The organism is Streptomyces sp. CBMA123 (assembly GCF_014596465.1).
Classification (GTDB): domain Bacteria; phylum Actinomycetota; class Actinomycetes; order Streptomycetales; family Streptomycetaceae; genus Kitasatospora.
The window spans coordinates 57,672-114,459 of the sequence record NZ_MECK01000001.1 but is presented as its reverse complement, the minus strand read 5'-3'; the positions used below and the strand labels follow the sequence as shown (position 1 = coordinate 114,459).

General features: G+C 71.4%; 55 protein-coding genes (2 of these 55 only partly in view). 25 read left to right on the top strand and 30 right to left on the bottom strand.

The window, feature by feature from the left end:
* The 5 genes from BG452_RS45145 to BG452_RS00480 form a co-directional block, all read right to left on the bottom strand.
* A protein-coding gene (locus BG452_RS45145; RefSeq protein ID WP_223241580.1) for an SCO6880 family protein crosses the window boundary here: on the bottom strand, positions 1-488 show its 5' portion. 967 nt of this gene lie to the left of the window's left edge; 488 of the gene's 1,455 nt are visible here — the first part of the coding sequence; its start codon is at positions 486-488; its stop codon lies off the left edge, out of view.
* A 70-nt stretch (positions 489-558) separates the two neighbouring features.
* The gene (locus BG452_RS45140; RefSeq protein WP_223241550.1) at positions 559-1,947 is read right to left on the bottom strand and encodes a conjugal transfer protein TrbL family protein; all 1,389 of its coding nucleotides are present in this window, start codon (positions 1,945-1,947) and stop codon (positions 559-561) included.
* A 152-nt stretch (positions 1,948-2,099) separates the two neighbouring features.
* The gene (locus BG452_RS00490) at positions 2,100-2,801 is read right to left on the bottom strand and encodes a hypothetical protein (protein WP_188302077.1); all 702 of its coding nucleotides are present in this window, start codon (positions 2,799-2,801) and stop codon (positions 2,100-2,102) included.
* On the bottom strand, positions 2,801-3,121 hold the full coding sequence (locus tag BG452_RS00485) for a DUF6112 family protein (RefSeq protein WP_188302076.1): 321 nt from the start codon (positions 3,119-3,121) through the stop codon (positions 2,801-2,803). The genes BG452_RS00490 and BG452_RS00485 overlap by 1 nt, the downstream gene beginning before the upstream one ends.
* A gap of 99 nt (positions 3,122-3,220) precedes the next feature.
* Positions 3,221-4,387, bottom strand: coding sequence for a C40 family peptidase (locus BG452_RS00480; RefSeq protein ID WP_188302075.1), 1,167 nt, complete (start codon positions 4,385-4,387; stop codon positions 3,221-3,223).
* A 714-nt stretch (positions 4,388-5,101) separates the two neighbouring features.
* On the opposite strand from BG452_RS00480, the gene BG452_RS00475 reads away from it, so the two are divergent.
* From BG452_RS00475 to BG452_RS00445, 7 genes are all read left to right on the top strand, one after another.
* The gene (locus BG452_RS00475; RefSeq protein WP_188302074.1) at positions 5,102-5,875 is read left to right on the top strand and encodes a DNA-methyltransferase; all 774 of its coding nucleotides are present in this window, start codon (positions 5,102-5,104) and stop codon (positions 5,873-5,875) included.
* A 276-nt stretch (positions 5,876-6,151) separates the two neighbouring features.
* A complete protein-coding gene (locus BG452_RS00470) occupies positions 6,152-7,042 on the top strand; it encodes a hypothetical protein (protein ID WP_188302073.1) in 891 nt (296 codons plus the stop codon).
* 69 nt (positions 7,043-7,111) lie between these two features.
* The gene (locus BG452_RS00465) at positions 7,112-8,014 is read left to right on the top strand and encodes a DUF317 domain-containing protein (protein WP_188302072.1); all 903 of its coding nucleotides are present in this window, start codon (positions 7,112-7,114) and stop codon (positions 8,012-8,014) included.
* Between the two features lie 168 nt (positions 8,015-8,182).
* The gene (locus BG452_RS00460; RefSeq protein ID WP_188302071.1) at positions 8,183-8,515 is read left to right on the top strand and encodes a hypothetical protein; all 333 of its coding nucleotides are present in this window, start codon (positions 8,183-8,185) and stop codon (positions 8,513-8,515) included.
* A 115-nt stretch (positions 8,516-8,630) separates the two neighbouring features.
* Positions 8,631-9,509: a DUF317 domain-containing protein gene (locus tag BG452_RS00455; RefSeq protein ID WP_188302070.1), complete on the top strand. Its 879-nt coding sequence runs from the start codon at positions 8,631-8,633 to the stop codon at positions 9,507-9,509.
* 121 nt (positions 9,510-9,630) lie between these two features.
* Positions 9,631-11,076, top strand: coding sequence for a DUF317 domain-containing protein (locus tag BG452_RS47535; RefSeq protein ID WP_188302069.1), 1,446 nt, complete (start codon positions 9,631-9,633; stop codon positions 11,074-11,076).
* Positions 11,077-11,290: 214 nt separating this feature from the next.
* Positions 11,291-12,103 (top strand): hypothetical protein, encoded by an 813-nt coding sequence (locus BG452_RS00445; RefSeq protein ID WP_188302068.1) that lies wholly within the window; start codon positions 11,291-11,293, stop codon positions 12,101-12,103.
* 405 nt (positions 12,104-12,508) lie between these two features.
* Here BG452_RS00445 and BG452_RS00440 read toward each other — a convergent pair whose 3' ends face one another.
* On the bottom strand, positions 12,509-13,432 hold the full coding sequence (locus tag BG452_RS00440; RefSeq protein WP_188302067.1) for a DUF5655 domain-containing protein: 924 nt from the start codon (positions 13,430-13,432) through the stop codon (positions 12,509-12,511).
* A 1,074-nt stretch (positions 13,433-14,506) separates the two neighbouring features.
* On the opposite strand from BG452_RS00440, the gene BG452_RS00435 reads away from it, so the two are divergent.
* Entirely contained in the window at positions 14,507-15,574 is a 1,068-nt protein-coding gene (locus BG452_RS00435; protein WP_188302066.1) for a hypothetical protein, read from the top strand.
* Positions 15,575-15,692: 118 nt separating this feature from the next.
* On the opposite strand, the gene xerC is transcribed toward BG452_RS00435, so the two are convergent.
* The 3 genes from xerC to BG452_RS00420 all read right to left on the bottom strand — a co-directional run bounded on the left by xerC (position 15,693) and on the right by BG452_RS00420 (position 19,160).
* Positions 15,693-16,808, bottom strand: coding sequence for a tyrosine recombinase XerC (xerC, locus tag BG452_RS00430; RefSeq protein WP_188302065.1), 1,116 nt, complete (start codon positions 16,806-16,808; stop codon positions 15,693-15,695).
* A 604-nt stretch (positions 16,809-17,412) separates the two neighbouring features.
* Positions 17,413-18,234 (bottom strand): ABC transporter permease subunit, encoded by an 822-nt coding sequence (locus BG452_RS00425; RefSeq protein WP_188302064.1) that lies wholly within the window; start codon positions 18,232-18,234, stop codon positions 17,413-17,415.
* A complete protein-coding gene (locus tag BG452_RS00420; protein ID WP_188302063.1) occupies positions 18,231-19,160 on the bottom strand; it encodes an ABC transporter ATP-binding protein in 930 nt (309 codons plus the stop codon). Before BG452_RS00420 ends, BG452_RS00425 begins: the two co-directional genes overlap by 4 nt.
* 248 nt (positions 19,161-19,408) lie before the next feature.
* On the opposite strand from BG452_RS00420, the gene BG452_RS00415 reads away from it, so the two are divergent.
* From BG452_RS00415 to BG452_RS00400, 4 genes are all read left to right on the top strand, one after another.
* Entirely contained in the window at positions 19,409-19,672 is a 264-nt protein-coding gene (locus BG452_RS00415; protein WP_188302062.1) for a hypothetical protein, read from the top strand.
* Between the two features lie 143 nt (positions 19,673-19,815).
* Positions 19,816-20,832: an alcohol dehydrogenase AdhP gene (gene adhP / locus BG452_RS00410; protein WP_188302061.1), complete on the top strand. Its 1,017-nt coding sequence runs from the start codon at positions 19,816-19,818 to the stop codon at positions 20,830-20,832.
* A gap of 60 nt (positions 20,833-20,892) precedes the next feature.
* Positions 20,893-21,372 (top strand): universal stress protein, encoded by a 480-nt coding sequence (locus BG452_RS00405; protein WP_317620837.1) that lies wholly within the window; start codon positions 20,893-20,895, stop codon positions 21,370-21,372.
* Positions 21,373-21,404: 32 nt separating this feature from the next.
* Positions 21,405-21,695, top strand: a complete 291-nt coding sequence (locus BG452_RS00400; RefSeq protein ID WP_188302059.1) for a hypothetical protein — start codon at positions 21,405-21,407, stop codon at positions 21,693-21,695.
* A gap of 112 nt (positions 21,696-21,807) precedes the next feature.
* On the opposite strand, the gene BG452_RS00395 is transcribed toward BG452_RS00400, so the two are convergent.
* From BG452_RS00395 to BG452_RS45125, 7 genes are all read right to left on the bottom strand, one after another.
* Entirely contained in the window at positions 21,808-22,167 is a 360-nt protein-coding gene (locus BG452_RS00395) for a zinc ribbon domain-containing protein YjdM (RefSeq protein WP_188302058.1), read from the bottom strand.
* A gap of 59 nt (positions 22,168-22,226) precedes the next feature.
* The gene (locus BG452_RS45130; protein ID WP_223241548.1) at positions 22,227-22,358 is read right to left on the bottom strand and encodes a DUF6126 family protein; all 132 of its coding nucleotides are present in this window, start codon (positions 22,356-22,358) and stop codon (positions 22,227-22,229) included.
* Positions 22,355-22,531 (bottom strand): hypothetical protein, encoded by a 177-nt coding sequence (locus tag BG452_RS00390; RefSeq protein WP_188302057.1) that lies wholly within the window; start codon positions 22,529-22,531, stop codon positions 22,355-22,357. Before BG452_RS00390 ends, BG452_RS45130 begins: the two co-directional genes overlap by 4 nt.
* Before the next feature lie 8 nt (positions 22,532-22,539).
* Positions 22,540-22,941: an ATP-binding protein gene (locus BG452_RS00385; protein ID WP_188302056.1), complete on the bottom strand. Its 402-nt coding sequence runs from the start codon at positions 22,939-22,941 to the stop codon at positions 22,540-22,542.
* Between the two features lie 106 nt (positions 22,942-23,047).
* Entirely contained in the window at positions 23,048-24,760 is a 1,713-nt protein-coding gene (locus BG452_RS00380) for a SulP family inorganic anion transporter (protein ID WP_188302055.1), read from the bottom strand.
* Positions 24,757-25,110, bottom strand: a complete 354-nt coding sequence (locus tag BG452_RS00375; RefSeq protein ID WP_188302054.1) for an ArsR/SmtB family transcription factor — start codon at positions 25,108-25,110, stop codon at positions 24,757-24,759. The genes BG452_RS00380 and BG452_RS00375 overlap by 4 nt, the downstream gene beginning before the upstream one ends.
* Before the next feature lie 3 nt (positions 25,111-25,113).
* Positions 25,114-25,419, bottom strand: a complete 306-nt coding sequence (locus tag BG452_RS45125) for a hypothetical protein (RefSeq protein ID WP_223241547.1) — start codon at positions 25,417-25,419, stop codon at positions 25,114-25,116.
* Between the two features lie 139 nt (positions 25,420-25,558).
* On the opposite strand from BG452_RS45125, the gene BG452_RS00365 reads away from it, so the two are divergent.
* Positions 25,559-25,933, top strand: coding sequence for a hypothetical protein (locus BG452_RS00365; RefSeq protein ID WP_188302053.1), 375 nt, complete (start codon positions 25,559-25,561; stop codon positions 25,931-25,933).
* 28 nt (positions 25,934-25,961) lie between these two features.
* Here the strand turns inward: BG452_RS00365 and BG452_RS00360 are convergent, their stop codons facing one another.
* The 5 genes from BG452_RS00360 to BG452_RS47530 all read right to left on the bottom strand — a co-directional run bounded on the left by BG452_RS00360 (position 25,962) and on the right by BG452_RS47530 (position 29,709).
* Complete coding sequence (locus BG452_RS00360; protein ID WP_188302241.1) at positions 25,962-26,309, bottom strand: ArsR/SmtB family transcription factor; 348 nt, start codon at positions 26,307-26,309, stop codon at positions 25,962-25,964.
* A gap of 116 nt (positions 26,310-26,425) precedes the next feature.
* Positions 26,426-26,767, bottom strand: a complete 342-nt coding sequence (locus BG452_RS00355) for an STAS domain-containing protein (protein ID WP_188302240.1) — start codon at positions 26,765-26,767, stop codon at positions 26,426-26,428.
* 718 nt (positions 26,768-27,485) lie between these two features.
* Entirely contained in the window at positions 27,486-27,797 is a 312-nt protein-coding gene (locus BG452_RS00350) for a YciI family protein (RefSeq protein ID WP_317620836.1), read from the bottom strand.
* Between the two features lie 824 nt (positions 27,798-28,621).
* Positions 28,622-28,981, bottom strand: coding sequence for an STAS domain-containing protein (locus BG452_RS00345; protein ID WP_188302052.1), 360 nt, complete (start codon positions 28,979-28,981; stop codon positions 28,622-28,624).
* Positions 28,982-29,301: 320 nt separating this feature from the next.
* The gene (locus BG452_RS47530) at positions 29,302-29,709 is read right to left on the bottom strand and encodes a CBS domain-containing protein (RefSeq protein WP_188302051.1); all 408 of its coding nucleotides are present in this window, start codon (positions 29,707-29,709) and stop codon (positions 29,302-29,304) included.
* 288 nt (positions 29,710-29,997) lie between these two features.
* Here BG452_RS47530 and BG452_RS00335 point away from each other — a divergent pair, with 288 nt between their 5' ends.
* Entirely contained in the window at positions 29,998-31,680 is a 1,683-nt protein-coding gene (locus BG452_RS00335; RefSeq protein WP_188302050.1) for a GAF domain-containing protein, read from the top strand.
* Positions 31,681-31,709: 29 nt separating this feature from the next.
* On the opposite strand, the gene BG452_RS00330 is transcribed toward BG452_RS00335, so the two are convergent.
* The 5 genes from BG452_RS00330 to BG452_RS00310 all read right to left on the bottom strand — a co-directional run bounded on the left by BG452_RS00330 (position 31,710) and on the right by BG452_RS00310 (position 35,697).
* Positions 31,710-32,126 carry a pyridoxamine 5'-phosphate oxidase family protein gene (locus tag BG452_RS00330; RefSeq protein ID WP_188302049.1) on the bottom strand — a complete coding sequence of 139 codons (417 nt, stop codon included), beginning with the start codon at positions 32,124-32,126 and terminating at the stop codon, positions 31,710-31,712.
* 112 nt (positions 32,127-32,238) lie between these two features.
* Entirely contained in the window at positions 32,239-32,937 is a 699-nt protein-coding gene (locus tag BG452_RS00325) for a response regulator (RefSeq protein ID WP_188302048.1), read from the bottom strand.
* Positions 32,938-33,078: 141 nt separating this feature from the next.
* A complete protein-coding gene (locus tag BG452_RS00320; RefSeq protein WP_188302047.1) occupies positions 33,079-34,095 on the bottom strand; it encodes an Acg family FMN-binding oxidoreductase in 1,017 nt (338 codons plus the stop codon).
* A gap of 32 nt (positions 34,096-34,127) precedes the next feature.
* Entirely contained in the window at positions 34,128-34,763 is a 636-nt protein-coding gene (locus BG452_RS00315; protein WP_188302046.1) for a hypothetical protein, read from the bottom strand.
* Positions 34,764-34,821: 58 nt separating this feature from the next.
* On the bottom strand, positions 34,822-35,697 hold the full coding sequence (locus BG452_RS00310; protein ID WP_188302045.1) for a universal stress protein: 876 nt from the start codon (positions 35,695-35,697) through the stop codon (positions 34,822-34,824).
* Between the two features lie 437 nt (positions 35,698-36,134).
* On the opposite strand from BG452_RS00310, the gene BG452_RS00305 reads away from it, so the two are divergent.
* From BG452_RS00305 to BG452_RS00285, 5 genes are read left to right on the top strand one after another with little or no spacing between them, the layout of a single operon-like run.
* Positions 36,135-37,550: an amino acid permease gene (locus BG452_RS00305; RefSeq protein WP_411292867.1), complete on the top strand. Its 1,416-nt coding sequence runs from the start codon at positions 36,135-36,137 to the stop codon at positions 37,548-37,550.
* Between the two features lie 19 nt (positions 37,551-37,569).
* Complete coding sequence (locus tag BG452_RS00300) at positions 37,570-38,793, top strand: arginine deiminase (protein WP_188302043.1); 1,224 nt, start codon at positions 37,570-37,572, stop codon at positions 38,791-38,793.
* A gap of 36 nt (positions 38,794-38,829) precedes the next feature.
* On the top strand, positions 38,830-39,834 hold the full coding sequence (argF, locus tag BG452_RS00295) for an ornithine carbamoyltransferase (protein ID WP_188302042.1): 1,005 nt from the start codon (positions 38,830-38,832) through the stop codon (positions 39,832-39,834).
* Between the two features lie 2 nt (positions 39,835-39,836).
* The gene (locus tag BG452_RS00290) at positions 39,837-40,832 is read left to right on the top strand and encodes a carbamate kinase (protein ID WP_188302041.1); all 996 of its coding nucleotides are present in this window, start codon (positions 39,837-39,839) and stop codon (positions 40,830-40,832) included.
* Positions 40,833-40,856: 24 nt separating this feature from the next.
* Entirely contained in the window at positions 40,857-41,630 is a 774-nt protein-coding gene (locus BG452_RS00285; protein WP_188302040.1) for an HPF/RaiA family ribosome-associated protein, read from the top strand.
* A gap of 399 nt (positions 41,631-42,029) precedes the next feature.
* Here the strand turns inward: BG452_RS00285 and BG452_RS00280 are convergent, their stop codons facing one another.
* Both BG452_RS00280 and BG452_RS00275 read right to left on the bottom strand, forming a co-directional pair.
* Positions 42,030-42,902 carry a universal stress protein gene (locus BG452_RS00280; RefSeq protein ID WP_188302039.1) on the bottom strand — a complete coding sequence of 291 codons (873 nt, stop codon included), beginning with the start codon at positions 42,900-42,902 and terminating at the stop codon, positions 42,030-42,032.
* Between the two features lie 61 nt (positions 42,903-42,963).
* Positions 42,964-44,622: an oleate hydratase gene (locus BG452_RS00275; RefSeq protein ID WP_188302038.1), complete on the bottom strand. Its 1,659-nt coding sequence runs from the start codon at positions 44,620-44,622 to the stop codon at positions 42,964-42,966.
* Between the two features lie 315 nt (positions 44,623-44,937).
* Here BG452_RS00275 and BG452_RS00270 point away from each other — a divergent pair, with 315 nt between their 5' ends.
* The 6 genes from BG452_RS00270 to pflA all read left to right on the top strand — a co-directional run bounded on the left by BG452_RS00270 (position 44,938) and on the right by pflA (position 55,222).
* Complete coding sequence (locus BG452_RS00270) at positions 44,938-47,319, top strand: phosphoketolase (RefSeq protein WP_188302037.1); 2,382 nt, start codon at positions 44,938-44,940, stop codon at positions 47,317-47,319.
* 39 nt (positions 47,320-47,358) lie between these two features.
* Complete coding sequence (locus BG452_RS00265) at positions 47,359-48,156, top strand: universal stress protein (protein WP_188302036.1); 798 nt, start codon at positions 47,359-47,361, stop codon at positions 48,154-48,156.
* Between the two features lie 131 nt (positions 48,157-48,287).
* Positions 48,288-49,148 carry a universal stress protein gene (locus BG452_RS00260; RefSeq protein WP_188302035.1) on the top strand — a complete coding sequence of 287 codons (861 nt, stop codon included), beginning with the start codon at positions 48,288-48,290 and terminating at the stop codon, positions 49,146-49,148.
* A 232-nt stretch (positions 49,149-49,380) separates the two neighbouring features.
* Complete coding sequence (adhE, locus tag BG452_RS00255; protein WP_188302034.1) at positions 49,381-52,056, top strand: bifunctional acetaldehyde-CoA/alcohol dehydrogenase; 2,676 nt, start codon at positions 49,381-49,383, stop codon at positions 52,054-52,056.
* A gap of 14 nt (positions 52,057-52,070) precedes the next feature.
* Positions 52,071-54,335 (top strand): formate C-acetyltransferase, encoded by a 2,265-nt coding sequence (gene pflB, locus BG452_RS00250; RefSeq protein ID WP_188302033.1) that lies wholly within the window; start codon positions 52,071-52,073, stop codon positions 54,333-54,335.
* A gap of 74 nt (positions 54,336-54,409) precedes the next feature.
* Positions 54,410-55,222 carry a pyruvate formate-lyase-activating protein gene (gene pflA / locus BG452_RS00245; protein ID WP_188302032.1) on the top strand — a complete coding sequence of 271 codons (813 nt, stop codon included), beginning with the start codon at positions 54,410-54,412 and terminating at the stop codon, positions 55,220-55,222.
* A gap of 303 nt (positions 55,223-55,525) precedes the next feature.
* Here pflA and BG452_RS00240 read toward each other — a convergent pair whose 3' ends face one another.
* Both BG452_RS00240 and BG452_RS00235 read right to left on the bottom strand, forming a co-directional pair.
* Positions 55,526-56,152, bottom strand: coding sequence for a hypothetical protein (locus BG452_RS00240; RefSeq protein ID WP_188302031.1), 627 nt, complete (start codon positions 56,150-56,152; stop codon positions 55,526-55,528).
* 162 nt (positions 56,153-56,314) lie between these two features.
* Positions 56,315-56,788, bottom strand: the end of a protein-coding gene (locus BG452_RS00235) for an oleate hydratase (RefSeq protein WP_188302030.1). It continues 1,095 nt past the right edge of the window; 474 of the gene's 1,569 nt are visible here — the last part of the coding sequence; the start codon falls outside the window, past its right edge; the stop codon is at positions 56,315-56,317.

Genomic DNA, 56,788 nt, shown 5'->3' with positions numbered 1-56,788 from the left:
GCGGAGACGTTGGCCGCCTGGGTCGGAGGGTCGAGCAGAGCAAACGCCCGGCTGGAGACGCGGATGGCGGCGGTGAGGGTGTTCTTCTGCGGGTCGTGGACCGCGCCGAGCGTGCCGCCCGGGGCGGTGACGGCGCGCAGGCTCGCCGCGGTGCCGGGCAGGTGGAGGAGGCCGTCGCGGCGGGGCCGGGTGGCGGGACGGGCGAGCCAGACGAGCTGGCCCTTGGCGCGACGCAGGTAGTAGCGGATGACGATAGGTGACCAATCGGCGATGGAGCGGCTGTGGACGCGGACGATGACCAGGGCGGCGGCCAGAGCCCAGAGGGGGGTGGCCAGGGCGGCGCCGGCCAGTCCGGTGGCGACCATCGTCGCCAGGAGCAGGGCGCCGGCCGTGCCGACGACGGTGAGCTGGGCGACACTGAGCCCGAGCAGCACGCCGCGGCGGGACCGGCTTGGGAACCGGACGGTCGGGAGTTCGGAGGCCGACAGGGGCGACTCTTTCGGTGAGGGCGGGAGGCCGGCCGGGGCTCGGGCGAGCGGTGGCCCCGGCCGGCGGCGGTCAGGAGGTGGGCGGGGCGGAGGAGCCGACGGCGGCGCCCGGCGCGGAGGCAGGCCCTGCTGCGGCAGAGGGAAACGTTTCTGCTGCCCCGCCTGAGGAGGGAGAGCCGGTGGAACGGCCGGCGCCCATGATGACCTGCGGCGCACCGGACCCGCCCGCGGCGGTGGCGGCGGTAACTGCACTGCTCGCCTTCGTGGTTGATCCCTCGCCGGGTGCTCCGGGCTGCTGGCCGGAGGTCGGGGCCCGGGAGATCAGGGGCTGTCCCTGGTCGCCGCCGTTGCTGCTGCGGCTGCCGCGCCGAGTGATCAGGGCCTGGTCGATCGCGTCGTCGCCGCCGCCTCCGGAGGAGGTGCCGGGGAACCGGAACGTGCTCGGCGTCGACGGGGCCGAGCCGGAGCCGGAGCCGGAGCCGGAGCTGGAGTCGGAGGTATTGCCGCCGACCGGGCTGTCCTGGCCGGGAACCTGGGCCGGGCCCTGCGGGGCGCCTCCGCCCATCGCGGCGCCTCCGCCCATCGCCGCGCCTCCGCCCATCGCCGCGCCACCTGCGCCGCCAGTTGCTGCGGTGGCGGCCATCCGGCCGCCCTTCTTCGCGGCGGCAGCGCCAGCCTGAAGGCCGGCTGCGGTCGAGCGGTGCAGGTCATGGCCCTGTCCGCCGTCACCGGCCCAGTGCACGAACTTGTAGATCGCCATGGGCGACAGCAGTACCAGCATCATGACGACGAGGCCGGCGATGATGTCCGACAGCGCCTGCACGCCGTCCTTGGTGTTGCTCTCGCCAAGGGCGGAGACACCGACCAGCATGATCACCGTCATGATCATCTTGCTGAAGACCACCGTCGCGGTGGCCTCGATCCACTTGCGCCGCCAGTCGCGCGTCGGTTCCCAGGAGCCGCCGGCCGCCGCGAACGGCGCGAGCACGACGAGCACGAGAATGGTCACCTTGCGCAGGACCATCGCGCCCCAGTAGAGGATCGCTCCGGCAGCGCAGCCGAGTGCGACCAGCGCGGGAATCGCCCAGCCGAGCGGTGACGTGATGCTGATCATCGACACCCGGACGATCCGCCTGACGGCGTCGTCCATGTTCGTGTTGGCGATCTGGAACAGCCCGCGGGAGAGAGCGTCCACGATGGCAACGGCGACGCCGGTGAAGGTGATCGCGGTCATCGCGAACAGCGTCGCTGAGACGGTGCCGGTGACGGCCTGGCCGAGCGCCTGGCCGTCGCGGCGCCAGGCCGCCCTGATCAGCTGGAAGATGAAGGTCATCACCAGCATGGTCAAAGCAATCGGCAAGATCGTGGCGTAGTTGGTGCGGAACCACTCGGCCGACAGGTCGATGCTGGTGGTCTTGTCGACGGCGCGCGAGGCGAGGTCGACGGCGCTCTTGGCCAAGTCGCCGCAGGACTTAGCGATCCACTTGCCGATGGAGTCGGTGACCGAGTCGCTGACGCCGCCGACGATGACGTCGCAGAGCAGGCCGGAGCCGGGGAGATCACAAAAGCCGATGGGCGATCAGCTCCTCTGGTTGGGACCGATGGGTGAGGTCAGGGATAGACGGTGGGGGCGATGGAAGCCAGCGCGCAGTCGTGGCTCGGCCGGCACTGCACGGCCAGGGTGAGGGAGCGGTCCTCGGCGCCGGCGCCGCCGTCGCGCCAGCTGACGGTCTGCTTGCCGGTGACGGTGACCGCGTAGATGTAGGCGATGGTCAGCTGCGTCGGGTCCTGGCCGATGGCCTGCTGCCACGCGGCGGGAAGGTGCGCCTCGGCCGCCTCGCCGACGGCGAACTGGCCGTTGTCGCGCATCCGGTCCCAGAGGGTCGGGTCCGGGACCTGAGCGGCGAGAGCGTCCGGGTCGGCGTACTGGCTCTCACTGGTCAGCCACCCGCGCAGGCCGGCGAGCTGCTGGGGCTGCGTGGCGGTGCGGGTGTCGTAGCTCCACAGGGCCGCGGCGAACGCCTTCGCGAACGCGATCGGGTCGCTGGTGTGCGGCGGTGCGGCGACGACGGGGGCCGTGCCGATCGTCGGCCCGGTCGACGGCTTGGTGCTGGTGCGCGGCGACGGCGGAGAAGGCGGTGCCGAAACAGCTGGAGCAGAAGGGGACTTGGCGGCGCTCGGGGTGCGGTGGCCGCCGCCCGCGAGCCGGGCGATGAGCCCGACCAGCAGAGCGACGACCACGAGCACGCCCAGGCCGATCAGCAGCCGGCGCAGCAGCGCGGACTGCCCGGTGAACGGCGAGGACTTGAGCATCAGTGGACGTTCGTCCCGACTGCGCTGAAGAAGCTGACGATGCCGTTGGCGGCGCCCAGCAGGAGGGCGCAGCCGGCCGCCACGAGCGCGCCCTGCTTGCCCTTCTGCTCGCTGCCGTGCGAACCCGTGTGGTGGCCCCAGGCCCACACGATGCCGGACACGCAAAGCGCGCCGACCACCGCGATGATCGCGAAGAGGTTGATCGAGCCGACCGTGGACTTGAGGACGTCCAGGCCGGGAAGGCCGCCCTGGCTGGGAGTGATGCCGGGGTCAAAGGCCAGCTGGACCTTGGTGGCGGAATCGGCGAGGTAGGTGAGCAAACACACTCCACGGCTAGAGGGGTGAGGGAGGGGCGCGGCACAGCCGCGCGAGGGAGGGGTAGAATGCGCGAAGTGCGCTGAGATCGAAGGAAGTTGCCGTCAGGTGGCGACGCGGCGGGCGGCGACGATGCCCGCTTTCCAGGAGTCGAGCGTGGAGATCTTGACCACGTCGCCCGTCTTCGGCGCGTGCACCACGAGGCCCTGGCCGATGAACATGCCCACGTGTTCAGGGCCTTGCGGCCCGGGCTCGATGAACAGCAGGTCGCCGGGGCGCAAGGCGTCCACCGACACGGCGGTGCCCTCGCTGACCTGGGTGTAGGTCGTGCGCGTCAGCGTCACGCCGCCGGCCTTGTAAGACTGCTGCATCAGCGAGCTGCAGTCGCACCTGGCCATGGGGTCGGGGCCGTGCGCCGCCGTGCAACTGCCGCCCCACTGGTACGGAGTCCCCAGCTGGCCGAGCGCGAACTTGATCGCGTTCTGCACTGCGGGCGGGGCGTCGGTGGGGATCTGGTAGCCGGCGGGCAGGACGCCGGGCGGGATCGTCCCCCAGTCCGTCCCCGTACCCGCACCCGTTCCGCACCCGCCCGAAGTGGGCGACGGTGCGGGGGTCGCGGTCGGAGACGGGGAGCCGCCTGGACTCGAACCCCCTGGCAGGGCCTGGGAGATGGCCTGCTGAAGAGCGGTCGCCAAGTTCTCCCATTTCGCGTACGCGTCCGGATAGCCAGACTTCTGGACCGCCTGCGCGGCCATGGTCAGCGGCAGCTGCTGCCAGCCGGCCACGCCCAGAAGGGCCTTGTAGAAGCTGGTGGAGGCGTACACGGGGTCCTGGATCTGCGCGGGCGTGCCCCAGCCCTGCGACGGGCGCTGCTGGAAGAGGCCGAGCGAATCGCGGTCCCCGGAACTCAGGTTGCTGAGTCCGGACTCCTGCAGCGCAGTTGCCAGCGCGATGGTCTGGCCGCGAGCGGGGACCTGCATGGCGATGCCGGTGGCCACGATCGTCCTGGCGTTGGGGATCTGGACACTCGGGGAGTCCAGGCCGCTAACCGAAGCGAGCGGTCCTGCAAGCCCGTTCAGAATTTGCTTGACCTGAGCAGCCACGGCGGCCGTGTCCACAGGCTGTGGACCGGGCCCGGACGTGCACGTGCTGTTGCTGTTGGCCTTGGTGGCTTCGTCGTTGGCCGCCACGGCTAGCGCGGGGAACGCCACGGCGAACGGCGTGAGCAGGAGGCCGGCCGCGCCGAGGCCGACCACCTTCTTCAGGCTCATCGCGTCTCCAGGGCGCCACCTCCCGCCGGAGCGGCGGTGGAGGCGTCCGGAGGCCGGGAGCTGGGAATCGGCGTCCGTGCGGTGAGGGAGCGGATGATGAGGTCTCCTGTCGGGTCATGCGACCGAGCGCGGGGTGAGGGGCCCGCCCTTTCGGCGGAGGGGCGGGCCGGCGAGAGCGGCAGCAAGCCGCGCTCGTAATCTCGAAAAGGGCATGGCTGTCCCCTGGAACGGATAGATGGAATTCGCTTGAGATCGTCGAAGCTACCGAATCGAAGGCTCGCGACCTAAAAAGCGGCGAACGCTCGGCACGGGGATATCCCGGCGACCGACCCGCAGGACGTTAGCCCCTCTTCGGCTCGCGACCTAAAAAGGACGATGGACGCTGGGTCGAACGAGGGAAGCGTCCCGATCGAGTGCCCCACGGTAGGCGAGGTTCGGCTCGTAACCTAAAACGAAGATCAGCGGGCCGGCGGGCTTTCTCCGGGGCACAGGAGACGATAGGCAAGGTGCGGCTCGCAACCTAAAACGATCTTCACCGGCGGCCGGATCGGGCCTTTTTAGGTCGCGAGCCGCACGTGAGCTAGGTTCCTCCTCGCAGCCGGAGCCCACGGTCCAAGCGTCGGCTTCACCCGCCCGACTGCGGCCGAAAAGCCCAGGTCGGATGCCATGCTCTGGCTGCCTTCCCCTTCCCCGACCAGGAGGACAGCCCGCCCCTTGCCCTACGAAATCCACCGGGGCGACGCCCTCACCCGGCTCGCCGCGATCCCCTCGAACTCCGTCGACTGCGTCATCACCGACCCGCCTTACAATTCGGGCGGGCGTACCACGCAGGAAAGGACCGGGCGGACGGCCCGCGCGAAGTACACCTCCGCTGAAGCCGCCCACACCCTCGCCGATTTCCCCGGCGAGAACAAGGACCAGAGGAGTTACACGTACTGGCTGAGCCAGCTCCTCGCCGAGTCCTATCGGGCCACCAAGAACGGTGGCGTCGCGCTCGTTTTCACGGATTGGCGCCAACTGGCTGCCACTAGCGACGCCCTGCAGGCCGGCGGCTGGATCTGGCGCGGCGCGCTCGCCTGGTACAAGCCCGCCGCGCGACCGCAAAAGGGTAGGTTCACGCAGAATTGTGAATTCGTCCTGTGGGGCAGCAAGGGCCCGATCGACGGCGACGCCCACCCCGTCTACCTGCCCGGCCTGTACACCGCCTCGCAGCCCCGCGCCGGCCGCGTCCACATCACCCAGAAGCCGGTCTCGGTGATGCGGGAGCTCGTCAAGATCTGCCGCCCGGACGGCACCGTCCTGGACTTCTGCGCGGGCTCCGGCTCGACGGGCGTCGCGGCCCTGCTGGAGGGCCGCAACTTCATTGGCGTAGAGGTGACTTCGCACTACGCCGAGATCGCCGAGCGCCGCCTCGCCGAAGCCGAGCAGCAGTTCATCTCGGGCGCGCTCGACCCCGAGGCAGCGGACTCGGATCCGGACGAAGCCTGACGGCCCGGGCCGGACCGCCGCCCCGCGGCCGGTCCGGCCCACGCGCAGGAGGAGCAGCCCTGAGTACCCCTTCTGCCGAGACCGAACCCGAAGGCCGCACTGCAAGTCAGAACCGCCGAGGCTCCGGGAGAGGCTGCCGTGCGGCCCCCGGAGCAGGCGCCCGGCCGCTCGCGGCGGCACAACAGCTTGCCGCCAAGGCCGCCTTCGCCAGCCCACTGCCCCGGACGGCCGCACTGAGTCGTCCCCCGAAGCGAGAACGCCATCGACACCTACCCCTTGGACGACCTCGACCCGTTCGCCCTGGACGGCCTCGACCCGGCTACTCCGGAGGCGGCACACGCCGTCTACATGCTCGACTTCCTGCTCGACACTCCGGCCCTGCGGCTGCAGCACACCCCGGCGAGCGGCTCCCCGAGGCACAGCTACTACCTGTTCCAGGACGAGGTCTGCATCGGCCCCGACCTGCCCGCCCCGCAGTTCGTCGCCGCCCACGTCCAGCGCGACCCGACCACCGCCACCTACACCACCGACTACGAGAGCCTGCCGATGATCGCGCTCGCGGAACGCTGGCTCATCGAACGCGGCGCAGACCCGGACGCCGTCACCTACACCGGGGGCCTGTACGCCCGCTCCGCCAGCCCGGCCACCCGACAGGTCGAGGAACGACTGCGTACACCAGGACGGTACGAGGTCCTCGCCCACTTCACCTACGGCTGGGAACCCTCTCCCTCATGGGTGCTCGCACTGGACCAGCACGCCCCCGATCCGGACCTGCCTTACCGCGTCTTCCACCAGCACGTCGATGAGGCCATCACCCTCGACATCGAATCGTTCTGGTCTCGCGGCTTCGACGCCACGGACATCGCGCCGGTCCCCGGCTGGTACTCGCTGACCGAGCATGCCTTCGCCACCCTGCAGGACGTCCAGGAATGGACCCGCACCATCGACGCAGCCTGGGTCGGCAATGATCCCGGCTGCGGCTACGACGAATCGTTCACCTTCCGCCCCATCCCCACCCACGCCACCTTTGTGCCCAGCGCCGGATCGCGCGCGCAGGCGGCAGCCACCCGTACACGAGCGGGCACCACCGCGGACCGCGCCGCCCCCGAGCAGACGTCAGCACCGGCACCGCCAGGGCCTCACCGGGACACCGCTCCCCGACGCTGAACCAGACCCCGCGGACTACCGGGCCACTGCACTCGGCTCCCACCCCGCCCTACCCACTGCACGAGGCCCATGCGCGACGACACCCAGATCGACGTTGCCCCCCGCTACCTGGCCGGCGCCGGAGGCGAGCCCGGCGATGCCCTCAACCTGCTCATCAAGAAGCGGAACTGGCCTCACCACACCGACCCCGAGAACGCCAGCCTGTTCATCTCCAGCCCCTGCCACCGCCTGCGCGTCGCCTTCATCGGCGACTACCTGGACCCGTGGCAACTCGTCGCCAGCAGCAAACCGATGGGCGCCCCCGACTGGATGGCGCGGTTCGACGGCCGTACCCCGGTCGAGATCGTCGGCGCCTTCTTGGAAACCATCGCCGGAGACCTTGAGGAATACCCGGAGCAGGTGTTCAACCGCCGCAGCTACCTCGTCAAGGACGCCACACGGCTGGTCGAACAGGCTGGATGGAAACGCGAGTTCACGGCCAACGTGATCCCTCTCACTGCTCCGGACGGCCTCGCCGGACTCGAGGTCCAGCGCGTACCGACGGGCCTGGCCAAGGACTTCGACCCCTATGACGAGACCGTCATGCTCTGGGCCGGTCCGAAGGGCACCCCCGCGTACTGGGAAGCCCACTTCACCAACGGCACCCCGCTCCACGTGATCGCCGCGGCAACTCGGCCCATGATCACACCCGCGCCGGTCCAGCGGCACCACAAGGACCTCGCACCGGAAGTCCTGCGCCACCTCACCGGTGCCCGAGACGAGCACCGGGCCAGTTCGCGCGCCCAAGCTGCGCGGCCGGCGCCGGCGCCGGCGCCGGCGGCGTCGCACCGGCCGCGGCGGCGACCCACGAGCCAGCCGTCTCCCGGCCCGTCCGGTGACCCGCTCCGAACCCGCGAGCCGTACGAGCCTCCCCGCACGACGGCCGGATGGACGACAACCGCTCGGCCAGACCCAACGCCGCAGCGCCACTAAGGAGACGACATCGTCGATCACGCCGCCATACTGACGACCCTGGCGCCCCTGCCGGACGGCATCACCACCGGCCGTCAACAGCTCGCGCCCCGCGCGGACGTCCTCATCACCGCTGCGCTGGAGCCAGGCGGCATCCGTAGCGACACCTACCGCGGCATTCGCGTCCAGGTGGTGCTGCGCAGCAGCGGGGCGCAACTGGGCTCCAACCTCTTCGACTTCGACGAGCACGCGACAGTGCCCCGGCCGGGATTCGTTCACACCGTGCACGCTCTGGCCGACATCGACCACGACGGCGAGCTGAACCCCGAACCGCTCAGGCACGCCGTCGCCCGGTACATCGACGTGTTCACCGAATCCCCACCGACACCAGCCCCCGCCGAGAGCCGAACGGAATCGCGTGTACGCGGTGTTCAGCGCGGCGCTGCCCAGCCTCCGGCGGTGCTCACTGGCCCGTCGACCACCCCCGCCGACCTGCGGGCAGCCGCAGCGCGCGGCCGGTAGAGGCTGCCGACGGCCGCAGAAAGCACCCCGTCACGTACCTACCTGGAGCACCGATCACCACCAACACGGAACCACCCGAGGGCGCGCTGTCCTGGCCGACGGATCGGAGCCGCCGTTGACCACCAACCCCTACTGGGTCAAGAAGGCCAACGACCAGCCGCGGTTGCAGCTGAGCATCACCCCGGCGCTGTACGCCGGCCCCGTCCTGGACAGCGAGCGGGCGATCCGCCCGCTCGTCGACGCCGGCGCCGCACGCCTCGACGACGGCCGCGGCAACCAGTTCATCGTTTCCCACGACGGTCGGATCCGGCTCGGCTTCGAGCCCCAGAACGGGACCGAAGCGATGTGGAAGATCGCCGTGCACGACACTCCGTTCGAGCCGCCCCAGTGGACCGTATGCCTCACCGACCACACGCCCATCGAGATCGTCGAGGCCATCACCACCGACCTCGCCTCCAAGCTGCGCTCCGGCGCCCGGTTGCACGGGTCGGCCGCCGACAGCGAGTGGCGCAGCCTCTTCCAGCCCCCGGAGTGGATCACCACCTGGGACGCCCGGGCTCAGCAGGAGACGGTGGTCTCGGTGCACGCTCCGCAGGACCGGATCGTCGTCGACCCCGGCGGCGGGGCGGGCGACTGGGAGGAAGCCGGCCAGGACGGGTTCTGGACCGTCACCATCGGCGACGAGCACGAGGGCTGGTGCGCGGCAGCCAGTACCTCCACCCCGGACCGGATCCTGCACGCCATCGCCGGTGCGATGCTCGGTCCAGCCACCCGTGACGTCGGTGAACTGAGCGACCTGACGATCGGTGCCGCAGTCATCGGTGCCGCCCAGCTGACCGAACTTCCCACCAGCCCCACCCCGTTGGACGTCCGCCGGGGTCGGGCAGCCCGCACCCGCAGCCCGCAGCCCATCTCACCCGGCGGTGGGAGCGCACCACCGGCTGCTCCACGGGCAACACCACCTACCCCGAACCGCGACGGTCACCGCCGCTGACAGCCTGAGGAGCACCATCGACCCCGACAACACGACTGTCCGAGTCCTTCCCCGACGTCTTGCAGGCCCTGGCGCGTCGAAGATCGTCTGGACGAACCTGACCAAGCGGGGCTGGCGCCCGGTGGACTGGCACCCGTCCGGCGCCGGCCTGGCCAGCCCGTCGTACGACATCCTCCTGGTCGCGGCCGAGCACGAGGGCGACACCGCTTGGCAGATCAGCCATCATCCGCTCGTGACCGCACCGCCAACGTGGACGGCCACGTTCACCAGCGGCACACCGGCAGAAATCGTCACGGACACCCTCGTCCACCTCACCACCCGGCTCCAGCGCGACCGGCTCGCCGCCGTCGCCGGCCCCACCGACCTGCGCAGCATTTTCGACGCGGTCGAACGCGCCGGATGGGACACCGTCCTCCTCGGCGACCAGGTCCACGCCGAGAGCCCCGAGCCGGCCGTCGAGAGCATCGAGCTGTGGCACCGCGTCGACGGCTCCTGGTACTCCGCCCCGGACACCGAGCCCGGCGCGACGACCATTGTCGCCGGCCGGGCAGCCGGCCCGCTGGAGGCCCGCGGTTGGCAGGCGGACTTCTCCCGGCACACCCCCGCACACCTGATCACCGCAACACTCATGGCCGCCACCGCGCCGAAGCCGGCAACGCGGAGGGCCCACCAAATCCCGCGGCCGTACCGCGACGTCGTGTTCACCGTCCCCTCCGCCGGGGACGACAAGAGCACCCCGGCGCACGCCGACATCGACACCGAGGACCCCACCATCGCCGTCGAGCCGCTGCGGGACTGGCGCCACACCGAGGACGAACTCGGCAACATGACCCTGCACAGCCCCTGCGGCCGTGTCAGCGTCGCCCACACACCCGAGCACCGACCCGACCAGCGCTGGACCAGCCCCTGGACCATCACCGCGACCGGCGACGGCTCCCCATGGAGCAGCAGTAAAGAGGACTGCATCTCCTGGACCGCCCGTTTCACCACCCACACCCCGACGCCGGTCGTCGCCGCCGTCACCGTCGCGCTCGCCGAGGCCCTCCGGCGGCTCGACGTCGAAGAAGTCTGGGACGACTTCGAATCCTCGCCCGAGCCGAGCTTCACCCCGCACCGCCGCTACCGGCCCGATCCGGTCCCCGGAAGCCGAGACCCCGCCCTCGCCCACGCCCAACTTCGCCTGTCGGGCTGGCACAAGAGCGACCTCCCCCACCGGGACCGGTCGAGCACCAGCCCCGTCGGCGTGAAGCTGTGGTCGGTCCTGCGGGGCGAGCCCAGCTCCCTGGACATCGTGCCGCTGGCTGAAGCCTGGACGCTCGACGGAGGCGACCCGCCCGCCCTGTGGAGCGCGACCTTCAGCCCCGACACCCCGACCTTCCTGATCACCGCAGCAGCCCGGGAAGCCGACCGTCTTGCCCAGTCGACACGGACCGGCACCGCACCCCAGCACCACCTGGCCGCCCGCCGCGCAGCCGCCCGATCCGCGCCGGCCACCCCGCTGCCCGCCGCGCAGCCAGCCACCGCACCAGCGGCACCGCCCCCAGCCGGACCACGGCGGACCCGCTGACCAGCTGGGTCACCAGATCCACCGCTTCCCGGAGCCGACCATCCCCAGCACCAACAGCCACCATCGCACCCGGAACCAGCCCGCACCGGCCGACACGAAGCCGGCGAACGGAACCCCCCGTCCAAACGGAGCCGACCTGCACGACACCAGCGCCGACCTGCACACCATCGAGCGGATCGCCCGGGCCGCCGCCTACCCGCAGACCCAACAGATCATGATCCGCGGCCTCCTCGACCGCCCCAGCGGGTACAGCGCCCTCAGCATCGCCGTCGCCCGAGACGACCTCCGCGAAGCCGCCCTCGCCGCCGTCCGCACGCTCGTCGAGCGCGAGATCGACGCCGGCCGACCCTGGACCGGCGAAGCAGCCCGCTGGCTCAGCCGCGCCCACGCCGACTGGCCAACCAGCGCCACCCTGGCCAACCACCTCGCCTGGTACGCCCGCAGCCGGCGCAACAGCGCGCTGCTCCACATCACCGGCACCGACCACCTGACCCAGCCCGGCACCGACCGCATCCACACCCAGGCCCTCCGCCACCTCCATCTCGTCGCGCTGCGCTACGACTTCCGATGCCGCACCATCACCCGGCTCCTCGACCAGGCCCCCGACCACGAGCGCGTCCGCTGGGATCCGTACACCCGCGCCCTCGGCGCCTTCGCGCTGCTCGGCCGCGCCGCGCGCGGTGCTCTTGACGCCATGGACCGCAGCCTCGCCGAAGCCGACGACAACCCCCAGGTCTGCCACGCCCTGCTCCACGGCCTCTGGCTCGGTGACGGGCTACCCGACCAGGCCGAGCGGATCCTGGAGATGGCCGCGTGGCCCACCTTCGACGACGGCGACCCGATCATGCTCTTCCGTACCGCCACTGCCTGGCGGATGCTCGGGCGCCGAGCCGAAGCTCTCACGGCGATCGACAGCGCCCTCGAAGCCCTCGGCCCGAACCAGCCCGAGGTGCACGCCGACTTCGTCCGTGAACGCGCCCTGATCACCGCGCTGGCCCGAAAGTCGCAGCACGACCAAGAACACTGACCCCGCTCGACTCGGGCCTGCGCCCGGAGTCCCTACCTCTTGATGCGGAGGACCACCATAGAACAGCCGAACCCCCAGGACCGCCAGCCCACCGCACCGGACCCGCGCGTTGCCGGAGGTGAGGAAGTCCGGACCTACCAACGCGACCTGAGTCGCTGGGCTGCCCGCCGGGCCCACATCCAGCAGGCCCTCAATCCGCCCCCCGCCGGGCAGGCGAGCGAGCCGCTCGTCACCGCACCACCCTCATCATCCCGCCCGCGCCGGCGCTGACCGCCGCCCTGGTACGCCCGGCACACCACTGAACACCAGGGCCAGCCCCGCGGACCCAGCCCTCCGGGGAGCGGGCCGAACAATGGCGATGGGCCGTACCCCGCAAAGGGGGTACGGCCCATCGCCATTGACGGACTACGCCGCAGCGGCGTAGCTCGTCCGAAGCAGTGCCATTGACCGGTCGAGATCCTCCATCGAGCCGATCCGGACCTCCAGTTCGCCCGTGCCGAGGTGCCCGATTCTCCGGACGTCCCTGGTCCAGCCCGGGACCAGCTGGACCGTCGTCGGGTCGACGCGCAGGAAGATGACCAGAGCCTGGGCCTGCGCCAGCACCCGGACGCAGGCGAAGTTCCGCCGGCGGCGGTAGGCGACGTAGTGCTGCAGCTCCACCGAGTGCCCCTCGCCCAGGTCGAGCAGACGGGCGTCCAACTCGTCGTACAGCTCCCGTACCTCACCGCCCACCTGCGACAGCACGTCGCTGACCGTCCGGCGCACGGGCGAAGCCAGCCGTGTCCGCTCCGACCGGCCAACCGCCAGGGAGCCGCAGCCGCCGGCGATCGACACCGCCAGCTCCAGCGTCACCAGGTCGTCCCCGTAGCGCCGGTAGACCATCATATCGATCCGATGGTGGGACATGCCCGCAGCCACCAGGTCGTAGCGGGTGTACTCCGCCGCGATGCAGACCACCCGCGGGCGGCTCCAGTCCACCCGCTCGGCGGCTTCCGCTCCCAGCCGCCGCTCGACGAGCGCCTCAAACTCTGACCGGTTCTCCACCAGCCACGAGAGGTAGAACAGTCCCTGGGCGAGGACCGACTCACTGCTCGTGCGCTTGTACTCGATCAGGACTGGGCTTCCGTCTTCGTCCAGACCGAGGCTGTCGATCCGGCCCCGGTGCACGGGACCGGTGGAGTACTCGGCCGCCAGGAAACGGACACCACCCAGCATCTCCTCCATGTTCGCCTCCACGAGCCGCTGGAGATCACGCTCGAACTCCACGGCCGCGCCCTCGACACGTCGAACATCCCCGCCAGCGACTCGAAACACCTGCAGCCCCGCCACGAACCCCCCAGCACACCACCCGCCGGCCCGCCCGGCGATGGACGGGACACCATACATGGCAGAAGTCGGGCAATCTAGACATCATTGCGTTTGTCACATTTTGCCCAGGCGGGAATAGACTGGATCTGACGTTTCGGCCAGTGGTGCGATCTGATGGGCCCCCGGATATCGTCACGCTGTGTCACTGGTGCCTTGTGGGGGGATGGTCTTTCCGCAAGGAGGTGCTTCCCGCTGGGGAGATTGAAGCAGGGCCTCGAAGGGCTGGTTGCTGCGTGTGACCAGAGCTCTGGGACCACTTTGGGACCACATGCCTTGAGCGCTAGTGGGCGGCGGTGTTCGGATTTGGACATTCCTGCACATAGTAACCATTGAGCCACTGTCAGCTGGTCCACTCGTGCATGGAGGCGGGTGCGGTGCAATTCGGCGAGTGGTAAGCTGATTTGAGAGCTTGAAGCTGGCGCGCTGGCTTCGCTCGAAGCAGGCAGAGGAACGGCCCACTTGACTGGGGGTCAAGGGGTCGCAGGTTCAAATCCTGTCGTCCCGACCGCGAGTTTTCGCAGGTCGGAGGGCGCTTCCATCGGAATGATGGGAGCGCCTTTTTGTGCGTGTCGCGGGGTGGTGGTCGCATGGTGGTCGCGCCCTGACCGGCCTGGGGACGCCGCCTGATGGCGGGCGGTGCTGGACAACTCGCCGCAGTCAGGCTGGAGTTGAGGCCGGATGGTCAAGCGTGGTGCCTCGTGGTCGGAGGAGCTCAGCTCTCCTGAATGGGTGACCTGTCGCCGTCGAGTTGACGGGCACCATGCGTGATCTTCCCCGTCGGCGACTGATCCGTGCAGATTTGTCCGGATTTCTGGGCCTGAATCCTCGCTCGCAGTCCGGTCGAGTGATCGTTCTGATGCGACCACCACGCGATCACCAGGGGCTGGGCGTGCTCGCTGAGCTGCTGCCACCCCTTGAAAGTGCGACAAAGGAATCTCTTCGTCCGTCCGTGCTCCGAGAGGCGTTGCTAAGCGTTCGGGTCGCGTTGGCTGAGCAACTCGCTCTTCGTCTTTGTGTTGTTGGGTTGAGGCCGCGATGCTGAGCCCGGAAATGCGTCGGCTTCGGTTGGGTCAGATCTTCGCGGCCGATGTTCCGCTGGGGTTGTTCCAGGATCTGCCGCTGTCGTGTTTCCGGCCGTTGCCCGGTCTGGGAAGGCTTCATGGTGGAGCGGATTGCGGGCAACTGCGATCCGCGCCGGCGGTTCACCGTCTGGAAGTGCCGCTGCTGCTCGCGGTCGGGGAGTTGTGCACGCATTGCGTGTGGCCGGTTCCGGGTGGACATCCGCTCGTCGCCTTCGCTGAAGCGGTGTCATCTCTGACGCCGTTGAGGGCGTGGGCGGAGTTCCAGGCGGGCCTGGTCACGGAGGGGTCGGGACGGGCGGATTCGCGTGCTGCGTGTGAGGGACAGCGCCGAAGGTGGCGGCGCCTGCAGGCGCAGTTGCTGGAGAGCCACGGGGTCGCGGCGGCGTACCCGTGGCTTGCGTCGTGGGTCGAGCCGATGCAGGCCCCTCTCGCCGAGGCCGTCGACCACGCACGTCGGAACATGGCCTCGCTGCTGAACGAGGCTGTTCTGCTCGATGCGGCCTGCGCCGCGGCCCTGCCGGCTCCAGCGCTCGGCGAGGGCGGGTCGGCTCTGGTCGGTCCGGGCCCCAGTGGTTCGTGGCTGGTGCAGGAGGCGTGGGCCTGCTGGCAGCAGGAGTGCGCTACAGGCTGGGACGGGCTGGAGGCGGGCAGGAGCGCGGCGATGGCGGTGGTCTATGAGGCGTTCGGGTCCCGCTGGCGAGGTCGCGCGGAGGCTCTCGACGCGCTGGATCGCCTTGTCGACGACTGGGACGCCCGGGCGCGCGCCTTGGCCGGCCAGCACGCGGTGGCTCCCCGCCGCTCGCTCACGGTTGAGTTCCCCTCGCTCGTCCGCACCCACGGCCAAGAGGGGGAGGACCGGCTCACCAGATGGGAGGCCGGTGTCCTCGCCGTGTATCAGGTGGCCGTGCACTGGTCGGCCGGGAGTATCGACCTGCTGGTGCCCGGGCCCGTCGCCGATCAACTCCTTCGCAGCAGTTCGCTTGCCGCGGTGGCGGAGGGCCGTGACCATCCGGGCTCGTGATCACCGGTTCGCGAATCCGCGAGCGGTACATGCCCGGGCTTGGAGCCGGCCGTGTCCGGTCCGGCTCCAAGCCCAGTACGAGTAGACCGATGGCGCCCGGAAGCCGGGATCTCCGTTGCTAGGCGGCGCGTCCGAAGCGGTCGGGGCGGCCCGATTCGAGGTCGGCCTCGGCGTGCGCGAGGGCGTCGGCCAGGGCGTGGACCGCTTCGTCCGCGGCGTACTTGAGCAGGTGCCCGTAGATGTTGATGGTCGTGGCCAGGGTGGAGTGCCGCAAGGTCTTGGAAACCACCGCCATGGGCACACCGGAGGTGATCATGATGGTGGCCGCAGTGTGCCGCAGGTCGTGCACCCCGATCCGCGGCAGCCCGATCTCGGCCGAGCGCCGGCGAAGCTCCTTCAGGACGTGCTGGGGCCGCAACGGCGCGCCGTCCACCCCGGCGAAGACCAGTCCCTCCAGGGGTGCGCCCGGCGGGAGCAGCGACTGCTGGTGGTCGGCCTGCCTGCGCAGGGCGTCCATGGCCCGGGCGTTGAGGCTGACCCAGTTCAGGCTTGCCTTGGTCTTCGGCGGCCCCAGGTGCAGCTCGTTGTTGTTGACCGCGGTCAGGGTCCAGCGGACGTACACCTTGCGCTCCATGAAGTGCACCTCCGTCCAGTGCAGGCCGAGTGCCTCACCGCGCCGCAGACCGGTTCCCAGGATCACCTCGAACAGGTCCCCCAGCTGGTCCGCGTAAGTCCGGGCATTGTGGCGAAGGAACGCGGCGGCCTGCAGCGGGGTCCAGCACAGGCGCTCGGGGGCAGCCGGCCGTGCCACGATTGCGCGCCGGGCCGGGTTGTAGGTGAGGCGCTTGCCGCGCACGGCCTGGCCGAGCGCGCTGCGCAGGATGGCGCCGGCCCGGTAGACGGCGACGGGCCCGCGCCCGGCGGCGAGCTGGTCGGTGCTCCACTTCTCGATGTGCCGGGCTTTCAGGTCGACCAGCCGGATCCGCCCGAAGGCGGGCAGCAGGTCTTTGTGGACGTACGCGTGGTAGTTCGCGTAGGTGGAGGCTTTGAGGGTCTTCTCCTTCAACGCGAGCCACTCGAGCAGATAGCCGCCTACGGTGATCTTCGGGTCCTCGAACACCCCGATACGCTCTGCGGCCAGCACGAGCTCCAGCGCGTGCCGCGCGTCCTGTTCCGAGCGGTAGCCGCTGCGGCGGCGGGTCTTGCGTCCCTCCTCCGAAGACGGCAGGTCCACCGCGCACGCCCAACTCCCGTGTGCTGCTTCGGTTCGCAGCGCCGGACATGCGGCTCCCAACTGCCGTCGGCTCTCGTCGCGGCAGCCACAGCGGCGGTAGACACGGCCACGGGTGGGACATGTGCTCATCGAGTTCTCCCCGCGTCAGGTGATCCTGGTGAGACAAGTGCCCACCATCCACCGGCTCATGAGCAGAAGGGGACCGGCGCGCGAAGCACGGAGCGGCCTCCAGCGCGTCAATGGCGATCGTGCTGGGGGAGCGACATCGCTGTCTGCTTCAGAGCGCCGGTTTGATCCGCCGAGACGTCTGATTCCGCCCCGCCGAGCTGACACGATCGGGTCTACGTCGGAGAGCCGGCATCGCGATTGGTGGCCGACCGGACGGCGTCCCCTGCCCCGGTCGGATCGCCCTTCCCGTGCCCGGATGGGCGGCCGTCTCGGCCTTGGACAGGTTCCACGTCCGGGTGATCGGCTGCGACCACCATGCAATCACCAAGGTGGAACTGGGGTCTGACCTGCGGCCCGCGGTGGGAGCTCGCACCTGGGTCACGCCCCACTCGCGTACCGGCGCCGGGTGCAGTGGCGTTGCCCGGGACCTCTCGGGTCAGGGCGCCAGGTCCCGGCGGAGCAGCAGCGGGACCGCTGCGCCGAGACCGGCGGCTCCGACGGTCAGCAGGACGGCGAACGACCCCCAGGTGAGGGTGCCGTGGGCGAGCGCGTCGCCGGGTGTGTAGTAGTGGAACGGGCTCAGGTACCTCAGTGGTGCGGCCGGGTGCCAGGCCATGGCGATGAAGTTGACGGCGAAGCCCACCGCGCCGACGGCGATGGTCGCGCCGATCACCTGAGCCTTGCGCCGTCCGGCGGCCGACACGGCCAGAGCCGGACCGGTCAGGCAGGCCGTGAACGCGAAGCCCATCAGTCCGGCGGCAAACACGCCGCGCAGCGCGACGGCGTGGTGGAGGTCGGGCGAGAGCGCGACGCCGCCCGCGACGGTCAGGACGGCGGCGGTGTTGAGGGCCAGGGATGCGACGAACACGGCCGCGGCCCGTTCGCCCAGCAGCCGAAGCCGGGACACCGGGCGGACCATCAGGAGTTCGACGGTGCCCGACTCGACATCGGCCGCGACGGCGGCGGCCGTGAGCGATCCGATGGCCGTCAGCTGCATCGCGATCCAGAACGGGTGCACCAGGCCCGCGCCGAGAAGACCGGCGTAGCTCGCGATGGACACATCGCCCGTCGAACCGGAGAACGCCTGCAATGCCTCCGGTGCGGCATGCCCACCGCCGGCGAACATCTGGACGGGCGGCACCGCCCGGATGACCAGCACCATCAAGGCCTCGAACACCACCATGCCCGTAGCGAGCATGGCCAGCATCCGCCGGCGCCGGTGCAGGGCCAGCCAGAACAGGGGGAACCGGCCTCTCATGACCGCGCCTCCACTTCGCCGACCGGCCGGCGGTACAGGTCGAGGAACGCCTCATCCAGCCCGGCCTCCTCCACCGAGAGATCCACCACCGGCAGCTGCGCCAGGAGTCGGCGCAGCTCCGCCACCAACTCCTCGGGCGGTATGAGCAGCTGGACCTCAGCGCCGTGCCAGCGCGGCGACCACCGCTTGGCGCGCCCCAGGGCACGGGCGCCGTGCCCGTCCGCGAACACCAGCCGCACCCGCCGGGCCCGCTCCTCCCGCAGGGCCGACACCCCCTGGACGGCCACCAGCTTCCCCGCCCGCACGATCGCCACCCGGCCGCAGGACCGCTGGACCTCCGGCAGGACATGGCTGGACAGCAGCACGGTGCGCCCGGCCGCAGCGGCCTCGCCCAGCAAGGCGAAGAACTCCTCCTGCACCAGCGGGTCCAGACCCTCGGTGGGCTCGTCCAGCACCACCAGCTCCGGATCGTGCTGGAGCGCCTGCACCAGCCCCAGCTTCTGCTTCATACCGCGCGAGTACTCCCGTACCGGGCGGGCCAGATCGGTGGGCGTCAGCGCGAGCCGCTCGCACAGCTGCGCGCGGCGCGCGGTCGCAGCGCCCTGAAGGTCTCCGAGCAGTCGCAGCGTCTGCGCGCCGGTCAGCTCCAGGTACAGCCGCAACTCGCCCGGCAGGTAGCCCAGGCGCGGGGCGAGTCGGCGGTGATCGGCCACCGGGTCGAGCCCCAGCGCCCTGACCCTGCCGCCGCTGGGCCGTAGCAGCCCCACCAGGCAGCGGATGGTGGTGGTCTTCCCGGCGCCGTTGGGGCCGAGGAAGCCGAACACCTCGCCCCGCCGGACGGTCAGGTCCAGTCGGTCGACGCCGACCTTGTGCCCGTAGTTCTTGGTCAGTGCGGCCAGCTCGATCGCCGGCCCGTCGTGGTCCATCCGCTACCTCCCACGTCATGCGCGAACACCGCGCCCGCCGCACGGTCGTTCTGGACTGGTGCAGCCGTACGCGATGACGGTGACCTACTCGCACGGGTCGGCGGCAGGGCCTGTTGGTCCCGGTTATGAGGCGATCGGTCCCCTCGTGTCCCCAGGGCGTTGCGAGGAGCGGATCTGAGGGTCGTCCTGGCGGGCGTGGACCTGACGGTCCTTGGGAGAGGGTGGTGATCTTGTCCAGCACGGCGCCCATGACGGGCAGGGTCGCGCGGATCACGACAGCCGATTCGGCGCAGAGCATCGGCAACTCCAGGAGGGGAGACGAGTGGGCGGACGTCCTGGACCCGCAGACGCGCTCCGTCTGGTGCGTCATCGTCACCGGGATCGCCACGCTCGTCACCGATCCCAAGGAACAGCGGTGCTGCCGAGAGCTGCTGAATCCGTGGTTCGGCGGTGGGACGGAGCACGTCGTGCGGACCAGCGCCGACGTGGTGACCGGCTACCGCATCGGCTGACCATTGCGACCGGGGACCTTCGGCCTTGAGCGAGTGCACCTCCTGACCCCAGCGGACACCTGGCCGAGGCGGTGGGATGAAGACAGCGCGGTTCCGGTGGACACCGGAATCGCCTTCGTCACCGTCAGAAGGGCAGGATCATCATGAAGGCCGCCGTCGTCCGCGATTTCGCCGCACCGCTGGTCGTCGAGGACCGCCCCGTCCCGACGCCGGGGCCGCACCAGGTCCGGGTCCGGATCGAGGCCTCCGGCCTCTGCCACACCGACATCCACGCGGCCCACGGCGACTGGCCGGTCAAGCCCAGCCCGCCGTTCGTCCCCGGGCATGAGGGCGTCGGCATCGTCGAGGCGGCCGGTGACCAGGTTCGGCACGTCCGGGTGGGCGAGCGGGTCGCCATCGCCTGGCTCGCGGACGCCTGCGGGCGCTGCGACCAGTGCGTCTCCGGCTGGGAGACGCTCTGCCTCCAGCAGCACAACAGCGGCTACTCGGTGGACGGCGCCTACGCCGAGTACGCGCTCGCGCACGGCGACTACGTCGTCCCCGTCCCCGACGGCATCGACCCGCTGGACGCGGCGCCGCTGTCCTGCGCGGGCGTCACCACCTACAAGGCGCTCAAGGTCTCCGGTGCCCGCCCCGGCACCCGGGTCCTGGTCTCGGGCATCGGCGGCCTCGGCCACCTGGCCCTCCAGTACGCCCGGATCTTCGGCGCCGAGACCATCGCTGTCGACGTCACCGACGACAAACTCGCGCTCGCCCGCGACCTCGGCGCCGACCATGTGATCGACGCCCGCACTCAGGACGTCGCGGCCGAGGTCCAGGCGCTCGGCGGAGCGCACGCGGCCATCGCGCTCGCCGTCAGCAACGCCTCCTTCCAGGCCGCCTACGGCGCCCTGCGGCGCGGCGGCACGCTCGTGCTGGTGGCACTGCCGGCCGGCGGGAGGCTCGAACTCCCGGTGTTCGACACGGTGTTGAACGGCACCAAGGTGATCGGCTCGATCGTCGGCACCCGCGAGGACCTCACCGAAGTCTTCCGCCTCCACGCCCTCGGCCGCACCCGCGTCATCCGCGAGACCCGGCGGCTGGACGAGGTGAACGCCTGCTTCGACGAGGTGCTGGCCGGCAACGTCTCCGCCCGCCTGGTCTTCGACCTGCGCGGCTGAGCTCCGGGCCGCTCCCACAACCCTGCTCGACAGAACACGAAAGGGAACAACATGGACAGGATGACGGCACAGCGGCGGATCGTGGTGGGTGTCGACGGATCGGCGTCCTCCCGTGCCGCTCTGCGGTGGGCGGCACGGCAGGCCGCCCTGGTCGGCGCCACGGTCGAGGCGGTGATCACCTGGGAGTACCCGACCGTCTACGGCTGGGGTGTGCCCGTGGCCGGCGTGGCCGACGTGGAGGTCGCCGCGTACGCCGGAAAGACGCTCGCCGAGGTTGTCGCACAGGAGATGGGCCCGCAGTGCCCGGTCGAGGTACGCGAGCGGGTGGAATGCGGCAACGCCGCCCAGGTCCTGTTGAAGGTCGCCGACGGTGCCGAACTCCTGGTCCTCGGTAACCGTGGTCACGGGGGCTTCGCCGGGGCGCTGCTCGGCTCGGTCAGCCAGCACTGCGTCCAGCACGCCTCCTGCCCGGTCGTCGTCGTCCGGGGCACCGGGCACGAGCACGCCGAGCATGCGCACGGGCCGGCCGCCGGCCGGTGACCCGCACCCGCGGCCGACAGGAGCTCAAGCCGATGTACCAGTCCCTCGCGCCGTCCGGCCCCGCGGACACGGCGGCCGACCGGCAGGACGAGGACGTCGGGATGCCCGCTCGCCAGGCCGCCACTCAGGACGCCGACCACGTGCTCGCCGCATGGGCAGTACCCGCGCCGGGAGCCGTGGACGAGGGCTGTGCCAGGCAGGACTTCTTCGCGACCGAGGAGGCCTTCGACGAGCTGACCGACGCGCTGAGGCTGGCTCGCGAGAATGGGGTCGCGGCTCCGAAGGACGGCGTCGCGAGCCTGGAGGACAGGGGCGCGAGCTGAGCGGCGGCCGAGGGCAAGGACTTGGGACGGGTGTCGTGCTGCGGCCGGCTCACCGTGGTGGCGAGCCGGCGGTTTGCTTCCGGTTCCCGTCAAAGGTCGGCCAGGGCCGGGGTCAGGCCTTCTTGACCACGCTGGACTTGAGTTGCATGGCGCCGAAGCCCTCGATGCGGCAGTCGATGTCGTGGCCGTCGACGCCGTCGACCAGGCGGATGTTGCGGACCTTGGTGCCCGCCTTGATGCCGGAGACGCTGCCCTTGACCTTGAGCGCCTTGACGACCGTCACGGTGTCGCCGTCGTTCAGCACGTTGCCGACCGCGTCCTTGATGACTCGCTCGCCGGCGCCGGCCGACGCGGCGGAGTCGCCCTCGGCGGGCACCCACTCGTGGCCGCACTCCGGGCAGACCATGAGGGCGTTCATCTCATAGGTGTACTCGCTGGAGCACTGCGGGCACGGGGGGAGGTTGTCGCTCATGTGTTCAGGATATCCAGTCGTGGTGGGGCGTTTTCCGTGGTCAGCGGGCACGGAAGGGCTCAGTGGCGGTTGCCGAGGGCGAAGAGCAGGATGACGAAGCCGGCGAACAGGTGGGTGCCGAGGATGTAGACCGAGGCGCGGATGAGCATGGCCTTGCGGCGGCTCTTCTCGTCGCTGGTGCTGTCGCTCATCGGGGCTCCTGGGCGGGTGCGGAGTGGCCGTCTTCTCGGGGCTGGGGGCGGATGTGGAGGCGTCGGCCGGTGGTGGCGGCTTCGGCGAGCAGCGTCTTGAGGGTGGTGAGGTCGACGGTCTGCGCGGCGGCGGGAGTGCCGTGGTCGTCGTAGGAGGTGATGGTGAAGCGCAAGGGTGGTGTTATTCCGGGGTCGTGGTGGGTGGGGTGAGCGGGAGGTGGACGAGGACGGTCTTGCCGCCGTCGGGGTCGGGCTGGACGGTCAGTTCTCCACCCAGGTGGCGGGCCAGGTCGGCGATGGCGGCGAGACCGCCCGTGGCGCCCTGGTGCGGCGGCAGGTCGAACAGGCCCGGGTGGCTGTCGCGGACGGCGACTTCGACGTGAGTGTTGGTGACGGCCAACAGCAGTTCGAAGAATGGGGAGCGCGACCGGGCGTGCCGGACGGCGTTGGTGACCAGTTCGGTGACGGCGAGGACGGCGGCGTCGTGGACGGTGGTCCTCGGCCGAACGCCCCAGCCGGTGAGGACGGTCACCGTGATGCGGCGGCTCACTTTGGCGGCGAGCCAGGTGCTGGCCAGGCTCATCCGGTACTTCCGGTCCCGACCGGATGGGGCGGCCGGGAGCGGGACGCGGTCATCGCGGCGCCCCCGGTCACGCCATCGGCGGATCACCATGGTGCTTCGGCTCGGGTCAACGGGCTGCTCCTGCGGCGAGGGGGAGATCGGCGGACTCGGTCTGACCGTGCAGGTGGTTGCGGGCGTAGGCGATGGCGTCGGGGGTGGTGGCGAACACGTGGCCGTCCGCGCGGAGCCGGTCGAGTGTGCCGAGGGCGTCGAGGGGCCGGTGGTGTTCGGCACGGATGCCGGAGACGAGCACCAGCGTGCCGCGGCGCTGGAGCTTGGTGATGGCGTCGCCGAGGAGGGTGGCGCCGCTGGCGTCGATCGCGCTGATCCGGGACATCCGCAGGATCGCGACCTTGACCTCGGCGGATTCGGTGAGTTCCAGCAGGAAGCGGTGGGCCGCGGCGAAGAGCAGCGGGCCGTCGATGCGGTAGGCGACGATGTGTTCGGCGAGCAGCGCCTGTTCCTCGTCGTGGTGGTCGGCCTGGGGAAGGTCGGCGTACAGCGGGACCTGCTCGACGCGTGCCGCCTTGGCGACGGCGGCGAGCGCCAGGACGCCGGAGACGAGCAGGCCGACGACGACGGCGGTGACCAGGTCGAAGGCCAGGGTGGCGGCGGCGGTGAGGGCCAGGACCGCGGCCTCGCCGCGCCCGGTGCGGGCGAGGGCGCGCAGTGAGCCGACCTCGACCATCCGCACAGCGGTGGCGATCAGTACGCCGGCCAGGGCGGCGAGCGGGATCCCGGCGACCAGGGGCGCGGCGGCGAAGACGATCACCGCGAGGACGGCGGCGTGGACGAGGGCGGCGAGCCGGGAGGCGGCGCCGGAGCGGACGTTGACGGCGGTGCGAGCGATCGCGCCGGTGGCGGCGACGCCGCCGAACAGCGGGGCGGCCAGGTTGGCCAGGCCCTGGCCGAAAAGCTCGCGGTCGCTGTCGTGGCGCTCCGAGACGCTCATCGCGTCGGCGGCGGTCGCCGACATCAGCGACTCCAGCGCGGCCAGCGCCGCCACGGCGAGGGCGGAGGGGAGCAGGGCCGGGACGGCGGAGAGGTCCAGGAAGCCCAGCGAGGGCATGGACAGTCCGGCGGGCAGGTGGCCGATGGTGGCCACCGGCAGGTCGGCCAGCTGTGCGACGAGGGTGGCCGTGATGACGGCGATCAGGGAGAACGGCAGGGAGGGCCGCCGGCGCACGCCGATCAGCATCACGGCCGCCACCGCGAGTGCCACCCCGAGCGCCGCCCAGTGCGGCGTGGAGAAGAACTGGCCGACGGCCTTGGCAGCGACGACGGCGGGGTTGTCACCGTCGGGCTTCTTCACTCCGAGGGCGCCGGGCACCTGCTGGAGCGCGATGACGCCGGCGATGCCGACGGTGAAGCCCTCCACGACCGGTACGGGCACGTAGGCCATCCAGCGGCCGGCCCGTACCAGCGCCAGCGCGACCAGGATGACGCCGGCCAGCAGGCCGACGGTGAGCACGCCGTCGGTGCCGTAGCGGGTGACGATGGGGACCAGGACGACGGTCATGGCGCCGGTCGGTCCGGACACCTGGAGGTTGGAGCCGCCGAAGACGGCGGCGAGCGCACCGGCGACGACGGCGGTCGCGAGGCCCGCCTCGGCGCCCGCGCCGGAGGATATGCCGAAGCCGAGGGCGAGCGGCAGGGCGACGATCGCCACCGTGAGGCCGGCGAGCAGGTCCTTGCGCGGCGAGCGGCCCATGGTGGCCAGGATCTGCCGGTTGGGCAGGACGGAACGCACCCGGTCGAGGGCGGCGTGGGCGGCACTCATGCCCGGACCTCCTTGACCGCGGTGGTGGTCGCGGTCAGTTCGCCGAGGAGCTGGTGCTGGTCGGTGATCATCTCGCCGAGGATGCGGCGGGCCGCCCGCAGCAGCCCGGCGACATCCGGCGTGCTGAGCGCGTAGACCACCGTGTTTCCGTCCCGGGCGGCGGTGACCAGGTTGGTGCGGCGCAGCACCGCGAGCTGCTGCGAGAGGCTGGACGCCTCGATGTCCAGGGCGGCGAGCAGATCGCGCACCGGCAGCGGGCCGTCCTGCAACAGCTCCAGAACCCGGATGCGCACCGGGTGGCCCAGCGTGCGGAAGAACTCCGCCTTCGCCTGGTACAGCGGGACGGCCATGTCTCAGTTCTCTCCTTGCTCTGCTTCCTCGGCGGTGCGCGGGATATCGATGCCGTGGTCGGCCGCGATCCGCAGCAGACCCGCCACGCGCCCGGCATACGCCTGGGCGCCGTCGTCGTCCCCGCGCTCGCGGGCTTGGTTCAGGGCCTGGCGGGCCTGGGCCAGCTGCTCGCGCAGCTCCTCGTCGAACACCGCGGTCACGACCACCCTCCCCGGTCGCCGGCACGACACCGGACGCACCTTGTGCCGATCCAACAGCACGCCAGCATGTATGAACATGAAGAATTTTTCAAATAGCTTGTTTCGCATGTGATGGATTCCGACAGTGACGATCTCTTGTGATCAGTAGCGATCGCCGGGCTGTTGAGACGGTGCCGGCTGCCTACGCTCGGTGCGCGGTCGGCGCGAAGGGCCGGCCGCGACGCGAAACAGTCGGGAGGACTTCCGGATGGCAGGCATCGACGGCGCGCTCAAGGACGCGATGGCGATCGACGGGGCGCTCGGTGCGGCCCTGGTCGACTCCACGAGCGGGATGGCGCTCGGTACGGTCGGGGATTCCGCGGGCCTGGACCTGCAGCTCGCCGCAGCCGGCACCACCGACGTCGTCCGCGCACACCAGCGGGCAGCGGAAGCCCTCGGGCTGCACGGGGAGAGGCTGGAGGACAGCCCGACCACGCTCACCCACCAGTACCAGCTGGTGCGCCCGCTCACCTCGCCCGGCGGGAAGGAGCTGTTCCTCTATCTGGTCCTCGACCGCGCCCGGGCGAACCTCGCCATGGCCCGCCACCACGTGCGGCGCATCGACGCGCAACTGGTCGTCTGAGGCCGGGCACACGGCAGGCGCGGCCGGTTCAGTTCCTGGCGGGGCGCTCGGGCTCGGCGCGCAGGCCGTTGAGGAGTTCGGCCTGGTCGCTGATGACGCCGCTGAGGATGGTGCGCGCGACCCGCAGGAGCTCCGCCACCTGGGGATTGGTGAGGCGGTAGTAGACGGTGGAGCCTTCCCGGCGGGTGGCGACCAGGTTGGAACGGCGCAGGACGGCGAGCTGCTGGGACAGGTGCGAGGCCTCGATGCCGACCTCGGGCAGCATCTCGGCGACGGCGTACTCACGCTCGCTCAGCAGTTCCAGGACGCGAATCCGCGCGGGATGCCCCAGCGTCTTGAAGAACTCAGCCTTCAACTGGTACAGCGGCGCGCCCATCACGCGAGGCGGGGTGGGCGTTCCGGCGTTCACGTCGTCACCGTCTCCATCAGACACAGCATTCTTTCCAGGGTTGACTTTAGCAACCAGATGATCGACTCGGCGGCTCGGGCCGATCAGGACGCCGCGAGGGCAGCGACGGCCGTATCGAGGTCCGGGAACACCCGGATCACGGACAGGGCGGCGGCCGTCGTCAGGACCTGGGCGCCGCGTTCCCCGAGGCCGCACACCACCAGCGGGCCGCGGCCGGCCGACAGGCGGCCGGTGGCGTCCAGGATCGCGTCCTCGCCCGAGCAGTTCCAGCCCCTCAGCGCCGCCATGTCGATCACCAGCGGACCGGAGCAACGGGCGACGGCCCAGTCGAACGCCCCCTGGAAACGGTGCGTCGCGTCCTGACCGAGGAAACCGGTCAGCGTCATCACGCCCACGCCGCGCTCCGTCGCGAACTCCCACTGCATGCTCACCGCCGCCCCCGGGCACAACTCCAGGGGCGGCGGCGAGCGGGCATGCACCCCTCGCGACCAGCGGGGACGGCTCGGAGAGAAGAGCGCCCGCAGCACCCGCACGGGCCGCGCCCACCCGGCACAAGGCGACACACCACCACTGCCCGTACCGGATACGGAGCGGACGGCGCCGCCGTGCGGCACTGCGGTGAGATACGCATTCCTCCTCCTGACCGTGCATGCAATTGACAATGTTAGCAACTGCTAAGGTCCTCATGCGACAGCCCACCGGAAGCGTGCTGCCGCCGGGAGGCCGCCCTGGAACCGACGCCGGGGCGGCCCCGCCGGTCGCGAGGAAGCGCGCTCTCCCACGTCCCGCCGAGGCACACCGCGAGGTCATCGATGGACGACGCCGTCACCGGCCGCCGAGGCCGGAAGGACCGCCAGATTGCTGCTACTCGCCGTGACTGGAGCCGGTCCGGAACCCTGGGGACCAGCTTGGGGCCGCACGCCATGAGCGCCGATGAGCGCCCATGGGCGAAAACGGGCGCCCATGCACGAACTTGACGCTGACGGCTGGACCCGGAAGTGGCCGTGCCGCCCCGACAAGGGGGTGTGCTTGTTGACGGCCCTCGAGCGGGCGCAGTTCGCACTCCTGTGGCTCGCTGTCGAGGCACGGCCACAATGATCGTGCTGTCTGCCGCGACGCGGTTCATTCCAGCCGGACCGCCCGCTACCCCTGCGGCGACACGAACCACGTGCGTACCCGCCAGGTCTCCACCACGCCATTCACGACGAAGGGATCCGAGGCCGCGAACTCCTCCGCGGCCTCGCGCGAGGTGAAGATGGACATGGCGCCGGCTTGGCCTTCTTCCGGCTCGGGGAACGGTCCGATCATCACCAGTTCTCCCGCGTGGCGCTTGCGGAAGTCAGTCGCGTACGCGTTGTGGGCGGGGAAGTGTTCCGGGACCTTGGCTCGTGCCTCTGGCGCCGACATGTACAGCAGCACGTATCGGGTGAGCCAGGCGACCTCGGACGCTTCCACGGCTTCTCCTCGTGTTCGGTCAGCGAAGCGCAGGTATCGCACCCCCGGCGCCAAGACCCGCGCTCAAATATCACACGGCACCGCGTCGGAGTGACCGCTCGGCCTGCCGACCAACGCCGGGGTGTTCGGGCCTGCGCGTCAGAGGCCGGGGGCTGGCCGCAGAGAGCGTGGCGACGTCCAGGTCGCCGGCCTGGAGCGCCTTGGCCAGCCCGACCGATCCGGCCGGCGACAGACGCAGGCGCACCGCCACCGGGGTGCTCGGCGTGGAAGCGGCCGAGCCGCGAGGGGAGGTCGACGACCGCCACTGAGATCAACGTCCCGACGGTGAGGCTGCCGGCCCGGTCTGGGACGGTCGGGAGGAAACCCAGTGGCTCCTGCGGCCGGTACCTGCGCGCCCAACGTTGCTCCTACCGGCGCCGCGCCGACACACTCGTGGCGGCCGTCAGGCCCGCCCCCGCTTTCGGCCGTTCTCAGCCGATGTCCCGGCGGCGCAGCCGGCGAGACCGGTGCCGATCAGACTGGCGGCCACGAGAGTGAGGCGCAGCCGACGCGCTGCTCGGAGGCTCCGCCCGGGAACAGGGGCGGATGCCGGAACGGGGGGTCGAATCCATTCGGGACGGGACGGGACGGGACGAGGCGGGCGCGTCGAGGGCCCGAGACCTCCCGAGGCCTTCACGAGGTCGGACACATCGATCGTCGCTGTCAGGTGCGCGAGTGCTCGGTCCGAAGTCGTCGTCATCGCGTCGAGGAGGCGGGGGAGCTGCCCGGACGGGCCTTCGGCGGTTGCGTACGGCGACTACCGGGAGGTCGTTCCGTGGGCGGGGTCAGGTCCGGGCCGGCTGTGTGAACTCGCACGGCAGGGACCGGTGCAGGCCGAGCAGCCGCAGCACCTTCGCGGGCTGTCGGGTGACACCGCGCAGGAACAGCCTGGTGCCCTTGGTCAGGCGCCGGTTCACCTGTAGGAAGACGCTGACCCCCGCGCTATCGCAGAAGCTGACGCCGGACAGGTCCAGCACCAGCTCCCGGTCGCCGTCACCCGCCAGTCCCAGCAGTTCCGGGACGAGCTCGGACGCGGTGAGCATGTCCAGTTCGCCGCGCAGTCGCACCACCGTGGTGCGGGCCTGCGGATCGCGGGTGACCGATCGGACCACGCTGTGCCCGACCGTTTCTGCTGTCGCGTCCACCACAACCTCCTGGAGTCCCCGTCGTCTCGCGGCCCTCGCGCCCGGTCCTTCGAGCGGCGCGCGGTCCCGTGTCGTACCGGAGTCAATCAACTGCCGGGTGGAGAGAGGCAGAACCGATGGGCCCCGGTCTTGGGGCCAGTGGTCCCAGGGGACGTGGTCGGTTCGGGTAGTGCCCGTTCGCACAGCCTGGGGTGACCGGACCGGAGCCAGCCGTCCAGGCGGCGGTTGCCGGCGCGGCGAGCGAGGCGGAGGTGCTCGTGCACGGAGCCTCCGCGCTCACCCGGACTGCGGGGACCCGGCTGCCCCGGTTCGTGGCCGTGTCACTGCTGGACGGGGCTCGACTGCGGGAGGTCGAGCCGGCGGAGCTGGAGGAGCCGGGTGACGTCGTGTGCGGTGACGACACCGGTCGGCCCGCCGGAGTCGAGGACGATAATCCGGCCTGCCGTTCCGACGGCGGAACGCTGGATCACGGCGGCCAGCGGTTCGTCCGGTTCCGCGGTGGTGCACAGGGCGAGCGGGGTCATGACGTCCCGTACCCGCAGGTCGTCCCGGCGCTCGGGCGGAACCGCGGCGAGCTGCCGTCGGGTGATCAGGCCGCTGGCCCGGCCGTCGAAGTCCACCAGGACCAGTGCGCAGTGGTGGCGGTTCGCGGAGATCTCGGTGCGGAAGCGTTCCACGGTGAGCCAGTCCGGGCCGGTCTCCACCGGGCTGGACATGGCGTCGGCCACGCGTACGCCCCGGAGCCCGTAGGTCCCGATTCCGGCGGACCAACGGGCACATCTGCCAACAGCGCACGGGACCTTCCGGCGAGGACCCGTTTCAGCGGGGCTTCTGCCCACGGGCCGGGTGCGGTTGCGGTCCGGTGGCCGGCCGTGTGTGCCGACCTGGCGGTCCCGCCAGGTCGGAGGCGGTTCCTGCCTCGGCTGGCGGCGGTGGGCTTCTGCGACAATCGACCGGCCGGTAACCAAGACGGACGGAGGGAGGCCTGCGTGGGCGGGGACGGAGTGCGGTCGCGGATGCCGCAGCTGCGACTGGATGAGCTGTTGGAGGAACTCCAGGCGCGGATCGACGCGGCCCGGGGTACCCGGGACCGGGTGCACAGCCTCCTGGAGGCCGTGCTGTCGGTGGGCCGGGAGCTGGACCTCACCCAGGTGCTGCGGCGGATCGTGGAGGCGGCCGCCGTGCTGGTGGACGCGCGGTACGCGGCGCTGGGGGTGATCGGGCCGGACGGCGAGACACTGTCGGAGTTCCTGACCGTGGGGCTGTCGGAGGAGGAGATCGCGAAGATCGGCCCGTACCCGACGGGTCGGGGCATCCTCGGCGAGCTGATCCGCAATCCCGAGGCGCTGCGGCTGACGGACCTGTCGGACCATCCGGCCTCGCACGGCTGCCCGGTGCACCACCCGGTGATGCGGACCTTCCTGGGCGTGCCGGTGCGGGTGCGCGAGGAGGTGTTCGGCAACCTCTATCTGACCGACAAGCGGGGCGGTGAGGAGTTCGACGCCGACGACGAGTCGGTGCTCTCGACCCTCGCGGTCGCTGCGGGGGTGGCGATCGACAACGCCCGCCTGTACGAGGAGGCACAGCGGCAGCAGCGCTGGCTGAGCGCGAGCGCGGAGATCACCCGGGGCCTGCTGTCGGGCAGTTCCCGCGCGGACGTGATGGAACTGATCGCGCGGCGGGCGCGGGAGATCACGGGCGCCGCGCTGGCGGACGTGTCGATCCCCGTCCCCGGTACCGACACGGTCCGGGTGGAGCTGGCCCTCGGGGGTGACGCGGCTGCCAGGCAGGGCCTGGTGGTGCCGCTGGACGGGACCCTGTCGGGGGAGGCGTGTGCGCAGGGCTCGCCGGCGACCACGGTCGACCTTTCCGCTGATCCGCGGCTGTCCGCCGGCCCTCGGAGGTTCGAGGGGCTCGGCCCGGCAGTGGCGGTCCCGCTGGGGCCGGCCGAGGGGCCGGTCGAGGGCGTGCTGCTGCTGGCGAGGGAGGTCGGTGAGCCGGCGTTCACCGAGCGGGAGACCGGTCCGTTGCTGGGCTTCGCCGACCAGGCGGCACTGGCCCTGGAGGTGGCGGAGCGGCGCCGCGACGCCGAGCAGCTGGCGATGCTGGAGGACCGGGACCGGATCGCCCGGGACCTGCACGACCTGGCCATCCAGCGGCTCTTCGCGACGGGGATGACGTTGCAGAGCGCGGCCCGGTTCATCGAGCACCCGGGTGCGTCGGACCGGGTGCTGCGTGCGGTCGCCGACCTGGACGAGACCATCAAGATCATCCGGTCGACGATCTTCGGGCTCCGAGCGCGCGAGGAGCAGGCCGGGCAGGGATTGCGGGCCAGGGCCGTGCGGGCCGTCGAACAGGCGCAGGCTGTCCTGGGCTTCCCGCCCAGGCTGAGCATGGAGGGCTTGCTCGACACCGATGTTCCCGCGGAGGTCGCGGAACACGTCGTGGCCGTGCTGGGGGAGGCGCTGAGCAACGCGGCCCGGCATGCGAAGGCGAACCGGGTGGAGGTGGTGCTGCACGCCAGCGGGCAGCGGGTCGTGCTGACGGTGCAGGACAACGGTGTCGGCGTCCCTGAGCAGGGGCGGCGCAGCGGCCTGCGCAATCTCGCCGAGCGGGCGGAGGGCCTCGGCGGCGCGTTCGAGGTGATCGTCCCAGCTGAGGGCGGGACCCGGCTGACCTGGTCGGCTCCGCTGGTGTGAGAGTCGGATGCCGATGTTCGCGGGGCTCGTCACGCCTCGTAGACCGGTGAGCCGGGCAGGGAACGCCCGGTCACCAGTTCCGGGCGGATCCGGATGGTCACACTACCGGCTGTTCTCGCGGGGGCGGGCACGACGGCCGGAATGGTGCGGCCCTCCTCGATGTCGGAGGTGACGTCCGCCCGCCCGAGGACGGTGACGCTCCAGCCGCTGCCGTCGGCTTCGTCGAGTTCGCTCGCCTCGAAGGCGACGATCGCGTCGGCGACGGCTCGGGTGATCTCGGAGTCGGTGTGAGCGTGGAGCAGGACGCTGCCGTCCGCCGCGATCCGGTAACGGACCGGCATGACGGCCGGCAGCGCACCAACGGTGTAGACCAATCGGCCGACGGCTGTCCCGCTGAGAAGCCTCAGACATTGCAGCTCGTCCAGTGGTGTGAATTCGGCGGTCATGACATCCATGCTCGGTGGGGGCATGTCCTTCCGCGAGGGGCTGATGGTCCCCCGGGAGGCCTCCGGGTGGTCCCCGTACACCGGGTGCTTTCGGCCCGGGCACGAGTGCCGCTCAGACGGTCCTGCGGGCCGCCAGGTGGCCCTGGCCCGTCAGTACCTGGGTGGCGATGATCGCGGCCTGGACGCGGCGCTCCACACCGAGCTTGGCGAGCAGGCGGGAGATGTGGTTCTTGACGGTCTTCTCGGCGAGGTAGAGCCGCTGGCCGATCTGCCGGTTGGTCAGGCCCTCGCCGACCAGGGCGAGGATCTCGCGTTCGCGCTCGGTGAGCTGCGGGGCATCGGACGGCTGCTGGGTCGCGGCCTCGCCGCGCAGCCGGGCCATCAGCCGGGTGGCGGCGCCGGAGTCGAGCATGGACTGTCCGGAGGCGACCGTGCGGACCGCGGAGACGAGGTCGGTGCCGCTGATCTGCTTGAGGACGTACCCGGCGGCACCGGCCATGATCGAGTCGAGCAGGGCCTCCTCGTCGTCGAAGGAGGTGAGGATCAGGCAGGCCAGCTCCGGCATCCGCGAGCGCAGTTCGCGGCAGACCGTCACGCCGTCGCCGTCGGGCAGTCGCATGTCCAGGACCGCGACGTCCGGGCGCAGCGCCGGAACGCGGGTGAGCGCCTGCGCCACCGTGGAGGCCTCGCCGACCACCGTGAAGCCGGGCTCCGCGTCCAGCAGGTCGTGCACACCCCGCCGGACCACCTCGTGGTCGTCGAGGAGGAACACCTTCACCGGGTCGCCCGCGCCCGCCGCGTTGTCCGCCATCACCACTCCGCGCTCAATGTCTGCCCCCAGCGGCAGGTCATACAGATCTCATCGCAGTCTGCCGGACGCCGGGCGGGGCCGATAGGGCCGGAGGGCCCTAATCGTGAGGGGTGTCCGGACGCCGTGTGTGCGGGTCGGCCGTCAGGCCACCGCGGCGGCGGGCTCCGGTACCGGCTGATCCGTCGGGGGTACGGGCATGCGGCGCGGGGTGGGAAAGCCCACAGGGCCGTACCCGGCACGCAGCAGCATCTGGGGTGCGCCGCGCTGCGGCAGGGCCCGGGCCACTCGGCTGCGCAGGTCGGGCCACTCCAGGGCCTGGTGGAGCATCGACGCGCGCAGCCCGTGGAGGGTGAGGATCAGCAGGGCGTGCTGCAGGGCCTGACCCGCGCGCAGCCAGTCGGCGGGGTGGTCGCTCCGGGTGGCGAGCATGAGGAGGTGCGGGTCGGGTTCGTACTTGGCCTTCGGCCGGCCTGCCGTGCGTTGCGGTGTGAAGTTCCGCATCGGCAACAGGCCGTCAGAGTCCAGGGTGCCCAGGGCGCGGGGCGGCACACCGGTGTCGTCGCCGGGCCCGGCGATCCAGTTCAGGCCCTCGGCCAGGCGCTCCGGGGCCAGGCCGTTGCGCTGTTCCGCCTCCGCTGTGAGTTCGAGCAGGCGGATCCGGGAGGTGTGTTCCGGCAGCCACAGCGTTGCACCGTCCTGGTGTGCGGCCTCGGTGGCCTCGGCGAGGACGGCGGAGGGCACGGGCTCGGGGGTGAACGGGAAGCGGCTGCTGCGGCGCTGCCGGACGGCTCGGTACAGGTCCGGCCTACGGGTCAGCGAGGCCCGGGGCCGACCGGCGAGACGGACGACGGCCAGCAGGTCGGGGACGCCCGGGTCGGGCAGCAGCCGGACCACCGGTTCCCGAGCCAGATGGACCGCGGCGACCCGGAGGTTGAACAGGGCGGCGCCGACCGAGAGGTGCAGTGCCCGGCCCTGGGGGTCAGTGCGCGGCAGCCTCCGCAACGGGTGTGAGAACACCTCGATGGTGTCCGCCTGCGCGTCGGTGCGGAACCGCCAGGGCTGCGTGTTGTGGATGGACGGGGCGGCGCACGCGGCGGCGAGGAGAATCCGGTGGACGGGATCGTTGGCATCGCGGCTGCTGACGGGCTGTGCGGACATCGGGGTCGTCTCCTTCCGAGTGGCGGGTGCGGTCAGCCCGCCCGGTTGTCGCGTGAGGCGCGGCCGCTCCACACGGGTTCCAGCTGGGCCCAGGAGTGTTGCCATGCCCGGTCGGCTCGGCGGTCCAGGACGTCCAGACGGATGCCGAGTCCGGTGACGACGAGGACGCCGAGGCCTCCGAGGAGGAACAGTCCGAGGCAGGCCGCCTTGGCGGCGATGGCGGCCGATCCGAGCGGGGACGCCACGGAACGGCCGACGTCGTCGACCCATATGCCGATGGTCGAACCGGGGGCCGTGCCGCCCGGCACCGGGACGCTGCCCGTGGTGCGGTGCCCGGTGGGGTAGACCCAGACGGCGTCGGCCTCGTACCGCCGCCTGCCGGCGCCGGTGTCGGCCTCCCGCTGCGCCGGAGTCAGCACGACCGCCTGGACCTGGTGCAGGCGGGCGGCCGTCACCGAGGCCTGGTGCCGGACAACGGCGAAGTCGGCCGCCGCCGCGCCCGCGCTGCCGAGCACGGCAAGGCCGATGCCGAGCACGGCCAGGACCAGGGCCCGGCTGCGTGAGCGGTCGATCGTGCGACCCAACGGATTCCGGCCCTTCCCGAGAGCCTGCCGCAGGTGGTGGCGGAAGGGCGGCACCGGGCCGGCTTGCTCGGGCGCGGTGTTCATCTCCGGTCCTCCTTCGTGGACGGTCTGGCAGATAGTGGCAACCGGCACGGGCCGGTCTTCAGAGGTGGGGGACGACCGCCACCGGGGCGGTGGAGTGGTGGAGTACGGCGTGTGCGACGGGTCCGAGCAGCATGCCGATGTGGTGACGGCGCTCGCGTCGACCGATGACGACCAACTCGGCACCGGCGGAGGCGTCCAGGACGGCCTTCGCCCCGCCGCCGAGCCGGACGTCCTCGACGACGGCCACGCCCGGATAGTTCGCCAACTGACGGGTGAGGTGCTGTGACAGCAGGGCCGCCTTCGTACCCTCCTGGCCAGGGATGTCCACCGGAGGCGGCATCATGCCTCCGAAGGCCCAGGCCGGGGCCGGGTCCCAGCCGTGGACGGCGCGCAGCCCGGCGCCGCGGCGCTCCGCCTCCGCGAAGGCGAATTCGAGGACTGCTTCGCCCGGTTCACCGGAGTCGATGCCGACCACGACGTCGCCGACGGCGGCGGTGCTCGCGCGAGGGAGGGGCCCTGCCTCGCGGACGAGGACCGTCGGGACCGTCGCGCGGGCGGCGACCGCGAGGGAGACCGATCCGACGAGCAGGCCGGCGAATCCCCCGAGGCCCCGGGAGCCGAGCACCAGCATCTCCTGTCCCCGTGCTTCGGCGACCAGTCCGTCGACCGGGTCGTCGGGCCTGACGGCGGTCTCTACCGGCAGTTCCGGGTGGGCGAGGCGGATTCGGTCGGCGACGCGGGCGAGGGCGTCGAGCGCGGCGGGCCTGAGGTCGCCGGGCTCGGCCCGGTCCGCGTTCTCGCCGTTCAGCCAGGGCCAGACGTGCAGGAGGCGCAGGGGCGCTCCGAGCCGCTGGGCCTCCGCTGCCGCCCACATGGCGGCGGTCTCGCTCGGCGGTGAGCCGTCGAGGCCGGCCAGGACGTGTCGCGTCGTCACGGATGCTCCTTTGGGGTCGGGTTGAGGGCCGGGCTGGACCGTGGCCCGGCGAGCACCAATCTCCCGCGGGGCCTCGCGGGACCCCAGGGCCGGACGGAACCCGTCGGTGGGCCGGTGGTCCCGAGGGGGCGGATCCGGCAATGCGTCACGCGCCATGTGCCGGTGGGCGGTCCGGTGCTGTCGGGACCATCGGACAGGGAAGACAGGGACCGCCGGTGCGGGAAGCGGGACCGTTGGCCCATGGGGCCGGCCGCTCGCGGATTCGAGGATCTTCTCAGCGGGCCACGGCGGAGACCGGGCCCGTCAGCGTGGTTGAGCAGCTGGCAAAGGAGCTCTTGATGTCTGTACACGACAGCGGAAGACCACCGGTGAGCACGTCGGGGGACGGCCCACAAGGGCGTAATACCTCCTTCGGGCTGCCCGCGGCGACGGCGCTGGTGGTGGGCAGCATCATCGGTACCGGCGTGTTCGCGCTGCCGTCGGCGCTCGCGCCGTACGGGCCGATCGCGCTGGTGGCGTTCGTGCTGGTGACCGTCGGGGCGCTGGCGCTGGCGGTGACCTTCGGGCGGCTGTCGGAGCGAGTACCCGGCAGCGGCGGGCCGTACGTCTACGCCCGGGAGGCGTTCGGTGAGTTCGCCGGGTTCCTGACCGCCTGGTCGTACTGGATCACGGCCTGGGCCGGGAACGCGGCCATCGTGGTGGCCTGGGTCGGCTACGTCGAGGTGTTCGTCAACAAGGGCCATCACACCGGGGCTTCGGTCGCGATAGCCCTGCTGGGCCTGTGGCTGCCCGCGATCGTGAACCTGGCCGGTGTGCGCAGCATCGGGGCGTTCCAGGTGGTCACCACGGTGCTGAAGTTCCTGCCGCTGGCGTTCATGGCGACGGCCGGCCTGTTGTTCGTGAAGTCCGGCAACTTCGGGGCCTTCAACGCGAGTGGCGGTTCGGCGCTGGGTGCCGTGTCGGCGGCCGGGGCGATCGCGCTGTTCAGCTACATCGGCCTGGAGACCGCCTCGGTGGCGGCCGGGCGGGTGCGGGAACCGAAGCGCAACGTGCCCCGGGCGACCGTCTACGGCACCCTGGCCTGTGCGGCGATCTACCTGCTCGGCACCCTGGCCGTGTTCGGCACTGTCCCGCACGGCCAACTCGGCTCCTCCACCGCGCCGTTCACGGACGCGATGAACAACATCGCGGGCGGCACCTGGGCCGGGAACCTGGTCGCCGTCGCGGCGATCATCTCCGGGCTCGGGGCACTGAACGGCTGGACCATGATCTGCGCGGAGATGCCGATGGCCGCCGCACGCGACGGGCTGTTCCCGTCCGCGTTCGCCGGCACCCGGGGCCGTGGTGAGGTGCCGGCCTTCGGCATCGTCTCGGCGACGGTCCTCGCGTCGGTGCTCACCGTGATCAGCTACACGCGGTTCACGCAGGTGTTCACCGAGATCGTGCTGCTGAGCGTGCTCACCGCTGTCATCCCGTATCTGGTCTCGGCCGCCGCGCAGCTGTACTGGCTGGTGCTGCACGGTCGGGAGGAGCTGGATCGGCGCCGCTTTGCGCGGGACGTCACCGTCACCGCCCTGGCGCTGGCGTTCTCCTACTGGTCGATCCAGGGCAGCGGCTACCAGACCGTCTACTACGGCCTGTTCACGGTCCTGCTCGGCATCCCGGTCTACATCTGGCTGAAGCGACCGTACGCCCGGCCTGCGGCGGGGGCTCTCACCGGCACCGCCGCCCCGCTCACCGCCACCGAGCCGGCCCACCACGACGAGCCGCCGTTGAAGGCGGCCCGCACCGTACGGCCCGTCGGCCTGCCGACCATTCTCCGGCGCGCACTGACCCCGCGCCACCTGCACTGAACTCTGAGGAGCACCACCGATGTCCACCCTGCGTGTCGATTCCGAAGCGGGCCGCCTGCGTCAGGTGATCCTGCACCGTCCGGGCCTGGAGCTGTCCCGGCTGACCCCGCGCAACGTCGACGACTTGCTCTTCGACGACATCCTGTGGGCCAAGCGCGCCCGCGAGGAGCACGACGCCTTCGCCCAGGTGCTGCGCGATCACGGCGTGCGCGTGCACCACTACGCCGACCTGCTCGCCGAGACCCTCGACTTGCCGCCGGCCCGGTCCTGGCTGCTGGGGCAGGTGGTCACCCCGGCCATTGTCGGCCCTGCCCTGGTCGAGCCGGTGCGCGAGCTGTGCGAGGAACTCGACGGCCGGACGCTGGCCGAGTACCTGATCGGTGGCGTCCTCAAGGACGACCTGCCGCTGAAGAACCCGCACAGCCTGGTGTGGAACACCGTCGGCGAGCAGGACTTCGCCCTTCCGCCGCTGCCCAACCACCTCTTCCCGCGCGACAACTCCTGTTGGATCGGCGCTCGGTACAGCCTCAATCCGATGGCGAAGCCGGCCCGGCGGCGGGAGACCCTGCACACCGTCGCGATCTACCGCTTCCACCCGCTGTTCGCCGAGACCGCGCCCCCGCTGCTGGACGGCACCACCACCGCGCCGGGACTCAGCATCGAGGGCGGAGACGTCCACGTGATCGCCCCGGGCGTCGTCATGGTCGGAATGGGCGAGCGCACCACCGCCGCGGCCGTCGAGACCCTCGCCCAGCAGCTGTTCCTGACCCACACCGCGCACCGGCTGATCGCCGTGCAACTGCCGCGGAGCCGGGCGTTCATGCACCTGGACACCGTCATGACGATGATCGACCGGGACACCTTCACGCTCTACCCGGGCCTGGCCCACGAGTTGCGCTCGTGGACCCTCACCCCCGCCCTCGAGCGCCCGGCCGGCTTCGACGTGCGGACCGACACCGACCTCGCCGCCTCGCTCGCCGAGGCCCTCGACCTGGACAAGGTCCGCTTCCTGTCCGCCGAGCAGGACGCCCGCGCCGCCGAGCGCGAACAGTGGGACGACGGGAGCAACTTCCTCGCCCTCGCCCCCGGCGTCGTCGTCGGCTACGAGCGCAACACCACCACCAACACCCACCTGCGCAAGCAGGGCGTCGAGATCGTCACCATCGCGGGCTCCGAGCTCGGCCGCGGCCGTGGCGGCCCGCGCTGCATGAGCTGCCCGATCCAGCGCGACCCCGCCAACTGACCCACCTCACCCGGCCAACCCGAGGAGCGAACAGCCATGACCATCGACCTGCGCGGCCGCCACTACCTGCGCGAACTCGACTTCACCGCCGCCGAGATCCACCACCTGCTCGACCTCGCCGCCGAGCTGAAGGCCGCCCGGCGCGCCGGCACCGAGATGCCTCGGCTTACCGGCCGCAGGATCGCCCTGATCTTCGAGAAGAGCTCCACCCGGACCCGCTGCGCCTTCGAGGTCGCCGCGGCCGACCAGGGCGCCATGACCACCTACCTGGGCCCGGACGGCTCGCACATCGGCCACAAGGAGAGCATCGCCGACACCGCCTGCGTCCTGGGCCGGATGTACGACGGCATCGAGTACCGCGGCTTCGAGCAGGACGCCGTCACCGAACTCGCCGACCACGCCGGTGTCCCCGTGTACAACGGCCTCACCGACCAGTGCCACCCCACCCAGAGCCTGTGCGACGTGTTCACCATGCGCGAGCACAGCGGAAAGCCGCTGGAGGAGATCTCCTTCTGCTACCTCGGCGACGCCCGCAACAACACCGCCAACTCCCTTCTGACGATGGGGAGTCTGCTGGGCATGGACGTGCGCATCGCGGCCCCGCGCGAGCTGTGGCCCGACCCGCTGCTCGTCTCCGAGTGCCGGCGGCTCGCCCAGGACAGCGGCGCTCGGATCACCCTCACCGACGAGGTCGAGGTGGCCGTGCGCGGGGCGGACTACCTCTACACCGACGTGTGGGTGTCGATGGGCGAGGACCACGCCCAGTGGCCCGAGCGCATCGCCCGGCTGCTGCCGTACCAGGTCAACGCGAAGACGATGGCGGCGACCGGCAACCCGGACACCGCCTTTCTGCACTGCCTGCCCGCCCTGCACGACCGCCGCACCGACCTCGGCGCCGAACTCGCCGACGAGCACGGGCTCGACGGCCTCGAAGTCACCGACGAGGTCTTCGAGTCGCCGGCCTCGCTGGTCTTCGACCAGGCCGAGAACCGCATGCACACCATCAAGGCGATCCTCGTCGCCACCCTCGGGAGGAAGTGACCATGCGCATCGTCGCCGCCCTCGGCGGGAACGCCCTGCTCCAGCGGGGCGAGCACCCCGACGCCGCCGTCCAGCAGCACCACGTCCACGACGCCGCCCGCTCGCTCGCCGAACTCGCCACCGCCGGGCACGAGTTGGTGATCACCCACGGCAACGGGCCGCAGATCGGCCTGCTCGCCCAGGAGAGCGAGGCCGACCCGGCGCTCACCGCGCCGTACCCGCTGGACGTCCTCGGAGCCCAGACCCAGGGCATGATCGGCACCCTGCTCGCTCGCGAGCTCATGGGCCGACTGCCGGGCCGCGCCGTCACCGCACTGGTGACCCACACCGAGGTCGACCCCCACGATCCCGCCTTCCAGCGGCCGGGCAAGTTCATCGGCGGGCAACTCACCGACCACCAGGCCAGGATGATGGAGATCGAGCGCGGCTGGACCACCGCGCGGGACGGTGAGCACCTGCGCCGGGTCGTTCCCTCACCCCGTCCCACGGCGATCGTCGAACTCCCGGCCATCCGGGCGCTCCTGGCCACGGGCTCGGTGGTGATCGCCGCCGGGGGCGGCGGTGTCCCGGTCAAGCGGAACCCGGACACCGGCCTCGTCCACGGTGTCGAGGCGGTCGTTGACAAGGACCTGGCCGCGGCGCTGCTCGCCGAACAGCTCGACGCCGACGCGCTGCTGATACTCACCGACGTCACCCACGTCTTCACCCGCTTCGGCTCCACTCGTCCCGGCCCGCTGGTCAGCGTCACACCCGACCGGCTGCGCGAACTGGACCTGCCGGAAGGGTCGATGCGGCCCAAGGCCGAGGCCGCCGCCGCCTTCGCGGAGCGGACCGGCGCTCTCGCGGCCATCGGCCCCCTCGACAACGCACTGGGCACGATCCTCGGCACCACCGGCACCACCGTCCGCGCACTGCCGGGCGCCGCAGGGGAGGGACCCAAGGCGTTGCCGGCGGGACCTTCGACCCTCGGCCCGGCCGATCAGCGTGCGGCAGTCTGACAACCACCCGGAAAGGAAACGGTGATGACCCGTCTGCAGATCCGACCCGCCGCCGAGGTCCTGGTGGCGACCTGCGGTGAAGTCTCCCTGGCTGCACCCGACTACGCCAGGACCAAGCTGCTCGCGGTGCTCGAACGCCTCGACGAGCCGGTCCTCGCGGTCCGGGTGAAGCTCACCCAGGAGCCCAACCATGCCGTGGCCAAGCCGTCGACCGCCCAGGCCACGCTCGACCTCAACGGCCGGCCCGTCCGGGCCCACGTCGCCGCCACCACCATGCAGGAAGCCGTCGACCTGCTCCAGGACCGGCTGAACGCCAGGATCGCTCGGGTCCGGACCCACCAGCGGCACCACCGTCACCACGCCGAGCCGCCCGCGGCCAGCGGGCGCGAGCACAGGCCGCAGCGCCGGGTGCTGGATGCCGAGGAGCGCCGCATCGTGCGGCACAAGAGCTACAGCCTCGCGCGCCAGACCACCTGGGCGGCGGTGTTCGAACTGGAAGCGATGGACTACGACTTCCACCTGTACACCGACGCGGCGACGGGCTGCGACAGCGTCGTCCACCACGACGGGGCGACGGGGACGTACCGGATCGTCTCGGCCGGAGCGGCACCCGAAGCCGAGCCGGGCATCGCGGTGAGCACCAAGGCCGTGCCCGAACTGACCGTCGCCGACGCAGTCTCGCGCCTCGACCTGAGCGGCCTGCCGTTCGTCTTCTTCACGAACGGCGAGACCGGTCGTGGCAACATCCTGTACCACCGCTACGACGGCCACTACGGCCTCATCACACCCGTGCAATAGCCAGCGCGAGCCGGGGGCCAGCCGGGACCGGTAATGCGCCCGGGGGAGCGGTTGGGGCCGCCCTCCGGCCGCCCTGGAGCGGCCCTGGACATCCGCGCGCACGGCCCGCCACCGAAGCCACGGTGGCGGGCCGTGGCGTTGGGTGCCGCTCTGGACGCGAGGTTGTTCCACACGCACTGCTGAGTGCGGATCCACGCTGCCGCGTCGGGGGTGATCCTTGTCTGCCGGTCGTTCACTTCTGCCGATGCCCGCCGAACCCACGCACTTCGCGGAGCACTGACCGGCGCGGGCGCAGGTCGAGCGCAGGCCGGAAGCCGGATGCCGCGTCCACCTGGGGTGGACGCGGCATGGGAGCGTCATCGCTTTGCGCCCGGTATCCCGGAGGGCACCTGCGCCGTTTCAGTCGTGCGGGATGACGGCGACCGGCGCCTGTGCGTGGTGGATCACCGCGTGGGCGACCGGTCCGAGGCGCAGGCCGAGGTGGTGGCGGCGCCGGTGGCGGCCGACCACGACGAGTGCGGCGTCGCCGGATGCGTCCACCACCGCGCCGGCGCCGCCGGCGATCCGGCTGTCCTCGACCACCGCGACGTCCGGGTACTTGTCCCGCCACATGCTGAGTGCCTGGCTGAGCAACTCGTCCTCGATGGTGCGGAACTGCTCGGTCTCGATCCGCGGTGCCACCCAGCCCGCGTAGCCCCAGACCGCCGGAGGAGTCCAGCCGTGAACGGCACGCAGCACGGTGCCGCGAGCCGCGGCCTCCTGGAATGCGAAGTCGATGACCTCGTCCGCCGGGGCACGGGTGTCGACGCCGACGACCACCTCGGCGGCGTCGCGGGCGTCGGCCTGCTGCGTCTGCGCGGCCCGGACCAGGACGACGGGCACGTCGCATCGTGCCGCGGCGTTCAGACCGACCGATCCCACCAGCAGACCCTCGAAGCCGCCCAGGCCCAGCGAACCGACGGCGAGCAGTTCGGATTCGGCCGCGGCAGCGAGCAGGGACGCGGCCGGCTCGTGCCCGGGCAGAACGCCGGTGTGCACCTCCAGCCCCGGGTGGGCCGAGCGCACCTGCCGCGCGGCGTCGGCGAGCATGCGCTCGGTCAGGGCGCGCACCTGCGCCGGTTGGCCGGGATCGGCGTGGACGTCGTCCTCCCAGGTCCAGGCGTGGACGAGGCGCAGGGCGTGGCCGCGGCGCACCGCTTCGTCGGCCGCCCACTGCGCTGCCGCGGTGCTCTCGACCGAACCGTCGATACCGGCCAGAACGAACTTCCTCATGGCAGTGCCCTACTTTCCGCTGCTCGGGACCGCCTCTGGCGCAACCGCCTGAGGCCCGGGATCAGCCTCGCCGAGGGCGATCCTGCATCCCAGGGCCGGCCGGGTCCGCAGGCGGGGCCCAAGGTCCCGAATGGCCGAAGGCGGTCTTCAGCGCCCGGAACGCCGTCTTCGGATCGGAGAGGGCGTGGTGGACGGGCGGAATCGGCTTGTCGAGGCCGAGCAGTCGGTACACGGCGTGCATGGCGCCGCGCACCGAGTACTCGACGGTGAAGACGACGTCCTCGGGGATCTCGACGTACTGGCCGAGGAAGGCGAAGTTCCGGGCACCGTGCGGGATCACCCGGGGCCGGTCGTGGACCGAGCGGCGGGCGAACTGGCTGGTGATGTAGGGCATCATCACGGTGGTGACGGTGGTGGTGGCGCGGACCTCGTCGGCGATGTCGTCGAAGCCGAGCTGGCCGAGGAGTTCGGCGAGGATCTCCCGTCCGGTGGACTCGGCCATCGTCGTGCCGGTGTGCTCGCCGGGTGTGTCGATGAACAGGCCGTAGCCCCAGAGGGTGAAGACGTCCTTGGGCTGCCCGTCGAAGTGCGGCTGACGGGGCACGACGATCGACATCAGCCAGGGCGAGTCCTTGAAGGTCATCAGCGCGCCGGTGCCCGGGGCGTTGCCGCTGAACTCCTCGATGCGCTCGAGCAGCGCGGGGCTTCGCATGGTCAACGTGAAGGATTCCCAGGCGGCTTCGCCGACGTTGCCGTTGAAGACCGCCGGCTGGCCGAAGTCCGGCGCCTTGCGGGAGAGGGTCTCCCACAGCGTCCAGTTGCCGTCCCGCTTGTCCCGGATCAGCTCCGGCACGGTGTCGTCGTCGCCGTAGGCAGCGTCGGCGGTCATCGAGCCGAGCGTGATGAACGCCAGGTCGAGCTCGGCGAGTTCGACGCTCTCCCGGTGGCCGTCGCGGAGCAGGTGGAGGCGCTTCGCGCGGCGGATACCGTCCTGCTCGGTGAAGTCGACGTCGGTGACGGTGACGCCGTGCTCGAAGCGCACACCGCGCTCCTGCAGCCACCGGGTGAGCGGCCGGACGATGGAGTCGTACTGGTTGAGGCGGGTGCGGCGCACGCCCGCCAGGGTGTGGATGCGCGGGAACTCCTGGAGGAAGCGCAGGAAGTAGCGCTTGAGCTCGATCGCGCTGTGCCAGTTCTGGAAGGCGAAGGTGGTGCGCCACATCGCCCAGAAGTTCGTGGCGAAGAAGTGTTCGGAAAAGAACTGGTCGATCCGGCGGTCGCCGATCACCGACTCCGGCAGGACCAGCAACCGGGCCAGCTCCAGCCGGTCCTGGGCGTCGAGACCCAGGCGCGCGGCGTCGAGGACGCGGTGGTCCCGGTCGATCAGCCGGGCCCTGGCACGGGTGGGGCAGTCCCGGTTGAACCGGATGATCTCGTCCCGCACCGAGACGTTCTCGTCGTCGAGGGTGGGGATCGTCTCCAGGAGGTTCCACAGGCAGGTGTACGCCTCGTCCTCCAGCATCCGCCCGCCCCGGGTCACGTACGCCCGTTCCGGGGATCCACGCCCGTCGAGCGAGCCGCCGGCCAGCGGGAGCTGCTCCAGGACGTGGATGTTCTCGCCGGGGAACTCGCCGTCGCGGATCAGGAAGGCCGCGGCGGCCAGTGCCGCTATGCCGCCGCCGACCAGGTAGGCCTTCGTCCCGCGCCCGCTGTCGATCATGATCTGTCCCACTCGTCCACGAGTCCACGCCGTGCGGCGCGCCTGCACGGGTCGTGCAGGTGCCAGCCAGCCTGTGGCACGCGACGCACCCGGACGCAGGGCCGGCGGTCCCCACTTCGGGGCCGTACGTCCCGGGGCGGAGCGCGGTGCGGGGCCGTCCGGATGAAGTCGTGGACAACAGGGACCACCGGCCCCCGGTATCCCGTGGAACGAGGCCTTTTCGGCCCTGCGCGGACCTCGGCCGAGGGGGAAGGATGAAGGTCGGCCGACCGTCGGCGGTCGGTGAATCCGACAGACTCCGAGGAGTGCGCAGCCATGCCCATCACCCCCAGTTCGGCTCCCGCTGGACCGTCCGACGAGGAGGTCCGGGCGCTCGATGCCCACTGGCGGGCCGCCAACTACCTTGCGGCCGGCCAGATCTACCTGATGGCGAACCCCTTGCTGCGCGAACCGCTGCGTCCCGAGCACATCAAGCCCCGCCTGCTGGGCCACTGGGGCACCTCGCCCGGCCTCAACCTGGTGCACACCCACCTCAACCGTGTGATCAAGGCCCGGGACCTCGACGCCGTCTGCGTCTGGGGCCCCGGGCACGGCGGGCCCGCCGTCCTCGCGAACTCCTGGCTCGACGGCAGCTACACCGACACCTACCCCGACATCACCCGCGACGAGGCCGGCATGGCCCGGCTGTTCCGCCGGTTCTCCTTCCCCGGCGGCGTGCCCAGTCACGTCGCCCCCGAGACGCCCGGCTCCATCCACGAAGGCGGGGAACTCGGCTACGCGCTCTCACACGCCTACGGTGCCGCCTTCGACAACCCCGGCCTGCTGGTCGCCTGCGTGATCGGCGACGGCGAGGCCGAGACCGGCCCGCTGGCGGCTTCCTGGCACGGCAACAAGTTCCTCGACCCCGTCCACGACGGGGCCGTCCTGCCGATCCTCCACCTCAACGGCTACAAGATCGCCAACCCGACGGTCCTCGCCCGCCTGCCCGAGGCCGAACTCGACGCCCTGCTGCGCGGCTACGGCCACGCCCCGCTGTACGTAGTCGGCGACGACCCGCTCACGGTCCACCGTGCCATGGCCGAGGCCATGGACACCGCCCTGGACCGGATCGCCGCCATCCAGCACGAGGCCCGCGCCGGCGGCAGCACCCGCCGACCGCACTGGCCGCTCATCGTGCTGCGCACGCCCAAGGGCTGGACGGGCCCGGCGGAGGTCGACGGCCTGCCGGTCGAGGGCACCTGGCGCGCCCACCAGGTGCCGCTCGACCAGGTCCGCGACAACCCCGCGCACCTGCGGCAGCTGGAGGACTGGCTGCGCTCCTACCGGCCGGAGGAACTCTTCGACGAACTCGGGCGCCCGGCGGCGCAGGTCCTCGACTGCGTCCCCGAAGGCACCCGCCGCCTCGGCGCCAACCCGCACGCCAACGGCGGCCTGCTGCTGCGCGACCTGCCGATGCCGCCGCTGGAGCGCTACGCCGTACCCGTGGACAAGCCCGGCGCGACGCTGCACGAACCCACCCGGGTGCTCGGCGACCTGCTGGCCCAGCTGATGGCGGACACCGCCGAGCGCCGGGACTTCCGCCTGGTCGGCCCGGACGAGACCGCCTCCAACCGCCTCCAGGCCGTCTACCGGGCGACCGGCAAGGCGTGGCAGGCCGACACCCTGCCCGTCGACGAACACCTCGCCCACGACGGCCGGGTGATGGAGATCCTCTCCGAACACACCTGCCAGGGCTGGCTGGAGGGCTACCTGCTGACCGGCCGGCACGGCCTGTTCTCCTGCTACGAGGCCTTCGTCCACATCGTCGACTCCATGGTCAACCAGCACATCAAGTGGCTGCGCACCACCCGCGCCCTGCCCTGGCGCGCACCGATCGCCTCGCTCAACTACCTTCTCACCTCCCACGTCTGGCGCCAGGACCACAACGGCTTCTCCCACCAGGACCCCGGCTTCGTCGACCACGTCCTCAACAAGAGCCCCGAAGCCGTGCGGGTCTATTTCCCGCCGGACGCCAACACCCTGCTCGCCACCGCCGACCACGTGCTGCGCAGCCGCGACTACGTCAACGTCGTGGTCGCCGGCAAGCAGCCCTGCATCGACTGGCTCACCCTCGACGAGGCGCGGGCCCACTGCGCCCGTGGCGCCGGGATCTGGGAATGGGCCGGCACCGAGGACGGCACCGAGCCGGACGTCGTCCTCGCCTGCGCCGGTGACGTGCCCACCCAGGAGGTCCTCGCGGCTGCCGACCTGCTCCGCCGACACCTGCCCGACCTCCACGTCCGGGTGGTCAACGTGGTCGACCTGGCCCGGCTGATGCCCGCGGAGGAACACCCGCACGGGATGCCCGACGCCGAGTTCGACGCCCTGTTCACCCACGACCGGCCGGTGATCTTCGCCTACCACGGCTACCCGTGGCTGATCCACCGCCTCGCCTACCGCCGGGCCGTCCACCCGCAGCTGCACGTGCGCGGCTACAAGGAGTCCGGCACCACCACCACGCCCTTCGACATGGTGGTCCGCAACGACCTCGACCGCTACCGCCTCGTCATGGACGTCATCGACCGCGTCCCCGGCCTGGCCGTGCGCGCCGCCACCCTGCGCCAGGAGATGACAGACCGACGTGCCCGCCACCACGACTGGATCCGCGAGCACGGCACCGACCTGCCCGAGGTCACCGACTGGACCTGGCAGGGCTGACCCAAAACCAGGGGGGCCGAACGGCAGGAGAACAGCACCATGGAGCTACCCGTCACCGTCGGAATCGACGGCTCCGACACCAGCCTGACCGCCGCCGACCGGGCCGCCCGCGAGGCGCTGCTGCGCGGCTGCCCGCTGCGCGTCCTGCACGCCCTGCCCCTGATGCCTCATCTGCTCCCCAGCTGGTCGGCAGGACGGCGGCCCGACCCAGGCGCCCTTCTGCACGAGGTCCGCCACGTCCTGGCGGTGCGCTACCCGCAGCTGGAGACCCGCACCGAGGAGGTCCACGACCTCGCCACCGCAGCGCTGGTGGCCGCGGGGGAGGACGCCGAACTGCTCGTTGTCGCCGCCCGCGGTGCCGGCGGCTTCCCCGGACTGCGCATCGGGTCCACCGCCCTGCACCTGGCCGCCCGAGCAGGCTGCCCGACCGTGGTGCTCCCGGTGGACCCTCCGGGTCCGGAACCGCGCGAGCAGATCGTGCTCGGGCTGGACGCCCGCCGACCCACCGAAGCGGCCCTGGAGTTCGCCTTCGCCGCTGCACGCCGCCACGGACTGCCGCTGCACGTCGTCCACGCCTCGGCCGCCGGGGCACAGGACGACGAGGACGAACTCCTCGCCCGCACCCTCGCGCCGTGGCAGGCCGCCCATCCCGAGGTCGAGGCCGTCGCGGACAGCACAGGCGCGGGAGCGGGCCTGGCGCTGGTGGAGGCGTCGGCCAAGGCCCGACTGCTGGTGCTGGGCAGGCGGCCCGCAGTCCTGGTCGGCGCGCTCGGCCCGGTCGGCCACGCCGTCCTGCACCACACGCTCTGCCCGGTCGCCATCGTCCCGGAGGCGTGAGCGGGACCTTCGGGCCACACCTGGGGGCTGCTCGGCCCCTGGGACCGGCCCGCGGCGACCGCGATCGTGGATCGCGCACCGGGGTCGCCGGCATCCGCGCCGGGACCGTCGAACGAGGGAGGGCCGTCATCATGCCGTACGCCGTAGTGGTCGGAGTCGACGGATCGGGAACGAGTACAGCCGCCGCCGAGTGGGCTGCCCAGGAGGCGCGCCGCAGCGGCCGGCCGCTGCGGCTGCTCCACGCCGGGGGCGCGAGCTCGCCCGCGCCCGGGGAGGCCGACCGCGGCGGCGAGCCGCTGCCGCCGTCGGTGCTCGCCACCCGGGACCACATAGCGAGCGTGCTGCCCGGCCTGGAGCTGACCTGCGAGCACATGCCGGGGAACCCGGCCTACGCGCTCGCCGCCGCCGGGGGCCGCAACGGCCTGCTGGTGCTCGGCTCGCGCGGCCTGGGAGGGTTCGCCGGGCTGCTGGTCGGCTCCGTCTCGCTGCGGGTGGCGGGCCACGCGAACTGCCCCGTCGTGCTGCTCCGCGCCGGGGCCGACGGCCAGGGCGGCGGCTCGGGCGACGTGGTGGTCGGGCTGGACAGCGACCAGGCCTGCCCGGACGTCATCGCCTTCGCCTTCGAACAGGCCGCGGCACGGGGCGCGACGCTGCGCGTGCTGGAGAGCCGGAAGGTGCCCGCGGGGCCGTACTCGACCGAGGCCGTGGTGGACCAGCGGGAGATCAGGGAGGCGTTGGAAGCCGCGGAGCTGATGCGGCTCCAGGACGCCCTGGCCCCCTGGCGGGAGAAGCACCCGGAGGTCCGGGTCCAGGCCGAGCTCACCGCCTGGCCGGCCGGACGGGCGCTGGTGGAGGCCTCCCGGAGCGCCTGCCTGACGGTGGTGGGACGCCGCCGGCCCAGGCTCCACCCGGCCGCGCCCTGGCTGGGCTCCGTCGCCCACGCCGTGCTCCACCACGCGCACAGCCCGGTCGCGATCGTGCCGCACGACTGAGGCCGGCCCCGCGCACGGCCGTGGTGCGGACCGACAGCGGTCCGCACCACGGCCGTCGGCGTGTCCACGGGGGACCACGCGGGCGCGGGCGAACGAGAGGACCTTCGGCCCGCAGGACTACCCCCAATGGCCGGGGCCCGGCCCGCATCGGCCGGGGGAGGCTGTCGGTGGACAGCCCGACCGGACATCTGCGGGCGCCAGCTTCCCCGGAAACCGAAAGGTGGTCCAGCCCATGCCCCGCCAGACACAGACCGAGGCGAAAGCCCCCTCCGTCCCGGTCCAGGCCCAGGTCACAGTGCCGACCGCGGACATCGCTGTCGACCGTCTGGTGCGCAACGCGCTCGACGCGCTGGCCGCGTATGCGCCGTTCACCCAGGAGCAGGTCGATCACATCGTCAAGAAGGCCTCGCTGGCCGCGCTGGAGCGGCACACCGGCCTCGCGGTGCTGGCGGTGGAGGAGACCGGGCGCGGGGTGTTCGAGGACAAGGCGGTGAAGAACGTCTTCGCCTGCGAGAACGTCACCCATGTGATGGCCCGGACGAAAACGGTCGGGGTGGTGCACCGGGACGAGATCGACGGCATCGTGGAGATCGCCGAGCCGGTCGGCGTGGTCGCGGGTATCACCCCGGTCACCAACCCGACCTCGACGACGATCTTCAAGTGCCTGCTCGCGCTCAAGACCCGCAACCCGATCGTCTTCGGCTTCCACCCCTCGGCCCAGCGTTGCTCCGCCGAGGCGGCCCGGATCGTGCGGGACGCGGCGGTGGCGGCCGGCGCGCCGGAGCACTGCATCCAGTGGATCGAGGAGCCGTCGATGGCGGCCACCGGCGCGCTGATGAAGCACCCGGACGTCGCGACGATCCTGGCCACCGGCGGCAACGCGATGGTGCGGGCCGCGTACTCGTGCGGCAAGCCGGCTCTGGGCGTTGGCGCGGGCAACGTGCCGGCGTACGTGGAGCGGAGCGCGGACCTGAAGCGGGCGGTCAACGACATCGTCCTGTCCAAGTCCTTCGACAACGGCATGATCTGCGCCTCCGAACAGGCCGTCGTCCTGGACGCGGAGATCCGCGACGCCGCGCTCGCCGAGTTCCGGAAGCTGAAGGCGCACCACGCGAGCGTCGAGGAGAAGGCGCTGCTGGAGCGGTACCTGTTCGGTACCGGCGACGGTACCGGCGACGGTACCGGCTGCGCCGGCGGCCGGCTGAACTCGGCGGTGGTGGGCCGTTCGGCCGCGCAGGTGGCCGAGGAGGCGGGCTTCGAGGTGCCGGCCGACACCTCGGTGATCCTCGCCGACTGCGACCGGGTCGGGCCGGCCGAACCGCTGACCCGGGAGAAGCTCTGCCCGGTGCTCGCCGTCCTCACCGCCCGCTCGCGCCGCGAGGGTGTCGAACTGGCCGCTGCGATGGTGGAGTTCGACGGCCTCGGGCACTCGGCCGCGGTGCACACCGAGGACGCGGCGTTCGCCGAGGAGTTCGGGCACGCGGTCAAGGCCTGCCGGATCATCTGGAACGCGCCCAGCTCGCAGGGCGGCATCGGCGACGTCTACAACGCCTTCACCCCCTCGCTGACCCTCGGCTGCGGCAGCTACGGGCACAACTCGGTGTCCGGGAACGTCTCGGCGCTGAACCTCGTCAACATCAAGCGGATCGGGCGGCGCAACACCAACATGCAGTGGTTCAAGGTCCCGCCGAAGATCTACTTCGAGCGCAACTCGGTCAAGTACCTGGCGAGCATGCCGAACGCCCACCGGATCGTCGTTGTCACCGACCGGACCATGGTGGAGATCGGCCACCTGGAGCGGATCCGCGGCGTGCTCGACCGCCGCCGCGACCCGGTCGAGGTGCGGGTGGTGGACGACGTCGAGCCCAATCCGAGCATCGACACCGTACGCAAGGGCGCCGCCCTGATGCGGGAGTTCGAACCGGACACCATCATCGCGCTCGGCGGCGGCTCACCGATGGACGCCGCCAAGGTGATGTGGCTGATGTACGAGCACCCGGAGGTCGAGTTCGCGGACCTGAAGGAGAAGTTCTTCGACATCCGCAAGCGCGCCTTCACCTTTCCCGACCTCGGCGAGAAGGCCAAGCTGGTGTGCATCCCGACCACCTCCGGCACCGGCAGCGAGGTCACCCCCTTCGCGGTGATCACCGACACCGCCACCGGCCAGAAGTACCCGCTCGCCGACTACGCGCTCACCCCGAGCGTGGCCATCGTCGACCCGGCGCTCACCACCGGCCTGCCGAAGCACGTCACCGCGGACACCGGCTTCGACGCCCTCACCCACTGCATCGAGACCTACGTGTCCGTCTACGCCAACGACTTCACCGACGGCCTGGCGCTCCAGGGTATCCGGCTCATCTTCGAGAACCTGGAACGGGCCGTGCTGAACGGCCCGGACGACCCGGTGGCACGGGAGAAGATGCACAACGCCGGGACGATCGCCGGAATGGCCTTCGGCTCCGCCTTCCTGGGCGCGGTCCACGCCATGGCTCACACCCTCGGCGCCACCTTCCACATCGCCCACGGCCGCACCAACGCCCTGCTGCTGCCGCACGTGATCCGCTGGAACGGCTCCGCCCCGGCGAAGGTCACCGGCTGGCCCAAGTACCAGAGCTACACCGCCCCGGAGCGCTATCAGGCCATCGCCCGGATGCTCGGCCTGCCGGCCGCGACCCCGGAGCAGGGCGTCGAGTCCCTCGCGGCGGCGGTCGAGGAACTGCGCGACAAGGTCGGCATCCCGCGCTCCTTCAAGGCGGCGGGCGTGGACGAGGCGGCCTTCCTCGCCGCCCTGCCCCAGCAGGCGATGAACGCCTACGAGGACCAGTGCGCCCCCGCCAACCCCCGGATGCCGATGGTCGCCGACATGCAGCAGCTGATGCGCCAGGCCTACTACGGCGACGAGGCCTGAGAGAGGACACCGACATGGCCACCTCGCAGCAGGAAAACACCACGAGCGCCTGGGCCGGCTTCAAGGGCGGACTCTGGCGGGACGCGATCGACGTCCGTGACTTCATCCAGCACAACTACACCCCGTACGAGGGCGACAGTTCCTTCCTGGTCGGTCCCACCGAGCGGACGTCGGCCGTGTGGAAGCGGATCACCGCCCGCTTCCCCGAGGAGCGCGCCAAGGGGGTCCTCGACATCGCGTACGACGTCCCGTCGAGCATCACCGCGCATGCGCCTGGATACATCGACCGGGAACGGGAGTTGATCGTCGGCCTGCAGACCGACGCCCCGCTCAAGCGCGCGATCATGCCGAGCGGCGGCTGGCGGATGGTCGCTGGCGCGCTGCGCACCTACGGCTACCCGGTCGACCCGCAGCTGGAGAAGGTCTTCACCGAGTACCGCAAGACCCACAACGACGGCGTCTTCGACGCCTACACCCCCGAGATCCTCGCCGCCCGCAAGGCCGGCGTCATCACCGGCCTGCCGGACGCCTACGGGCGCGGGCGGATCATCGGCGACTACCGCCGCGTCGCCCTGTACGGCGTGGACCGTCTGATCGAGGCCAAGCTCGCCGAGAAGGCCGAACTGGACGCGGCGCCCACCGACCCCGCCCGGCTGGAGGAGACGATCCGCGAACGCGAGGAACTCGCCGAGCAGATCCGGGCGCTGGGCGAACTCAAGCAGATGGCCGACGGCTACGGGTACGACATCTCGGGCCCGGCCGCGACCGCCCGCGAGGCGATCCAGTGGCTCTACTTCGCCTACCTGGCGGCGGTCAAGGAGCAGAACGGCGCGGCGATGTCGCTCGGCCGCACCTCGACCTTCCTCGACGTCTATCTCCAGCGCGACCTGGCCGAAGGTGTACTGACGGAGCGCCAGGCCCAGGAGCTGGTGGACGACTTCGTCATCAAGCTCCGAATCGTCCGCTTCCTGCGCACCCCCGAGTACGACGAGCTGTTCTCCGGGGACCCGACCTGGGTCACCGAGTCGATCGGCGGCATGGGCGCCGACGGGCGGACGCTGGCCACCCGGACGTCCTTCCGCTACCTGCAGACCCTCTACAACCTGGGCCCGGCGCCCGAGCCCAACATGACGGTCTTCTGGTCTCCGCAACTCCCAAGGGGATTCAAGGAGTTCTGCGCCCGAGTGTCGATCGACACCTCCTCGGTGCAGTACGAGTCCGACGAGCTGATGCGCCCGCGCTTCGGCGACGACACCGCGATCGCCTGCTGCGTCTCCGCCATGGAGGTCGGCAAGCAGATGCAGTTCTTCGGCGCCCGGGTCAACCTCGCCAAGACCCTCCTCTACGCGATCAACGGCGGCCGGGACGAGCTGACCGGCGCCCAGGTCGGCCCGGCCACCGATCCGGTCGACGGAACCGTGCTCGACTACGACGAGGTGCTGGCCCGCCTCGACGAGCAGTTGGAGTGGCTGGCCGGGACGTACGTCCACGCCCTGAACGTCATCCACTACATGCACGACAGGTACGCCTACGAGCGGATCGAGATGGCCCTGCACGACCGGGACGTCCGGCGCACCATGGCCTGCGGCATCGCCGGGCTCGCGGTGGCCGCCGACTCGCTGTCGGCCATCAAGTACGCGAAGGTCCGGCCCGTGCGGGACGAGACCGGGCTGGTCACCGACTACCTCGTCGACGGGGAGTATCCGGCGTACGGCAACAACGACGACCGGGCGGACGACATCGCGGTCCGGCTGGTCGAGGACTTCATGGCGAAGGTGCGCAAGCACCCCACCTATCGGGGCGCCGAGCACACCCAGTCCGTCCTGACCATCACCTCCAACGTCGTCTACGGCAAGAAGACCGGCAACACCCCGGACGGACGGCGGACTGGCGAGCCGTTCTCCCCCGGCGCCAACCCGATGAACGGGCGCGACGTCCACGGCTACGTGGCCAGCGCGCTCTCCGTCGCGAAGCTGCCGTACCAGCAGGCCGAGGACGGCATCTCGCTCACCAACACCGTCACCCCGGACGCGCTCGGGCGCACCGAGGCCGAGCGGATCACCAACCTGGTGGGCGTCCTGGACGGCTACGTCACCTGCCACGGCTTCCACATGAACGTCAACGTCCTCGACCGGGACACCCTGTTGGACGCCATGGACCACCCGGAGAAGTACCCGCAGCTGACCATCCGGGTCAGCGGCTACGCGGTCAACTTCGTCCGCCTCACGCGGGAGCAGCAGTTCGACGTGATCGGCCGCACCTTCCACGACGCCCTGTAGGCCTCACCCCCGCTCGCGGTGCCGGCGCATCCCCGACCAAGGGCGCCGGCACCGCGCTTTACCGGGAGATTCCCATGCCCGACCCCGTTCTGCCCGTCCATCTGTCGAATCGATCCGCGTCGGCCGCGACACCGGCCGCCGTCGCCAGCAGGCGCCCGGCCGGCGGAATGTTCCACTCCTGGGACCTGTCCACCGGTGTCGACGGCCCCGGCACCCGCTTCGTCGCCTTCCTGGCCGGGTGCCCGCTGCGCTGCCTGTACTGCCACAACCCCGATACCTGGCACCTGCGTGACGGGCGGCGCATCCGCGCGGACGAGATCGTCAGCGAGGCGGCCAAGTGCGTCGAGTTCATCCGCGCCTCCGGCGGCGGCGCCACCGTCAGCGGTGGCGAGCCGCTGCTTCAGCCGGTTTTCACCGGCGAGTTGCTGCACCGCTTCAAGCACGAACTCGGCCTGCACACCGCGCTGGACACCTCCGGCTTCCTGGGCATCCGCGCCACCGACGCGCTGCTCGCCGACACCGACCTCGTCCTGCTCGACGTCAAGTCCTGGGACCGCGCCCTCTACCGGCACCTGACCGGGCGGGAGCTGGCCCCCACCCTGGACTTCGCCCGCCGTCTGGCGGATCTCGGCAAGGAGGCCTGGGTCCGCTTCGTCCTCGTCCCCGGCCTGACCGACCCCATCGAGAACGTCGAGGGGGTCGCCGCCTTCGCCGCGTCGCTGGGCAACGTCACCAGGGTCGACGTCCTCCCGTTCCACAAGCTCGGCATGGCGAAGTGGCGTGCGCTGGGCCTGGACTGCACGCTGGCGGACACCCCGGCGCCCACCAGCGACCAGACGGCGCAGGCGCGTGCCGTGTTCGAGGCCCACGGCCTGCACACCGTCTGACGTACCTGACCGGACGCCGACGCATCGCACGAGAGCGAGGCTCCCCGACGGGAAGCCTCGCTCTCGTGTGCCCGGGAGCCGAAGTGCCGCGGCGGGTGGGCGCCGCGGCCTGACACGGTGCGCCGGCCTTGGTCTGGCTGCCCCAGCCGGCAGCGATGTCTGCCGGTGTGGTGTCGGAGATCAGGGGCGCGCTGAACCGGAAACCGCCGGAGCCGACGGCACCTTCCCCGTGGAGGGGTTGGTGCCGCCGGGCTCCGGCCGCGGGGCCTCAGTGTGCGGTGCTTCCGGGACGGCGGTGGGGTCTCAGCGGAGCCAGGCGTGCTCGCGGACGACCGGGAGGGCAGCCCAGCGGCGCCCCAGCCCCCAGACATCGCCCGCGCCGACGGCGGCCAGCGCGATGAGCAGCAGCGCGTAGACGACGTGGTAGTCGACGACGGGGTTGCTGGAACCGCTGGCGGCGCCGTTGGCCAGCTGCCGGGCGGGCGGCCACTCGGCGGCCCACATCAGGGCCAGGAGCAGGGTGCCGCCACCGGCGGCGACGCGCATCCCGACGCCGCCGACGAAGGCGAGGCCGATGCCGAGCAGGCCGAGCATGAACAGCCAGTCGGCCCAGGCCTGCCCGGCCCAGGCGTGGAAGGTGGACTGGAGCGGACCGGCCGAGACGTGGCTGAGGAAGCCCTTCGTCGGGGAGCCGCCGTTGAGCCAAGAGCCGGCCTCTCCGGTGGCGTAGCCGAGGCCGAATGTCTTGTCGAGGAAGGCCCAGAGGAAGACGAAGCCGACGGTGATCCTGGCGCCCGCGATCGCGAGCCCTGCCCCGGTGGTCAGGGCGACGGCGCCCGATGTCTCCCGGGAGCGCCGGGTCGCGACCGGGCGCCGGCCCGTGGTCAGACGGTGGGTGAACCGGGGGAGGTGCGGGTGATGGACGGCCATGGCGAGCTCTCCTTGTCGATTTCACGATGGATCGGTCGTTCTGTGGCGCCGGGACAGGACCGTCCGCCGGGCCTTGAGGCGCCGAGCTCCCAGGCACCGGGGCCGGGTGGAGCGGGGAGGCGGACGGCGCCGCGCCCGCCTCCCCGGGGTGCGCCGGTCGGGCTACTTGCGGTGCATGGTGTGCAGGGCCTGGGCCAGGACGTGCGGGTCGTGGTGGCCCTTGTGGACAGCCGGGGGCTGCCGGTCGAGGTCGAGCAGTTGCGCGACGGCGGCCCAGGCGGTGCGTACGGAGTACTCGACGGTGAAGACGACGTCGTCGGGGACCTCGGCGTACTGGCCGATGAAGGCGAGGTTGGTGGAGCCCTTCGGGACCACCTGCGGCCGGTCGCCGTGGCTTCGTGCCAGGAACTGGCTGGTGATGTAGGGCATCAGGCAGGGGATGGCGGTCGAGGTCTCGGCGATCTTCTCGGCGGTGTCGGGGTCCACGGCCAGGTGCTGGAGGACTTCCTGGAGGATCTCCGCGCCGCTGCACTCCCTCATCGGCTTCTTGACGAAGGTGCCGGGCTTGTCGGGGAAGAGGCCGTAGCCCCACCACACGGATACCTCCTCGGGCTGCTGCTGGTAGACCGGCTGGCG

Bases quoted from the DNA above. Each gene is read 5' to 3' on its own strand.
- adhE (WP_188302034.1), top strand. From the start codon at position 49,381: ATGCCCCGCCAGACACAGACCGAGGCGAAAGCCCCCTCCGTCCCGGTC.
- BG452_RS00270 (WP_188302037.1), top strand. From the start codon at position 44,938: ATGCCCATCACCCCCAGTTCGGCTCCCGCTGGACCGTCCGACGAGGAG.
- BG452_RS00290 (WP_188302041.1), top strand. From the start codon at position 39,837: ATGCGCATCGTCGCCGCCCTCGGCGGGAACGCCCTGCTCCAGCGGGGC.
- BG452_RS00435 (WP_188302066.1), top strand. From the start codon at position 14,507: ATGCTGAGCCCGGAAATGCGTCGGCTTCGGTTGGGTCAGATCTTCGCG.
- BG452_RS00240 (WP_188302031.1), bottom strand. From the start codon at position 56,152: ATGGCCGTCCATCACCCGCACCTCCCCCGGTTCACCCACCGTCTGACC.
- BG452_RS00480 (WP_188302075.1), bottom strand. From the start codon at position 4,387: ATGAGCCTGAAGAAGGTGGTCGGCCTCGGCGCGGCCGGCCTCCTGCTC.
- BG452_RS45130 (WP_223241548.1), bottom strand. From the start codon at position 22,358: ATGAGCGACAGCACCAGCGACGAGAAGAGCCGCCGCAAGGCCATGCTC.
- BG452_RS00385 (WP_188302056.1), bottom strand. From the start codon at position 22,941: ATGAGCCTGGCCAGCACCTGGCTCGCCGCCAAAGTGAGCCGCCGCATC.
- BG452_RS00490 (WP_188302077.1), bottom strand. From the start codon at position 2,801: ATGCTCAAGTCCTCGCCGTTCACCGGGCAGTCCGCGCTGCTGCGCCGG.
- BG452_RS45125 (WP_223241547.1), bottom strand. From the start codon at position 25,419: ATGCGAAACAAGCTATTTGAAAAATTCTTCATGTTCATACATGCTGGC.
- BG452_RS00315 (WP_188302046.1), bottom strand. From the start codon at position 34,763: ATGAACACCGCGCCCGAGCAAGCCGGCCCGGTGCCGCCCTTCCGCCAC.
- BG452_RS00335 (WP_188302050.1), top strand. From the start codon at position 29,998: ATGCCGCAGCTGCGACTGGATGAGCTGTTGGAGGAACTCCAGGCGCGG.
- BG452_RS00280 (WP_188302039.1), bottom strand. From the start codon at position 42,902: ATGAGGAAGTTCGTTCTGGCCGGTATCGACGGTTCGGTCGAGAGCACC.
- BG452_RS00395 (WP_188302058.1), bottom strand. From the start codon at position 22,167: ATGAGCGACAACCTCCCCCCGTGCCCGCAGTGCTCCAGCGAGTACACC.
- BG452_RS00275 (WP_188302038.1), bottom strand. From the start codon at position 44,622: ATGATCGACAGCGGGCGCGGGACGAAGGCCTACCTGGTCGGCGGCGGC.
- BG452_RS00365 (WP_188302053.1), top strand. From the start codon at position 25,559: ATGGCAGGCATCGACGGCGCGCTCAAGGACGCGATGGCGATCGACGGG.
- BG452_RS00380 (WP_188302055.1), bottom strand. From the start codon at position 24,760: ATGAGTGCCGCCCACGCCGCCCTCGACCGGGTGCGTTCCGTCCTGCCC.
- BG452_RS00360 (WP_188302241.1), bottom strand. From the start codon at position 26,309: ATGGGCGCGCCGCTGTACCAGTTGAAGGCTGAGTTCTTCAAGACGCTG.
- BG452_RS00405 (WP_317620837.1), top strand. From the start codon at position 20,893: ATGACGGCACAGCGGCGGATCGTGGTGGGTGTCGACGGATCGGCGTCC.
- BG452_RS00325 (WP_188302048.1), bottom strand. From the start codon at position 32,937: ATGGCGGACAACGCGGCGGGCGCGGGCGACCCGGTGAAGGTGTTCCTC.
- BG452_RS00300 (WP_188302043.1), top strand. From the start codon at position 37,570: ATGTCCACCCTGCGTGTCGATTCCGAAGCGGGCCGCCTGCGTCAGGTG.
- BG452_RS00420 (WP_188302063.1), bottom strand. From the start codon at position 19,160: ATGGACCACGACGGGCCGGCGATCGAGCTGGCCGCACTGACCAAGAAC.
- BG452_RS00330 (WP_188302049.1), bottom strand. From the start codon at position 32,126: ATGACCGCCGAATTCACACCACTGGACGAGCTGCAATGTCTGAGGCTT.
- pflA (WP_188302032.1), top strand. From the start codon at position 54,410: ATGCCCGACCCCGTTCTGCCCGTCCATCTGTCGAATCGATCCGCGTCG.
- BG452_RS00415 (WP_188302062.1), top strand. From the start codon at position 19,409: ATGACGGGCAGGGTCGCGCGGATCACGACAGCCGATTCGGCGCAGAGC.
- BG452_RS00445 (WP_188302068.1), top strand. From the start codon at position 11,291: ATGATCCGCGGCCTCCTCGACCGCCCCAGCGGGTACAGCGCCCTCAGC.
- BG452_RS00260 (WP_188302035.1), top strand. From the start codon at position 48,288: ATGCCGTACGCCGTAGTGGTCGGAGTCGACGGATCGGGAACGAGTACA.
- BG452_RS00355 (WP_188302240.1), bottom strand. From the start codon at position 26,767: ATGCAGTGGGAGTTCGCGACGGAGCGCGGCGTGGGCGTGATGACGCTG.
- BG452_RS00425 (WP_188302064.1), bottom strand. From the start codon at position 18,234: ATGAGAGGCCGGTTCCCCCTGTTCTGGCTGGCCCTGCACCGGCGCCGG.
- adhP (WP_188302061.1), top strand. From the start codon at position 19,816: ATGAAGGCCGCCGTCGTCCGCGATTTCGCCGCACCGCTGGTCGTCGAG.
- pflB (WP_188302033.1), top strand. From the start codon at position 52,071: ATGGCCACCTCGCAGCAGGAAAACACCACGAGCGCCTGGGCCGGCTTC.
- BG452_RS00465 (WP_188302072.1), top strand. From the start codon at position 7,112: ATGCGCGACGACACCCAGATCGACGTTGCCCCCCGCTACCTGGCCGGC.
- BG452_RS00265 (WP_188302036.1), top strand. From the start codon at position 47,359: ATGGAGCTACCCGTCACCGTCGGAATCGACGGCTCCGACACCAGCCTG.
- BG452_RS00320 (WP_188302047.1), bottom strand. From the start codon at position 34,095: ATGTCCGCACAGCCCGTCAGCAGCCGCGATGCCAACGATCCCGTCCAC.
- BG452_RS00375 (WP_188302054.1), bottom strand. From the start codon at position 25,110: ATGGCCGTCCCGCTGTACCAGGCGAAGGCGGAGTTCTTCCGCACGCTG.
- BG452_RS00400 (WP_188302059.1), top strand. From the start codon at position 21,405: ATGTACCAGTCCCTCGCGCCGTCCGGCCCCGCGGACACGGCGGCCGAC.
- argF (WP_188302042.1), top strand. From the start codon at position 38,830: ATGACCATCGACCTGCGCGGCCGCCACTACCTGCGCGAACTCGACTTC.
- BG452_RS00285 (WP_188302040.1), top strand. From the start codon at position 40,857: ATGACCCGTCTGCAGATCCGACCCGCCGCCGAGGTCCTGGTGGCGACC.